The organism is Sphingobacterium sp. JB170 (genome assembly GCF_900163865.1).
Classification (GTDB): Bacteria; Bacteroidota; Bacteroidia; order Sphingobacteriales; family Sphingobacteriaceae; genus Sphingobacterium.
Window position 1 is genome coordinate 1 of record NZ_FUKU01000037.1, and the last position, 57,671, is coordinate 57,671.

38 protein-coding genes and 3 tRNA genes (1 of these 41 running past the window's edge) are annotated in these 57,671 nt (G+C 42.9%); 8 read left to right on the forward strand and 33 right to left on the reverse strand.

Translation table 11 applies throughout. The features are described from left to right. Positions 1-254 precede the first annotated feature (254 nt). Complete coding sequence (locus FM107_RS11005; protein ID WP_218778967.1) at positions 255-545, reverse strand: hypothetical protein; 291 nt, start codon at positions 543-545, stop codon at positions 255-257. A gap of 66 nt (positions 546-611) precedes the next feature. Beyond that, on the reverse strand, positions 612-1,670 hold the full coding sequence (locus FM107_RS11010) for a PLP-dependent cysteine synthase family protein (protein ID WP_086948573.1): 1,059 nt from the start codon (positions 1,668-1,670) through the stop codon (positions 612-614). Between the two features lie 150 nt (positions 1,671-1,820). On the opposite strand from FM107_RS11010, the gene FM107_RS11015 reads away from it, so the two are divergent. The 3 genes from FM107_RS11015 to FM107_RS11030 all read left to right on the forward strand — a co-directional run bounded on the left by FM107_RS11015 (position 1,821) and on the right by FM107_RS11030 (position 4,712). Then, positions 1,821-2,279 (forward strand): Lrp/AsnC family transcriptional regulator, encoded by a 459-nt coding sequence (locus FM107_RS11015; RefSeq protein WP_086948646.1) that lies wholly within the window; start codon positions 1,821-1,823, stop codon positions 2,277-2,279. Positions 2,280-2,821: 542 nt separating this feature from the next. After that, positions 2,822-3,577, forward strand: a complete 756-nt coding sequence (locus FM107_RS11025) for a DUF6577 family protein (RefSeq protein ID WP_086948574.1) — start codon at positions 2,822-2,824, stop codon at positions 3,575-3,577. Further along, positions 3,570-4,712: a nucleotidyl transferase AbiEii/AbiGii toxin family protein gene (locus FM107_RS11030; protein WP_086948575.1), complete on the forward strand. Its 1,143-nt coding sequence runs from the start codon at positions 3,570-3,572 to the stop codon at positions 4,710-4,712. Before FM107_RS11025 ends, FM107_RS11030 begins: the two co-directional genes overlap by 8 nt. A gap of 252 nt (positions 4,713-4,964) precedes the next feature. Here FM107_RS11030 and FM107_RS11035 read toward each other — a convergent pair whose 3' ends face one another. Then, positions 4,965-5,144, reverse strand: coding sequence for a hypothetical protein (locus tag FM107_RS11035; protein WP_143559479.1), 180 nt, complete (start codon positions 5,142-5,144; stop codon positions 4,965-4,967). Positions 5,145-5,214: 70 nt separating this feature from the next. On the opposite strand from FM107_RS11035, the gene FM107_RS11040 reads away from it, so the two are divergent. Continuing rightward, a complete protein-coding gene (locus FM107_RS11040) occupies positions 5,215-5,883 on the forward strand; it encodes a transposase (protein ID WP_256959479.1) in 669 nt (222 codons plus the stop codon). Between the two features lie 123 nt (positions 5,884-6,006). Here FM107_RS11040 and FM107_RS11045 read toward each other — a convergent pair. The 30 genes from FM107_RS11045 to FM107_RS11190 form a co-directional block, all read right to left on the reverse strand. Then, positions 6,007-6,084, reverse strand: a tRNA-Val gene (locus FM107_RS11045). A 95-nt stretch (positions 6,085-6,179) separates the two neighbouring features. Next, positions 6,180-6,257 (reverse strand) — tRNA-Val (locus FM107_RS11050). A 120-nt stretch (positions 6,258-6,377) separates the two neighbouring features. Then, entirely contained in the window at positions 6,378-8,378 is a 2,001-nt protein-coding gene (locus FM107_RS11055) for a putative porin (RefSeq protein ID WP_086948578.1), read from the reverse strand. Between the two features lie 54 nt (positions 8,379-8,432). Continuing rightward, a complete protein-coding gene (locus FM107_RS11060; RefSeq protein ID WP_086948579.1) occupies positions 8,433-9,245 on the reverse strand; it encodes a purine-nucleoside phosphorylase in 813 nt (270 codons plus the stop codon). A 313-nt stretch (positions 9,246-9,558) separates the two neighbouring features. Beyond that, positions 9,559-9,633, reverse strand: a tRNA-Val gene (locus FM107_RS11065). A gap of 81 nt (positions 9,634-9,714) precedes the next feature. Further along, complete coding sequence (locus FM107_RS11070) at positions 9,715-11,205, reverse strand: sodium:solute symporter (protein WP_086948580.1); 1,491 nt, start codon at positions 11,203-11,205, stop codon at positions 9,715-9,717. Between the two features lie 49 nt (positions 11,206-11,254). Next, a complete protein-coding gene (gene murQ / locus FM107_RS11075) occupies positions 11,255-12,067 on the reverse strand; it encodes an N-acetylmuramic acid 6-phosphate etherase (RefSeq protein WP_086948647.1) in 813 nt (270 codons plus the stop codon). A gap of 72 nt (positions 12,068-12,139) precedes the next feature. Further along, the gene (locus FM107_RS11080) at positions 12,140-14,614 is read right to left on the reverse strand and encodes a glycoside hydrolase family 9 protein (RefSeq protein WP_086948581.1); all 2,475 of its coding nucleotides are present in this window, start codon (positions 14,612-14,614) and stop codon (positions 12,140-12,142) included. Continuing rightward, on the reverse strand, positions 14,607-16,472 hold the full coding sequence (locus tag FM107_RS11085; RefSeq protein ID WP_086948582.1) for a PQQ-binding-like beta-propeller repeat protein: 1,866 nt from the start codon (positions 16,470-16,472) through the stop codon (positions 14,607-14,609). Before FM107_RS11085 ends, FM107_RS11080 begins: the two co-directional genes overlap by 8 nt. Before the next feature lie 97 nt (positions 16,473-16,569). After that, the gene (locus FM107_RS11090; protein ID WP_086948583.1) at positions 16,570-17,436 is read right to left on the reverse strand and encodes a hypothetical protein; all 867 of its coding nucleotides are present in this window, start codon (positions 17,434-17,436) and stop codon (positions 16,570-16,572) included. 33 nt (positions 17,437-17,469) lie between these two features. Continuing rightward, positions 17,470-19,329, reverse strand: coding sequence for a SusD/RagB family nutrient-binding outer membrane lipoprotein (locus FM107_RS11095; protein WP_086948584.1), 1,860 nt, complete (start codon positions 19,327-19,329; stop codon positions 17,470-17,472). 14 nt (positions 19,330-19,343) lie between these two features. After that, complete coding sequence (locus tag FM107_RS11100; protein ID WP_086948585.1) at positions 19,344-22,493, reverse strand: SusC/RagA family TonB-linked outer membrane protein; 3,150 nt, start codon at positions 22,491-22,493, stop codon at positions 19,344-19,346. A gap of 249 nt (positions 22,494-22,742) precedes the next feature. After that, on the reverse strand, positions 22,743-24,482 hold the full coding sequence (locus FM107_RS11105) for a RagB/SusD family nutrient uptake outer membrane protein (protein WP_086948586.1): 1,740 nt from the start codon (positions 24,480-24,482) through the stop codon (positions 22,743-22,745). A gap of 2 nt (positions 24,483-24,484) precedes the next feature. Next, positions 24,485-27,775, reverse strand: a complete 3,291-nt coding sequence (locus tag FM107_RS11110) for a TonB-dependent receptor (RefSeq protein WP_086948587.1) — start codon at positions 27,773-27,775, stop codon at positions 24,485-24,487. 206 nt (positions 27,776-27,981) lie between these two features. Beyond that, positions 27,982-29,202, reverse strand: a complete 1,221-nt coding sequence (locus FM107_RS11115; RefSeq protein ID WP_086948588.1) for an exo-beta-N-acetylmuramidase NamZ domain-containing protein — start codon at positions 29,200-29,202, stop codon at positions 27,982-27,984. Between the two features lie 97 nt (positions 29,203-29,299). Next, positions 29,300-31,075 carry a SusD/RagB family nutrient-binding outer membrane lipoprotein gene (locus tag FM107_RS11120; protein ID WP_218778964.1) on the reverse strand — a complete coding sequence of 592 codons (1,776 nt, stop codon included), beginning with the start codon at positions 31,073-31,075 and terminating at the stop codon, positions 29,300-29,302. Positions 31,076-31,083: 8 nt separating this feature from the next. Then, a complete protein-coding gene (locus FM107_RS11125) occupies positions 31,084-34,299 on the reverse strand; it encodes a SusC/RagA family TonB-linked outer membrane protein (RefSeq protein ID WP_086948590.1) in 3,216 nt (1,071 codons plus the stop codon). Between the two features lie 213 nt (positions 34,300-34,512). Next, entirely contained in the window at positions 34,513-35,160 is a 648-nt protein-coding gene (locus tag FM107_RS11130; RefSeq protein WP_086948648.1) for an N-acetylmuramoyl-L-alanine amidase, read from the reverse strand. A gap of 83 nt (positions 35,161-35,243) precedes the next feature. Then, positions 35,244-36,905, reverse strand: coding sequence for a glycoside hydrolase family 10 protein (locus FM107_RS11135; protein WP_086948591.1), 1,662 nt, complete (start codon positions 36,903-36,905; stop codon positions 35,244-35,246). A gap of 72 nt (positions 36,906-36,977) precedes the next feature. After that, a complete protein-coding gene (gene nagA, locus FM107_RS11140) occupies positions 36,978-38,093 on the reverse strand; it encodes an N-acetylglucosamine-6-phosphate deacetylase (protein WP_086948592.1) in 1,116 nt (371 codons plus the stop codon). Positions 38,094-38,174: 81 nt separating this feature from the next. Beyond that, positions 38,175-38,687 (reverse strand): hypothetical protein, encoded by a 513-nt coding sequence (locus FM107_RS11145; protein ID WP_086948593.1) that lies wholly within the window; start codon positions 38,685-38,687, stop codon positions 38,175-38,177. Positions 38,688-38,901: 214 nt separating this feature from the next. After that, positions 38,902-39,681, reverse strand: coding sequence for a tyrosine-protein phosphatase (locus FM107_RS11150; RefSeq protein WP_086948594.1), 780 nt, complete (start codon positions 39,679-39,681; stop codon positions 38,902-38,904). A 100-nt stretch (positions 39,682-39,781) separates the two neighbouring features. Then, complete coding sequence (locus FM107_RS11155) at positions 39,782-40,771, reverse strand: mannose-1-phosphate guanylyltransferase (RefSeq protein ID WP_086948595.1); 990 nt, start codon at positions 40,769-40,771, stop codon at positions 39,782-39,784. A 4-nt stretch (positions 40,772-40,775) separates the two neighbouring features. Continuing rightward, complete coding sequence (locus FM107_RS11160) at positions 40,776-41,324, reverse strand: 3'-5' exonuclease (RefSeq protein WP_086948596.1); 549 nt, start codon at positions 41,322-41,324, stop codon at positions 40,776-40,778. A gap of 197 nt (positions 41,325-41,521) precedes the next feature. Continuing rightward, the gene (locus tag FM107_RS11165) at positions 41,522-42,406 is read right to left on the reverse strand and encodes a phosphodiester glycosidase family protein (RefSeq protein ID WP_086948597.1); all 885 of its coding nucleotides are present in this window, start codon (positions 42,404-42,406) and stop codon (positions 41,522-41,524) included. A gap of 23 nt (positions 42,407-42,429) precedes the next feature. Continuing rightward, positions 42,430-44,139 carry a BACON domain-containing protein gene (locus tag FM107_RS11170; RefSeq protein ID WP_086948598.1) on the reverse strand — a complete coding sequence of 570 codons (1,710 nt, stop codon included), beginning with the start codon at positions 44,137-44,139 and terminating at the stop codon, positions 42,430-42,432. A 37-nt stretch (positions 44,140-44,176) separates the two neighbouring features. Further along, on the reverse strand, positions 44,177-45,934 hold the full coding sequence (locus FM107_RS11175) for a RagB/SusD family nutrient uptake outer membrane protein (protein WP_086948599.1): 1,758 nt from the start codon (positions 45,932-45,934) through the stop codon (positions 44,177-44,179). 20 nt (positions 45,935-45,954) lie between these two features. Beyond that, positions 45,955-49,536: a TonB-dependent receptor gene (locus FM107_RS11180; protein WP_256959474.1), complete on the reverse strand. Its 3,582-nt coding sequence runs from the start codon at positions 49,534-49,536 to the stop codon at positions 45,955-45,957. Positions 49,537-49,636: 100 nt separating this feature from the next. Next, positions 49,637-50,770: a FecR family protein gene (locus tag FM107_RS11185; RefSeq protein ID WP_086948601.1), complete on the reverse strand. Its 1,134-nt coding sequence runs from the start codon at positions 50,768-50,770 to the stop codon at positions 49,637-49,639. A gap of 126 nt (positions 50,771-50,896) precedes the next feature. Beyond that, a complete protein-coding gene (locus FM107_RS11190) occupies positions 50,897-51,463 on the reverse strand; it encodes an RNA polymerase sigma factor (protein ID WP_086948602.1) in 567 nt (188 codons plus the stop codon). 389 nt (positions 51,464-51,852) lie between these two features. Between FM107_RS11190 and FM107_RS11195 the strand changes: the two genes are divergently transcribed. From FM107_RS11195 to FM107_RS11210, 4 genes are all read left to right on the forward strand, one after another. Continuing rightward, positions 51,853-53,442 (forward strand): M20/M25/M40 family metallo-hydrolase, encoded by a 1,590-nt coding sequence (locus FM107_RS11195; protein ID WP_218778965.1) that lies wholly within the window; start codon positions 51,853-51,855, stop codon positions 53,440-53,442. 189 nt (positions 53,443-53,631) lie between these two features. After that, positions 53,632-56,157, forward strand: a complete 2,526-nt coding sequence (locus FM107_RS11200; RefSeq protein ID WP_086948603.1) for a DUF5686 family protein — start codon at positions 53,632-53,634, stop codon at positions 56,155-56,157. 2 nt (positions 56,158-56,159) lie between these two features. Beyond that, the gene (locus FM107_RS11205; protein ID WP_086948604.1) at positions 56,160-56,939 is read left to right on the forward strand and encodes an enoyl-CoA hydratase/isomerase family protein; all 780 of its coding nucleotides are present in this window, start codon (positions 56,160-56,162) and stop codon (positions 56,937-56,939) included. 33 nt (positions 56,940-56,972) lie between these two features. Then, on the forward strand, positions 56,973-57,671 hold the 5' portion of the coding sequence (locus tag FM107_RS11210) for an AI-2E family transporter (protein WP_086948605.1). The gene runs 345 nt beyond the window's last position; the window shows 699 of its 1,044 coding nt (coding positions 1-699); it begins with the start codon at positions 56,973-56,975; the stop codon falls past the right edge of the window.

Here is a 57,671-nt window from a genome sequence, read left to right on the forward strand (position 1 = left end):
TACATGAACTGTGTTAAATTCCAAATTAATTTGGAATTTAACACAGTTCATGTACTAAAACATATTAGTCATTGTTATCGCAAAATTATTCCCTCTCAAAAAAGATCAAGCAATACGGAATTTTTATATTTATCGTATTGATTTACAAGGCAATGAAAGGAAGTGCAGTAAGCACCATTACTAAATCGTTACCGATAGAGTCTTCCATTCTTGTAAACAACTCTTTATTAGCCACTTTTGGCTATGTTAACTTTTTATGTAAAAAAGCTTACCGTCAGGGGGACCATCGGAAAGATGCAGGGCATGATAAAGGCTGCAAAGCCGCCTAGGATGCCTGCGATGAATATTCCCCAAAGAGAGGCTTTCTCTTGCGATTCTACTGGCATAGCAGCTGGCGCGTCATCCCCTGCGCTATTTTGCGACGTAAGGTCTTGTGCCGCTCCATCGGTGAATTCAAGATCCTCGGGAATTTCTATTAAGGTGTCATCACCTGGATAAAACAGCACATCGGACGCTGAGTATAACGTATCCGCCTGCTGCGCCAAAGGACCGAACGGTACTAACAGAAGAGCACAAAAAAGAACATTAATAGCGATTTTCATAGGTCAATTTTAATTAAATGAAGTGGCTAAACGGCTAATCGGTGTAAAACCTTGAAACTCGATTTCAGGCGATAAAAACCCTTCTTTAGCGGGTTCCTCACGCACCAGATCGGTGCTTAAATACTTCTTATTATCGTCACACAGTAGCGTCACGACCACTGCATCTTTGCCCAACTGTGCCTTGCGCTTGATTGCACCAATTACGTTGGCTCCCGAGGAAATCCCAACGGCTAGCCCCAACTGTTCGGCCAGTTTCTGGGCCATCAAAATCGAGTCCCCGTCAGCAGCCTGTATCACCCGATCCAACTGTTCCAATTGCACAATAGCCGGAATAAATTCGTCCGAAATACCCTGAATACGATGTGTACCAATTTTATGCCCGGTGGTCAGCGTAGGACTTTCGGCAGGTTCAAGGGGATGAATGCATACCGATGGGTTAATACTCTTCAAATAACGTCCAACGCCCATCACCGTTCCTCCGGTCCCAACGCCCGCAACAAAAGCGTCCGGAGTCTTGCCAACATTCCATAGTTGTTCTGCAATTTCACGCCCCGTAGTTAGCTCATGTGCTTCTATATTATATTGGTTTTCAAATTGGCACGGAAGGAATACGCCCCCCTGCGAGGCGAGCTGCTCACTCAGCCGGATACTACCCAAAAAGCCGCCATCCTCTTTACTGATCAGTTCTATTTTTGCGCCCAAGCTTTTAATAATGTCGATTCGCTCCTTACTCAACCAATTGGGCATTATAATTTTGACTTGGTGCCCTAATGCCCTTCCTATTGCAGAAAATGCGATTCCCGTGTTCCCGCTCGTCGCTTCGATGATGGTATCGGTGGGACGAATAGCGCAATCCATATAAGCTTTATACAAAATATACAAAGCCATACGATCTTTAACACTACCGGTCAAATTATAATTTTCACATTTTACATAAATCGACGAAGCCTCCCCATTATATGTATATTGAAGTTCCAACATCGGTGTATTCCCTACTAAACACCATAAATGCTTAAATTTATTATCCAGTGCTGGGGAGAGGCACCGATCTGTCATTCCTGCAATCATATTAAAATAATTATTACACAAAAGTTGGGTAAAACAATACAGTATTCAATAGTTTACATAAAAAACAATAAATTATACTGAAATTAGTATATTTACGATAAAATATTCATTTAAGAAACAATGTATGAAACGGATACAAGAAAACTTACTATGGAGCTAGACGAAGTAGACCTAAAATTATTACGCTTACTGCAAAAGGACGCTTCATTAAGCAATAAAGAACTATCCTATTCGATTAATAAATCGATTGCCGCTGTGCATGAACGCGTAAAAAAGCTTAAAGCAAATGGATACATCAAACGAACGGTTGCTATATTGGATCGTAAAAAAGTGGGTATGGACCTCATCTCATTTTCACAAGTATTCCTAAAGGCACATACCGCTGAGGTCTTAAACGAATTTGAGCACGAAGTTGCAAAATTTCCTGAAGTAATGGAATGCTATCAAATGGCAGGGTCATACGATTTCATGCTACGAATTGCAACAGCAGATATGGAAGGCTATCACATCTTTCTGCGCTATAAATTAGCTGTGCTACCGCAGGTAAATACTGTGCAAACTTATTTCGTACTCTCGGAGACTAAAAATGAAACAGCTTATCCGATCTAAAGAAACAGGTTGTCCAAAAAAAAGAAAACCCTGTAGAAGAAATCTATAGGGTTTTTTCGTTTGTGGAGGCTACAGGATTCGAACCTGTGACCCTCTGCTTGTAAGGCAGATGCTCACGCTCCGAAATATGTTTATTTTCAGGGATTTATCTCAACTTTGTTTTTCTCTGCAACCTATTTACAACCTTTTGGAGGTTACAAACACAAAGTCAAAAAACGCAATCCGCCGTTTGCATTGTCCTGATGCTGGGTGGGATTGTAACCCAAATATAGCGACTAGTTTTAACTGTTCTAACAGCATTGCCCAATTATTTTGAACAGAAGAAGGATCCAAATAGCTGGATTAAGAATGGCAGGAAGCTGCAAATTTGGCTCAAAAAAGCGATATCAAATTCTATATAGATTGAAAGGGAAGCGATGGGGTCTTTTAGCAAAAAAACTCTAAAACCATATAAATGTCTTTTGTTTGAAATCAAACAAAAGACACTGAAGATAATTTGGTGTCCTTTGTTTGAATGAGTATGTTTGCTAAATAATTAAGAAATGACAACAGAATTCATAACAAAGGAACTAAGAAAGGAATTTGGGGTACAGGGGATGTTTTCCCGGGAAGACCTCTTTGAATTCTATCTTAGATTTGATAGGGAATTGAAAGAAACAACTTTCCGGTGGCGCATTTTTGATTTAAAAGAAAAGAAGGTCATAACCCCTTTATCAAAGGAATTATTTTCTCTTACCTATAAACCTGTATTTAAGCCGAAGACTGAGACAAGGGATAGCAGAATAAGCACCAAGCTGTCCAAAGGGTTTCCTATCCTAAAGCAATGCATCTGGTCAACGAGAGTCCTCAATGAATTTATGTTACATCAGCCTGGAAAATTTATTACAATTTTGGAGGTTGAAAAAGATGCGCTGGAACCGGTGTTTCATTACCTGCAAGATATCAATACACCTGATGTATACCTATCTCCGACCGAAAAGGAACTGGAACGGTATGTTTATGAGGCGGATTCCGCTCTTGTCTTGCAATCATTGGTATCAAAAGCTCCTATCAAGACATTGAAAAACCAGACTGTTCCCACTATCGAGAAAATATTGGTAGACATTTTCGCCGATAAAAAACTGTTTAGCACGTTTCAAGGGAACGAGCTGGCCAATATCATAAACAACGCTTATGACAGGTATCAAATTGACTTTACCAGACTTTTCAGTTATGCCAGGCGGAGAAAGAAAGAAAATGATCTTATAAAATACCTTTCACAACAAACGGGCATCCCACAAACTATCCTGAATGATTGACCCAAAATCCCTATCAGCTGATTGGCTGGCGGAAAAAAGAAAGAAATACAGCAAAGATCCAGGCATCATGGAAAACATGATCTATGCTTTGCATTTACTGGAGCAATTAAAGCTCACCGGACTTGACTTCATTTTTAAGGGCGGAACGAGTTTGGTTTTGATCATGGAGCAACCCCAACGCTTTTCGGTTGATATAGATGTCATTGTGAATCCTGACATGACAAAAGAGAGCCTGGAGAACTTTTTGTCAAAAATCGTAGCCACAAGCAATTTTACGGGCATGCGACTTGATGCGAGAAGAAGTTACAGAGACGGAGTGCCAAAAGCGCACTATGCATTTTCCTTTCGGTCCAATGTCTCTACAAGGAACAGGGAGGGCAAAATTGAGGAACGGCCTGAAAAAGAAATTTCCCTTGACGTCCTGTTCGCCGAGAACCATTATCCGGTTTTAGTGAAAAGAAATGTACAAGCAGAATGGCTATTGACGACTGGGGAAGTAGTGTCTGTAAAAACCCCGGATATAAATTCAATAGCCGGGGACAAGCTCACCGCATTCGCCCCCAATACAACCGGCGTGCCTTACCACCGGGAACGCGTCAACGATAAAGGAGAAATCATTCGATCGGAAATGTATATGGAGATCATGAAGCAGGCTTTTGACGTTGGCTGTCTATTCGATCTTATTGATGATCTGCAAACATTTAAACAGTCGTACGAGGCCACAGCCATCGGTGAAATTAAATACAGGCCTGAAAGAAAAATAGACTCGGTTGAAATTGTCCTAAAAGACACCATAGCTACGGCACTGCTGGTCGCAAGGAACAACGCCCAACTAAACGACGAAGACAAAATGGTATATTCCTATTTCAGCAAGGGCATCCAACAATTTGGACATTATGTCTATACCACGAATTTCCGCATTGAGCAAGCCCAGATTGCGGTTGCGAAATCAGCTTATTTGGCAGCAATAATCCTTTCAAGAGCAGAATCATATGAAAAGTTTGATGTGACCGTGCCTTTAAGGGACTATATGATAGACCATCCTGAATACAATTTTCTCAATAAGCAGCTGAAATTCGTATCAAAAGGGGAAGCATTATTTTACTGGAATAGAACGATCAGGCTTTTATATTAATTCTCTCAAATGGACTATTCAAACAAAAGACACCAACATCTATTTAGTGTCTTTTGTTTGAATTCGTATATTTGCTGAACAATTAAGGAATGACAACAGAACTCATAACAAAGGAGCAAATCCACGCTTAATTTGTTTCCATTATGCAGCATAATATAATGCATTTTAGAAACAAAATGAAATTTTAAGATTTAGACTCTAGTACTATAGATGACTCCAAGAGTGTCGGAATCAAAAGCGAAATAATCTTCTTTATTCAAGGCTTAACGGGTTAAATAAATTTGTATCTAGGTCCCCAGCTATAACTGAATAAGGGTAATGCCCTTTATCTAAATTTTGGCCGACGATCACTATCTCCTTGATTTCTTCGGTTTTGCTACGAAGAACAATCTCGTTCATGATATCATCTCTCGTGTCCTTGGTTATTCCCATATAGGGATAGCCTACCAACACATACTTCCCGCTTTTTAGCCCGTATGTAAGCGCACAGATACGCAGTCGGATCCGTAAAAAGGTGAAAGAGGTCACTCTGGATCTGGCACCCACGATGGAAAGGATTGCCCGTCGCGCATTTCCCCATGCCAAGTTAGTGTCCGATCGTTTTCATGTCCAGCAGCTGGCCGGGAATGCTGTTCAGCAGCTTCGTATTGAATACAGATGGGAAGCAATCGAACAAGAAAACAAAGAGATAGAACTGGCTAAAGAAACCGGGAATACCTATCTCCCCCGGATATTGGAGAATGGTGATACGATGAAACAGTTGCTGGCTAGAAGCAGGCACCTGCTGTTCAAACAGGATACCAATTGGACGCCAAGTCAGCGGCAGCGGGCCGAAATACTCTTTCAATACTATCCTGTATTGGAAGAAGCATACAGGTTGAGCCGAAAACTATCCCACATCTTCCGTAATACCAAAGAAAAGGGTGTAGGCTTTACCCGGTTAGCCCAATGGCACAATGATGTCGAAAGATCAGGTCTGAAGACATTCGGTACGGTCTCAAGAACCATCCAAAATCATTACCAGACCATATTAAACTACTTTGATAACAGGCATACCAATGCTTCAGCGGAATCTTTCAATGCCAAGATAAAGGGATTAAGGGCACAGTTCAGGGGGGGGGTAAGGAACGTGGAATTCTTTATGTTCAGGCTATCTAAAATATACGCATAAATTTATAGCCCCCCAACTTTTTTGCTTGATCCGCTTGATCCCAACGAATTTGGAAAAGCCGTCGGCCGAAATTTCGACCTAACGGAAAAAGCCGCTTTCCTGCAAGAAAAGCGGCTTTTTGAGTGGTGGGAGATACTGGGTTCGAACCAGTGACCCCCTGCTTGTAAGGCAGGTGCTCTGAACCAGCTGAGCTAATCTCCCTATTATTTTCCCATACCTAGAGCGACTTTTTGTCAGCTGTGGCTCTGCTTGTAAGGCAGATGCTCTGAACCAACTGAGCTAAGCCTCCTCTTATGTGGTGGAGAATACTGGATTCGAACCAGTGACCCTCTGCTTGTAAGGCAGATGCTCTGAACCAGCTGAGCTAATTCTCCAGGACTTCCGCTTATTGCGTGTGCAAATATAGAGGTAAAATCCGATTTGCAAAAGTATTTTTTAACTTTTTTACTCCTCCGATAGCAAGCAGCTCGCTACCAACAAAATAATCTTCAGGTTTAATCGTAAAACTTCCAAGAAACGCCAAATCTAAAATTTGCATCGTTCATCGGATAACGCCTAACGGTGTAGTATCCCTTGGGGTATACAAATTGATTTACGAAATTATAGGAAACAAATAAATTCACTCGGTCGATATTTCCTGTAAACCAAATGTCGCCAATTGGATAGGTTGAATACTTGATTCCCGCATTATCGTTATAGAATTGTCCGACGTTTATGGCGTAAGATGGTGTAGTGAATGGCGTGTTGAAACGCACATCTAGACCAAGTCTAAAATCCATCACATTGTATAGAATATTGGCATAATATAAGCTATGCCAGGTATACAGTTCAGGAACAGCCAAAATATCTGCCGCATCGGTCTTATGGTACACCACTAAGTTGTCCAAATGAAATCTACCCACGCGAAAATTCTGTCCAACGGATACCTTTAGCAAATTCATCTTTCCAGACTGTGCGGGTGTAATTTGCCGAAACAGCAACTCATCATTATCTGGATTATCCACTTCACGGAAATACATATATTTATCCATCAGAAAATATTCCACTTTACCATTAAAGCCGATCTTCTTATTGGAATAACCAAAGGATAGATTCTGAATTTTTATTTTCTCCCACGATTCATTCCATTGATGATAGGTATAATTCATCCGTTCATAGGCCATCTCCGGCGATTTGTTTTGCGAGTACGCCCCCAATGTAATTTTTCCGGCGCGCTCACTTATATTGATGTCCGCATTCGCCTCGTACAAAAAGTCGCCTGCATTACGACCTACGACAATCTGATTAACGCTTGCCTGAATATCAACTTTATCACTGAACTGATAGCCGAGCGTTCCTTTGACCATGCTATTCTGATAAAATTCGTTCGACAAGCTATCTCCATACCAAATCAAATCGTTCTGAAATCCTAAATTCAGCTTCGCTTGATTTTTGAAAACGCCTGTACCTCGCAGGTAAAAACTATAGGAAAAATCGTTGGTGATGGTGGTAATACTCGTGGTATCGTCAACGAGTATCGCATCACCATATGGAAATGCGCCGTCTGCATCCGGTTCATTTTTAAAAAACATATACTTTCGCTGACGAAAAGACGTATTATGGGCAACTGCATTTGTGGGTCGTATCTCCATTTCCGGCGTACCCGCGTTGAGCGTATCGAGCCTGCCTAAGAAATAAGATTGACGCAAAAACATACCATTATCGCTCCATTTGGTGTTCGGCCGATTCGCATTTTGTCCGCTCAACCGTACAAGATACCCCAGATTCGAAGTGTTTGAGGTATCCTTAAAAACATCACCTCCATAGACATTTTCATCCACTATGGAACCATTTTCTGCCCCACTCAAGCTATTGAAAGTACCATTGACCAGTAGGTTATAACGGTGATTCTTCGATTCATACCAACTAAAAACGGCTGCTTTACGGTCGTTATAATCCTGGTTGCTATAAAATCCGTCTGTGTTTGTTGCATAATAATCGACACCCACGTTCCACTGCGGATTGATATTCTGGGCTACTCGAGCTCGAAAAACCTGATCGTCGAAGAAAAAACCTACCGCATACAACTCGGAATACCGCGCACGTGCGCGAAAATATTGTATAGAGTCTGGATCAATAACATACCGCTCCATAGCGTGAAATCCGGACTGAAATCCGATGGACTTATCCGATTTAAATAATAAGTTTCGGGAAGCAAGACCATAGGCCCCTAAATTTATCGTTGGATCCCATGGGAGATTTTGTTTGTTGTAATACTGAAAATTGACATGTGTGGTGTCAATTTGTATCGTCCGTGTAGACTGCTTAAGCATTTCTAAGGTCGTGTAACGTACATACTGTGCGTTAAATATAACCGAGTCCTTCTTATTATCTTCTAACGCTCGTGCGGAATCAAGCGCACTGCTAAATTCTTCTTCTACCTGGGCAAAAACATAGGTTCCACTCAACGAAAAAATAAGAAATAGAAATAATAACCGTTTTATGTACCGATCCATCAAAGCCGCTTTGTTCAAATATTCTTTGCCAAAAATAAGGCTAAAATTTGCATTTTACTGTACCGCTATTAATTCTTTTAGAATCTTTGTCATTTTAGGCTCTGCACTTGCGGCAACTTCCACAATATCTTTCAAGGAAACCTGCTTTAAATCTGGATGAAATCCTTCGTCGGTAATGACCGATATCGCAAAGACTGGTAGATTCATATGGTTTGCGACAATAACCTCCGGAACAGTACTCATTCCAACAATGTCACCCCCAATTATTCGCATATACCGGTACTCCGCACGGGTCTCTAAATTGGGGCCTGCCGTGGATACGTATACAACTTTATGAACCCGGTAGTCCAAGCGATGCGCAATATCGAGCGCCTGATCAACCAAATCCCTGCTATACGGCTCACTCATATCAGGAAACCTCGGACCCAAATCAGCATCATTCGGTCCACGCAACGGATTGTCGGGAAGCAAATTAATATGATCATCGATAATACCAATATCCCCTTTCAAAATGCTTGGATTCAAAGAACCTGAAGCATTAGACACGAAAAGCTTTTTAATTCCCAGCGCTTTCATTACTACGACAGGAAAAGTAATCTCATCCATCGTATACCCTTCATAATAATGAAGTCGTCCCTGCATCGCGACAACCTTACGACCACTTAAGGTCCCAAAGATGAGTTTCCCGCTGTGGAATTCGACTGTTGAAATAGGGAAGTTTGGTATATTGGAATACATCAGGCTTGACGTGATTTCGATTTCGTCGACTAATTTGCCGAGTCCCGTGCCGAGAATAATTCCAAATTCCGGCACAAAGTCTTCAATCTTGCGACGTATCGCCGTTACTGCATCTTCTAAAACGCCCATATAGATTTATCTGTTCTACCAAACTTAAGTTATTTTTTTTTCAAGAACAAATCCACGCCGGTTACCCAGGCAATAAAAACACCATAATTCCGATTAGGAATCGTGTACTTATTAAACACCAAGAAACAAGAGCGAGGTGTTCGGCGAAAACACTCTCTCCCCAAAGCCCTACTAACAGCGCGACACCACTGCTTTAAAGATTCAAACGCATCTTAAAATGATGTTAAACCATGGCCACAATCAGAAAAACAGAACAGAAGCAGACCCCGAAATAAAGAAAGGGCCGTATCAAAAAAATGATACGGCCCTTAAGTGGGAAATACTGGGTTCGAACCAGTGACCCCTACCTTGTCGAGGTAGTGCTCTAAACCAGCTGAGCTAATTTCCCCTTTGATGGTTTTTTATTTAACGATACAAAGATACATGTATTTCTAACTTATCAAAGCCAGAATGGTTGGAAAACTTATTTCTATAACTTTAATTTTTCATCTGAAGTTAATTTCCCCTTAGCCGTGATCAAAAGGAAAAGAAAGGTTGTTAAAGCATTATACACGATAAGTTCAAAACCTATACGGTAAGAAGTGTGCGGTGTTATCAAGTATGTGTCCAAAAGAAACCAAATTGCTGGCGATAGTACACAGAAATAGGGCACCAAATTATCATTCACTTTGTAATCGGTGAGTATCCCGAAGGCAAATAATCCCAAAAGAGGACCATAGGTATATCCGGCAGCAGTGAAAATGGCGGTAACCACAGAATCATCGTTCAATAATCGAAAAACAAGAATCACAAGCAACATAATCACACTGAATCCAAAATGAACGAAATTACGCTGGCGTACCAGCTTCATGTCATTTGGATTTTCTTTTTTATTGAAATCAAGAAAATCGACACAAAATGATGTCGTCAAAGCGGTCAGCGCCGAATCAGTCGTGGCAAAGGTCGCCGCGGTCAGCCCCATCATAAAAACGATGCCAGCAGCCATCGAAAGATGGTTTAATGCAATATCAGGATACAAATAATCCGGTGTTTGAAGTTGCGAAATATCAATTCCTTTCTCCCCCACGTATATATACAATAGGGCACCAACAGCAAGAAAAAACAAATTAATGATTACAAACACGCCGGTAAAGGTTAACATATTCTTCTGCGCTTCACCAATTGTTTTCATACTGAGATTCTTTTGCATCAAATCTTGATCTAGCCCGGTCATCGCAATAGTTGTAAATGCACCACCTATCACATGCTTCCAGAAATGACTTTTATCTCCGAGTAGATTTTCCCAAACGATAATTTGTGAATAAGTGCTATCCTTCACACGCTCAAAGGCCTCCAAAACACTAATTCCAAGACCATCGGCCATGAAATAGATGGAGAGCAGTACCGCGAACAATAGACAGGCCGTCTGTAAAGTGTCTGTGATAATAATTGTTTTAAGTCCACCTTTGTTGGTATAAAGCCAAATCAACAATAGGCAGCCCGCAACAGTGATCCCGAATGGCACGTCCCATGTATCAAAAATAAATTTTTGCAGAATAATTGCAACCAGATACAATCGAAACGCCGACCCCACGGTTCGTGAAACAAGAAAGATCATCGATCCCGTCTTATAACTTTTATACCCCATCCGCTCCTCAAGGTAGGTGTAAATCGAGGTGAGGTTCATCCGGTAGTAAAGAGGCAATAATACGTAGGCGATGACAAGAAACCCTAAACCATTGCCTAATACAAACTGAAAATAATTGAAATTTGACGTACCAACAGCACCCGGAACAGATATGAAAGTTACACCTGAAAGCGCTGTTCCAATCATACCAAAGGCAACCATATACCATTTGGAATTCCGGTTGGCAACAAAAAATGTCGAATTATCAGACGTGTTACGAGCCGTGAAATGTGAAATGGCAAGCAGCATACCAAAGTATACAAAAAGAAAAGACAATAAAATTAATGGAGACATCTCTATTTATTCAAGGATTTATAACTTCTTTTTAGCATCAATCAAGCATTTACTTTGATATCCCACTGTTTTCTATTGCCTTACGCACATTGCCATATTGGTCCAATAATTTTGATGCTGTATCTTCGTCTAAGCCCGTCTCGTCCATCACCATACGCACACCTCGCGCAACAAGCTTTATATTCGAGAGTTGCATATCGACCATTTTATTCCCTTTCACTCTTCCCAATTGGATCATAACCGAAGTACTCAACATATTGAGCGCAAGCTTTTGGGCGGTACCCGATTTCAGGCGTGTTGAGCCGGTTACAAATTCTGGTCCTACAACCACTTCAACTGGATATTGTGCTGCCTCTGCGATCGGTGAGTTGCTATTACAAACAATACATCCTGTTGCAAGTCCCGCACTATTTGCTTCGTTGAGCCCGCCAATAACGTAAGGTGTTGTTCCCGAGGCAGCAATTCCCACAACGACATCATCTTTATTAATTCCAAACTCCTGAAGATCCTTCCACGCTTGCTCCATATTATCTTCAGCGAACTCGACTGCTTTTCGAATAGCGGTATCGCCACCGGCAATTAGTCCAATCACCCAGTCAAAGGGAACACCAAATGTCGGAGGACATTCCGAGGCATCAAGAATACCTAAGCGTCCGCTTGTCCCCGCCCCGATATAGAACAATCTCCCGCCGAGCTTCATTTTTTCTACGGTAATTTTCACCAATGCCTCAAGCTGCGGTATTGCCTTTTCCACAGCAAGTGGTACTGTTTTATCCTCACTATTCATGTTCGTTAACAATTCATTAACAGACATTTTATCTAAGTCTTGATAATTCGACTCTTTTTCCGTTACTCTTACCATATTAAAATAAAAATCTTCAATCATACAAATATGCAAATTTTCCCACAAAACACGCACAAAACCGCAAAAACTTTATTGAGCTAAAAGTTGATCGATACGGACGAATTCGTATTTCTTAGCACTCAGGTTATCAATAAGCGTTTCAAGTTTATTATAAAATTTATCTTGGCGGCGGCTGTCAACCCCCAAATGTATTAAAATAATATTTCCCTGTAAACCGAAATTCTCTTCTATTTTATACAATCCTGTTAATAATTCGTCGGAACTACGATATCTATCCCCCATTTCTGGATAGGTATAGTCTGCAGGAGTACGTAATCCCGGCGTATAGTTAACTGTCTGAACGCCAATTTCGCCCGACCATCTTACGATATCTTGGTTGTACCACTCATACGAGGGCAAATAGTAGTGGGCTGACTCTTTGGTTATTCCGAAGCGCTTAAGCATCTGGTAATTATTCTCTAAATCTCGCTTAAAATCCTCCCTTCCAATGATCGTACTATCGCGATCGTCCCATGAAGCATACAACAAGTGCTTATCCGAGTGCGGACCTAGATAATGCCGCTTAGCAATTGATTTAATAAATTTTTTGTTCGCATCATCACGCAAAAAGTCCCCTGTCAAAAAAAAGCTGGCTGGTACGCCTTTCTCACAAAGTGTTTTGGCAATATGGTTTCTTCCATCCGTTAAATCGTGTGCTGTAAAGACCAGACATACCTGCTTTTTATCTACCGCGCCACGTACGACTGCTCCATATTGGTCTTTTTTTGACTTCGCCGGAACTTCTTGTGAGGCAAGTAAATAGATTAATGAAGCCGTTCCATCCATGGTCGGCTCATTGCTGCTGTAATCGCCGTAGTCATCGTGATATACCGCTAGCTCACTCTGAAAATTGGCGTATTCATCCTGCTGATTGAGTTTAATACCGATCAAATTATTGAAAATCGACGTATATACTGGTCCATCGACTAAACCGCCATCAATAGGAAAGTCATTTAAATGTGTAAATGCAGAATGTGGATCTTCCGGCGTATCGCCATCAAATGGTAAACCGTAAACCATGCTCGTTCCCCATGGATTCACACCGAACAACCAGTCGATATTCGCCTGCATCAATTCCGTATAATGCTTATCGCCACTTAACTCTTGATACCACAAGCATTGCATAGCAAAAGACACCGTTAGGTTGTTACTACACCAGATAAACGGAACACCGCGATAAAAAGCATTTTCTTGTGCGCGGTCCCAAACCTGCTCGATTCCTTGCTTATAATACCCGATTAGTTCCTCGCGCTCTTTGCCTCGCAACTGTTCTGCGAGCTCATAATGCCCTAAATTGATAAAAGGATAATACTGGTAATGGTTTGCTGTATCGCGGATCATCCACGGAGTAACGGGCTCTTCGCGTGCATATTTTAATCCACCAGTTTTATACTGCGGGTCTGCTGTGCGCCGATACATCGTTGCATAAGCGAGCTCCATATCATCCTTCCAGTTGTCTTCGGCATAAATATAAGGGGATTTCACCGATACCGTTTGCGTCACACCCAACCTTTTATGGGCATACCGAAAGGCGGATTCTGCCTTATCAATTAACAGTGTACTAAAACTAGGCGTTACCTCCTGCAGAAGCGAAGCTCCCAAATTATAAGCACTCACAAATTTCGCCGCTGTGGAGCTCGTACCTGTCGTGTTGTTCATAAATTTCCCCCGCTGCTGCGGTTTTCCATCAATAAAATAGACTGGCCGCTCAAACCCGCGACCATAGAAAGGATCTTCACCCGGCATACGCATCGTCGCATGATCCCGATCATCGGCGATCTGATTGAACATCACATCTTCGGATGGGTGCATCTTAACCAACCAATCTAATCCCCACTTAGCCTCATCAAGCACATCCTTTATGCCGTTACTACCGGAAAGGCCATTGGCCTGTTTATAATCACTAAACGCATCCGGAAAATCTCTGTAAGCGGCTAACAAATGGTACGTTGCATTTGCCGAAGTTGTCGCGTATTGCAAATAGTCGGATGCATCGTGCCATCCACCTCCCACGTCCACGCGCGTACTATCTTTAATACCTGCTGCCTGTCCATACATTGTAAAACCATCATGCGTATGGCAACTGTCTTTTAAATACGGATTGAACAGCGTGCGTTGCTGCCTCATGTACCGCAGCGTAAAATCTGCAGCCCCGTTATATACGTTATCGCCAATTCTGATCTCCCCCGAGACTGTTCCATCAGTCTCAATAGTGTAACGGCCTGGTGTTTCGAAATCAGAAAAATCCAATCGATACGATTGTACAAATGGGCCGTAGCTTCCAAATGGCCTGGAGACCTTCCCCCTATAAACCACTTTATGGGTTACTAAGTCTCGAATAGAAAACTGCTTTAACTTTTTATCCTTTTTTGCTACCCAAACAGCAACCTTTGTTCCGCCACTTTTATAGCCAATTTGATTTACGCGGATCCAACTATCTTGTGCAAGGCAAAATGAACTTAATAAAATACAAAAACTAAAAACTATGATTTTATACCTATTCATCAATTTCTAGCTTGAATTTCGAAATCACCCCGTCCATCGTCGAGACAACGATTTCTCTTCTATTTAAAACAGTAATTGGATTTACCATCGCGTTAGAAAGTTTATACTGCCATAAAACCGCTCCATCTTTTGCTGAAAGCCCCGATACTAAACCCGAATGACTCGGAACCAGCACTTGCGAGCCACAAGTTGTAATTTCAGAAGGTGTAAGCTCATAAGGAAGCTGAAGTGCTGATTTCCAATCAACCGTCATTTGATCGGCTGAAGCGGATACACCCAGCACGTTTCCATCCATAGTTTTCACATACACATCCTTCCCGTCAACCGATAATCCCATCGATTCTCGCACGCGTATATCATCTTTTTTCTCGCGCCAAATAACTTCTCCCGTACCTGCATCCAGACAGGTCATATAGCGGTCTGGAGCAACAATAAAGACGCGATTGCCCGTTGCAACCGGATAGCATGCCGCCGCAGAAAACATTCTGTTTTTTTGTCCGTTGTCCCAAGACCAGGAAAGTTCGCCACTTTTTTTATTTAATGCATAAAATCCATTTTCCCAAGACCCAAACATCACAAGGTTATCATAAACGGTGGGTTTTGTCGAAACGTAACCCGCAACCTGATCAAACTGCCATTTCACTTTTCCTGTGCGCACTTCAATTGCACGAAAAACACCATCCGAACTTCCTATAAATGCAATACCGCCATCAATTACGGGGCTTCCCAATACCGCTTTCCCAGTTTTGAGTTTCCATTTCAATTCCCCCGTTTTCGCATTCAGCCCATAGATATAACTATCCGAAGAGCCCACAACAGCAACATTTTTCCACACAGCAGGGGTCGAGTAAACTTTACCCTTTGATTTGAAATTCCAAGCCTTTTCACCAGTATTACCTTGAAGGGCGTACACATCACCTGCAGTGTTTCCTGTAATAATCAAGTCTTTATAAAGTGCAAACCCCGCACCAAGATCCGCTTCATCTTGAAAGGTCCAAACCGCACTTATTTTATCGGTATACTTCGAATTCACCGAATAGTCCGGCCGTTTATAGTTCTTCTTCTCAACGCCAAAATGATGATTAGCTAAGGGGATTTGCGTCCAAACTGCCTCCGTTTCGGATAAAGGACGACGAACTTGATAATGGGCGGTATCATTTGCAATCGTCACAATATTATACCCACCGATAGAATCTTTTGCCCTTAGATTAGAGCGGCTCATCACCCCTGGAATACCGTCCCAATCATAAACACTATTATTATGTCCGTGTCCACACATTGCCAATTGTACGTTACGCGTTTTCAAACGGTCGATGACTTGATCCCAATTATTAAGCGATGAATCCTGTGGATAGTGATTAATGTAAATTAAAGGTGTTCCTTTATCTGGATTCGCCGCAAAAACAGAATCCATCCAGACCAGGTTTTCTCGAGGTACCTGACCAGGACTCATCCGCATATTTGGTCCCGAGGTCGTCCCCATAAACATGTAACCCTTATGACGAAAGAAAAAGGTCTCACTTCCGAAGACCTTTCTAAACGTATTTGCACCACTTTCCGACCAATTACTATCGTGATTCCCGGGAATAACATATAAAGGCAAATGAAGGCTATCCAAGATACCTTTAGCTAAAGCGAGTTCTTCATCCGACCCGAATTCAGTAACATCGCCTGAAAGGATAACAAAATCAATATCTTGTTGGTTATTCAAATCTTGAACAGTACGCCTAAGGTCGTCTGCACCGGTCGCCCCACCGACATGTGTGTCTGTCACTTGTGCGAACGTAAACTCTTGCTGTGCAAAACAGACATCATCAAATAAAAAAAGGAAGGAAAAAAATAAAGTTAAACGTATCATACTGCTATTAAGTAAACAAATAATACAAGAGGCCAAGCTCATTGACCTCTTGCGTTTATGTATTGAATTTTTACACGCCTAAATTACCTTTTTATTTTTAATATGCTGTTGCTTGACGAACGGCCGCACCCGGTGATCCTTGACGAAAACCGGCGAGCATATGATGATACACCCGGCCAATGGAAGCATTCCAAAAATCATTATAATCAATCATGTTACCACTGGTATTTCGAATTACTAGGCTACCCTCATCAGAACCATTAGCACCCACCATACGAATACGGTAATCGATACGCGCAGTTCCTGATGAAATTTCAACCGTTTTATTTACTGTTACGGGCTCCCAGCCTGTTCCTTCACCAAAAGAAACCGGATTACCGAGATTAGCCCATTCACTTTTCTCACCGGTTTCGTTATTAACTGTATATTGAAACTGATATTGCAGCTTCAAACTTGTCGGCACACCACTTGTTTCATATAGAAAGTTATAAAACCTTACCCAAGCGGTAGTACCCGTATTTTCCGTTGTCACTTTGGGATAAGGTTCCTGGTTCGACAGAATTACAGGAGGTTTTTCAAAGTCGTGGACAACGACATTATGCTTGCCCGCTGGTAAATCAAAATTTTGATCATACGTCTGCAGCAAATCGGTGATAACCCCTTTATACATCTTAAGGTTAACTTGACTAGGCGTGGTAGCAAAAAATCGTCCTACTGCACCACTGGGCACAAAGTTAAACACCGATATCGGCGCCGTTTCGTTACTTAACAGCTTGTCATTTAACTCAACTCGATTAATGGTATTGCTTGCTCCCGATACGACGGGAACCATATAAAACAACTGAAATTCTGCAGTCGTTGCTTCGTCAATTGGTGTGGCCTTATATTCCACTACATGCTTTTCACACGATACCCCTATAAAGGAGCAAATCAGGAAAAGCAATATTTTATTTAATTTTTTCATAATAATCCACTTTTATGATTAATAAATGATCCGTTATTGCGGCATATCGCCAGGATAAGCAAACCACGGTATCGAAGTATGGTAATTATCCGCTGTTCCCGCAATAGGTACTAAAGTCTCGAGTGATTTTAAGTTCCACATATATTCTGAGTTATAGCGCGGGCGTATTCGATAAGCAGGAGAACCTTCGTTCTTCACGTTATAGGAACCTTTTCGCCCCTGAACCTGTGCTGGGTTTAAATAAAACCCTTTATAAACCTTATTTGGGTCTGTGTCAACTTTCTGATCAATTAACGCTTGTACCCAGCCATTTCCGTTTGATGGATAATCCCCCGAATAGGCAATATCAAAATGATACTTACGCAAGTCCACCCACGCTTCTGGTGCTCCCCAAGGGTAAAGCGCAACCCATTTTTGCATCATGATATTTGATAAGCTAAAATCAACTAAATTTCCTACGAACGGACCATTTAAGTATTCGGCTGCAAGACTACTAAACACGTCTTTGGTTATCTTATCACCACCCGTCGGGCTCCCTTCTTTTCCTGGGTATATGTACCGAGCCGATGTCTCCATATCAGCCGCAACGGCATCTTTGAAAGCTTGGAACGCGAGCGCTTTCTGCCCCATCTTCCAATACGTCTCGGCAAGACAAAATTGAATTTCTGAATACGTTGTTAAAATATAGGGTGCATCATCCCGGTAAATCCAACGTCCAATACCGTCGTGCTCTGTCCCAGAAATCGTGGAGGATACGTTCCGCCCGTAAAACGATGGCGCTGTACCGATAGGACCTGAGGCTCCCGTAAAACTACTTCCGTAATATTTATAGGCCTTTACGCTATCGCGATCGTCGATATCTAAATAATTCTTATTGCTCGTCGTTCCAAGCTTAACGGCAACACGGGGGTCGTAGTGCCCGATTTCATCCAACAAAGTGTCCGTAATGATTTGCTTGTCCGCTAGCTTGTATGGATAATAGGGGTTCCCATCAAATGGAATCTTGTCTCCGCTTGCAGGATCATATTCGGGAACCGTCCCAGTCATCACTTGAACAGCCCAATCATGCTGGAAATAATTATATGAGAGATTGGAACGAGCAGTACCCCAGAAGTTATTATACCCCGAATAAGGTGCAGACTGAGAACCTCCATTTATACTCAAGGTGGCATCATCGGCTGGACTTTGAAATGATCTCCCTGCGGCATCAATCAGCTCCTGTGCATATGCGGACGTGAAATCCGTTTTATTAGACAAGGAAGCCAAATTTCGTACGATTACCGCATAGGCAAATTTAATCCACTTGTCCTTATCTCCTTGGTAAATAAAATCATTGTCACTTATTTTGTTTCCGTAGGTATGATCATCGGGGCGCTCTAATAATTCAATGGCGGTACGCGCCCATTCCCTGACTTGCGGATAAATATCTTTTTGATAATCGTAATTATGCGATAGTAATTCGGGAACAAAAGCATCCTTCATCGGAATTTCGCCGTGGATCTTCGTCATCAGATCCCAACTGAAAGCTTTCATCGCATAGCCAATGCCGGCGAGCGTCCAGTCCTCGGCTTCGATCGATTGATTGATCATGTTCTCTAAATTCATCCCTTGGTTCCAGTACACCATTCGCCAAACCTCTCCTCCCGCATCACTTCCTTCGATATAAAAATTACCAGCAAAACTTGTGTAGGATGAGGTTCCCATCATCTGCGCCATCGGTGCTATTGCGCGTATGTCAAAATATATACCGTTGTATTGTTGCGTAATATTTGCTAAATAAAGATAGCCGTCCACTTCGGCTGGTGCATCAATATTTTTATTTACGTCTAAATATTTCTCACAAGCTGTCAGCAGGAGAAATAATGGAATTATATATATCAAAATTCTTTTCATGGCTTACTATATCTTTAGTTCAATGTTAAACTTAACCCAACTGAAAATCCGCGCGGATTTGGAAGTGACCAAACGTCGTAACCTTCGCCTCCGGTTCCACCGGCCGCCGCCGAGACGGTATTACCAACCGCATCAATTCCGGAATAATTTGTCCAAGTAAATAGATCATTTCCTACCACATAAACATCCATTCCGGAAATCACTTTTGAGCGATTGAGCAAGGCCTTCGGTAGTCGGTAAGAAAACCGCAATTCTTGCAGACGTACATAGTTTACGTCCTTTTCCAACCAATCCTCATCAAACCCAGTAAAAATTGTAGCTCCATATATGCGGTAATCGACCGCCACATTATTTTTAGTAGGGTTATCGCTGTTCTCATTACCGTCACGCAGCACACCGTCAAACACAAAAGGGCCACTTTCGCGCATATCGACAGATTCCAGGCTCGTACCATTCTGCATCATTGTGCGTTTGGTTCCATTAACGACCGTTGCACCAAAACGTCCGGCAAATAATGCTGATAATCGCATATTTTTGTAACTAAGCGCTGTCGTCGCACCAAAACGAAGTTTTGGCTCTCTGTCACCAATGACAGACCACTGCGAGCTTACAATTGGAAGTCCTGTTGTAGGGCTTATAAGAATTTCTCCCGCCTCGTTACGTTCGTATGCTAATCCTGTTAGGGTCGTAATTGGATGGTCTACCATGATACCGTTACGAATATTACCCGAATTCCAGGTGTAAGCATTGTAGTATTCGGTCACATTTTCGGGGAGGTATTCCACATTTGACATTCCGCGCGAAGCATTTACACCCACATTCCACGTTAAGCCATTTGCTTTTTTTATGATATCCCCATCGATATAAGCTTCCCAGCCTTTGGTTTTAAATGCACCAACGTTCATATTATTTAGCACAAACCCCGTTGCATAGCTCAAGCGAAAGCCCTTGACGATTTGATCGTCATTTTTTGTCGTGAAATAACTGAAACTTGCATTCACCCGATCGTTAAACAAGCGCGCATCGAATCCAGCTTCATGAGCTGTGGTCATTTCAGGACGTAAATTCGGATTTGGCCCTGTGAATCCATATTTAAAGCCTCCACCGGATAACTCGGTTGGCTCGAGCTGCGGATCAATTTCCAAGGGACCCGCATCCTTACCGACCTGAGCAATTGAACCGCGAATCTTCAAATAATTGATAGCCGGTACCTCCTTCATAAATGGCAGATCCGAGAGGATAAATGAACCTTCAATAGCCGGATAAAAATAACGGTTATTATTTACCGGTAAGGTAGAAGACCAATCATTACGCCCTCTCAAGGTGATAAAAGCGATGTTATTATAACCAAATTCTAGTTGCCCAGAAATGGCCTGTATACGCCTCTTTGTGTTCCGTTGCGACGATGTTTGTGTCTCGGGGTCAGTATTATTTATCGACTGAAAGTCTGCAACAATAAAACCGTTACCATTTGATGCCGACCGCGTAACTCCGTTTTCCACTTGGTGATACCCGAGCTGACCCGAGAATGAAAATTTATCTTCAAAAAACTTATTATTATAACCAGCAATTAAATTTATCGTTGGATCCGAAAAATTTGACTGGACCAAATTATATTCGCCAATTCCAGCATTCCTATTGAAATAGTAAGGATGTCTGGACGTTTCATACGTCTGCATTCCCACATCCCACCCGACTTGGGCCCGAAAGAAAGCATTCTTGATAGGGGTGAAATTTAGCGCTACGTTACTTAAAACGCGATCGGATTTATCGTAAAACTTATTTTTGTAAAGGCCAAATAGTGGGTTTAGCAGATCCTCATCAATGTAATAATCAGGGATCTTCATGTGGCTTCCATCTTCGGCAAGGTAATTCGCCATGTTGTCAACCATAGGCCATAACATCGCCCTGTACAATGGCCCATCCGTACCCCTTAAAACTTTATCATTTCCGGTCTTGGTATATTGAAGTGATCCTTCAAACTTCAACCAGTCGGTCACCTGCGCCTGTCCCGCTAAACTTAAGTTCGTGCGCTCAAACCCGGTCGTTTTCACCACCCCGTCTTGATCGAGATATGAAAAACTTGCACGCATGGTCGCCTTTTCTGATCCCGCCTCTACCGACGCATTATGGCGTTGCGAAAACCCAGTTTGCAAAATTGAAGACACATTATCGTATTGCTGTATTCCCTGGGGGTACAATCCTCCGAACTTCGAGGTGTAATAATAATTGGTTGTCCCGAAATTACCGTTAGCATATTTTGTCTGCATGTCGGGATACCCATAAGGCTTTTCCCATTTAAAGAAATTGCTATAACTAACACGACCTTTGCCTGCACGTCCCTTTTTGGTTGTGATAATAATCGCTCCGTTGGAAGCGTCCGAACCGTAGAGTGCGGCAGCAGCTGCGCCTTTTAAAACTGTTAAGGATTCAATATCCTCGGGGTTAAAGTCGTTTCCGCGCGAAGCAAAGTCTAAGTTCCGCACAGAATAACTGTCGGATCCGCTCCCGGCCATTCCGCCCAAAGGGTCAAAGGTCGAGTTGTTCATTGGTACTCCGTCGACAACATAAAGCGGTTGGTTGTTCCCCGAGATAGACGTAATATTCCGCAGAACCACCGTCGTGGAAGCCCCCGGCGATCCGCTTGTCGAGGTCACATTCAAGCCTGGAACCCGGCCAGCGAGAGCCGAAATAAAAGATTCCCTCCCCGATTCGGAAATGGTCCCTCCGTCGATCTGCTGCACCGATGAACCGACAGCTCGGCTGGTACGTTTTAATCCAAATTCGGCAGTGACCAAAACTTCTTCTAAAGCACCCTCGGTAGCTTCTAATAAAACATTCACAACGGCGGAATTTACCGGTACTTGTTTAGCCTTGTAACCCACGCTCGTAAATTGCAGCGTGCTGCCCCGTGGCGCTCGAAGCGAAAATCGCCCATCGGCAGCCGTTTGTGTAGAGGTTGAGGCTCCAACAACGGTGACAGTTACCCCTTGAACAGGGCCATCAGCGTCGGAAACAACACCACGTACATTGTCTTGATTGGGTGAAACGCTCAACGAAAACGCTTCTTTAAAGAAAGCATCTCTTCCAGCAGCTTGTGCATACTCATGCTGCGTCGAAAATACCACCCCTAAAGCCCAAGAAAATAGTAAGGATTTTCTCATAATAAAGTTAGTAAATTTAGTTAGTAATGGCGTACTATTTCATAATTCAGCCTATTCGTTCTTTCGATGTAACCACCAAATAACGCTTAAACATGCACTAATATAGCCAACTATAATTTAAAAACAAATATTTATGAGTTTTTTCTAGGGTTTAATCTGAAAATAAAAAAAACACGCATAAATGCGTGTTTTTGTAATACTCCTCACAGATTGACTGTGTTTCCTAAAATATTGATCCTAGTTAGAAAACTACCATCCGGGGTTCTGCGCTAAATCAACTCCGTTTTGTTTATAAAGGGAGATTTGATCAAGTGGAATAGGATCTAAATAATATTTATCTAATACTGTTCTTTTATTAGTGTTAGATGGTATGATGTATCCCTCAGTAGCTCCATCAACATAGATTCCTTTCAAAGCGCTGTCATTATAATCCGCTTTCACGATATAAGCCCCTCTATTAATTGTTGGGTTTCGCTCCGTATCGGCATATTCAAGCTTCTTCCAACGGCGCAAATCGTCTAAACGGACGCCTTCAAACATCAATTCAGATCTACGTTCCCGTCTAATTTCCCAAATAAGACTTGAAACGGATTCATCGCGAGCCGGGTCATCGTACACTTGACCGTTAACGGCGGGATTGCCACCGATAACCTCCAATGCAGGTAGACCAACTCCATTACGCTTGCGCAGCAAGTTAATCGACTTATTAAGATCTTCCGTGGTTAGTGTCCCCAATTCCGCGGTTGCTTCGGCGTAATTCAGCAACACCTCACCGTAACGGATAATTGGTGCGTCGGTTATGTTCAATTGACTCGAACCGATCACCGCGTCCTTTAAACTTTCATTTAAGAATTTGTGCGAGGAGTAACCCGAAGAAGAGAAGTTCGACACAGTATTCATTAACCGAATTTTCGGAACAACTGTTTGTACCATTCGCCCATCTCTTGACGCTAATGCATCCGCGACGGTCTTATCTCCAGCATATTTCGTCGAAAGACCAGTAGGAAGGCCATCAGACAGTAAATAAGAGTCCACCGCATTCTTAGACATACCCGATTGCGGCTCTAGGTTATTATAGGACATTAAGCTGTGCTGTAGGATCCCTTCCACATATTCTTTAAACATGATAATCTCGGAATTTCCTTTTAACGACTCTGAGGTAAATAGCCCGCGATAATCTGCAGAAATACTGAAAGCACCGGCATCAATAATCTGCTCGGCTGCCCATTTTGACGCTTCTAAATACTCCTTTGCTTTCGCTTGATCGACATCGTGATACTTCATCCATGTCCCTTCAAACAAAAAGACGCGGGACATATATGCAAGCACGACGTACTTATTGACCGCCTGCTGATCGGGTCCGTCGATCGCGCGCACATGCTCAGCGGCAAATTTAAAATCTTCTAATACTTTATCCATCACCAATATTCTGGAGTCACGCGGCTTATACAGGTCAGGGTCATCCTCCAAAAGTACGTGATCGATATATGGCACATCGCCAAAAGCATTAACAAAGTTTGCATATTCTAACCCGCGGAAGAAACGCCCAACGCCCGACCAGTGGTTTTGCACTTCTTCATCGAGCTCGGATTTAGGCACACTCTCGATAAAGTGGTTCGCCTTACGAATGCGTGAATAATAAGACGTTGCCTTTGTAGGATGCTGAATTGCCGGCAACGCCGGAGACCAACCACCACCAGAAGTAGGAACATTAATGATAAACTCCGCCGGCGTTTGCGGCGCAAAATCATCGTTTAAAGCTTGTCCCGAAAAGTACTCACCCCAGCTATATCCTTGTCCATACCCTTTGAAGTACGAGTAATAAAAGCCATAAGTATAGGTACGTATATTGTTTTCAGACGCCCAAAAAGCGGGATCCGTGAGCTGATCTAGTGGATCCTTCGTCAAAAAGTCGTCTCCTAAGAAATCTTTAGAGCAAGATGATAGTGACAGCACACTTGCAATAGCTATATATTTAAATAGTTTCATGTCTAAAAAGTTAATTGAAGTCCTAAGGAATATGTTCTACGATAAGGATAAGATCTACCGAAAGAGTTCTTATCGTTTTTATTATCTTCTGTATAATCTGTCTCCGGATCGATTGGAATATCTAAATTATCAAATTCAAATAAATTCTCGCCCGAGAAGAAAATACGGAACTTCGAAAGTTTTGCACGTTCGACAACAGCCGTTGGCAGTGTGTATCCAAAGCTCAAGTTTTTCAACCGTACATAAGACATATCCAAAAGATACCTGGTTTGTGGCATGTGGTTTAATGTGGCGTTACTTTGCCCTTGATCTGTCGGGCGGTAATAGAAAGCATCTGTATTGTCCGTGGACCAGTAGTCCATTTGATGTGCATACCATGCTTCTGCAGGTCTCCATCCCGGCACATTGGCAGCGCCACCAGCCCATACGTCGCGTTGACCGACTCCTTGAATAAAGAATCCTAGATCAAATCCTTTATAATTAAAGTCGGCTCTAAATCCATATTGATATCTCGGGTTTGAGTTCCCAATTAACTTCATGTCTCCCGAATTCTCTACCGTCCCGTCGCCGACACCGATCACGCCGTCACCATTGATATCCTGGTATTTAATATCTCCAGGACCATACTTGAACGTCGCTGTTTCATAGTATGATTGAGACGGTATACCATCAAGTAGTGTATAACTACCGTCCGCGTTGGCCGTAAAATCATCCGCTTGAAATAAGCGATCTGTTTGATAGCCCCATATCTCTCCGATAACTTTACCGGCGTAATTTGTTGACTCGCCGAGCGTGTTGATCTGCGCCTGACCATCATATTTGGTGATTGATTCTTTAAAATCAGATAACTGACCGCTCAAGCGCATACCTAAACCATTTTCAAATTGGTGGTTGTAAGCTAACTCAAGTTCCCAGCCATTAGTCTGCATTTCACCGTAGTTCCGCAGTGGCGAAGTCGCCCCAAAACTCGATGGCAACACGACACCACCTGTAATTAGATCAGACACCGTTCTTCTAAACCGATTGAAAGTAACGTTAAACTTGTTATTAAAAAATGCTGCGTCAACACCAATCTCTTTTGTTGTTACCGTCTCCCACGTTAATCCCTGTGAAACGATAGAAGGTGAAGTCATCGTATTTTGGTTTACCCCATCGATCACCCATCCCGATTCCGCTGGACTCAAAGTAGAAAGATATAACCCTGAAGGGACCGTCTGATTACCAACGCTACCCCACGATGCTCTAACTTTTAGAAAATCAAGATATGGTCTCGACCAATCCATAAATTCTTCTTTAGACACCACATACCCAAGGGATGCTGCAGGGAAAAAGCCCCAAACATTTGAAGAATTAAAACGCGATGATCCGTCATAACGTGCAAGAACCTCAAACAAGAACTTATCCGCATAATCGTAGTTCACACGTCCGAAGAAACCTAAGGTTGACCAGTGCGAAGCGGAAGAATTACCTGACATCGCACCAGTGGCCAATCCCAGTTGTGGGAAATCTTGATCCAATAGGCCTAGACGTTGCGACCATACCATATCATCTTTATAAAGCTCCGCGTTTGCACCCGCCATCACTTTAAAGTTATGGAGGTCATAGCTCTTATTATATGTTGCATACACATTACCCACATGCCTATCGGTTACCGTACGGTCTTTACGAGCGCGGTCATAGGTTGCGCCCGTGTAGGAAAGGTATTCAAAATCCGTTTTATTCCAAAAATCCCATCCGGTAACAGACCCGCCATTCTCATCGTAATTATTACTGTACTGCGAATAAGTATAATCTGCATCGATGGTAAGTCCAGGCATTATTGTCGCCGTTCCACCAAATGTGAAACGAGCCATATTTAAACGACGCTCGTTCATACTTGCTTGCTCCACGTCGGTTATGGCGTTACGCATTGGTAATCCATCAACAGTACCGTAAGGGTAGTTGCGCTGCCAACGGTATAGGTAGAACCATGGTTCATATACCGACCCGTTGTACGAAAATGGCTTATTCACCGTTGAGCTGGAATACAATACTTTTGCATAACCAGTTAACCAATCAGTAATGTCCGCATTCACGCCCAAATTGAAATTGTATCGGCTATATTTATCTTCGTTAACCTTCAATACACCCTTTTGCGATACCATCCCGAACCCGGCGTTGTAATTGATCTTATCCGATCCGCCCGTAATATTCAAGTTATGGTTCTGCTGCGGGGTAAGGTCCTTGATAAACATATCTTCGGCATCCCAGGTCCTATGAAAATATAAATAACCATCTTTCACCTCATAGTCACGACCTTCAATCATCTCTGGTCCTAAATCTTGTCCGCCATATTGCTGCTCCCATTCGGCCATTTTCTCAATCGCATAATCGTCGTAGCGTATACCAAGGTTATTGTACCCTGTCGATGAAGGATTGGCGCGCTGGAAAGCTAACAGCCCTGCTTGAGCACCTTCCGCACCGCCCGCAATTTCTAATGTCGTCGTCGGCGATTGGAGCGCGATATTGTTTGAATAATTTATAGCTGTCTTGGTGTTTCTTTTACCAGACTTAGTCTTGATAAGTATCACACCCCATGCCGCACGTGATCCATATATCGCCGCCGAAGCATCTTTTACGACACTCATCGTTTCGATATCAGTTGGATTGATCATCGCAAGACTAGGTACCTCAACACCGTCGACCAAGATGAGCGGAGATGCTCCTCCGGAAGTTTGCAGCGAACCGCTTACACCCCGTAAGCGAATTGTCGGATCACCACCAAGGTCACCACTAGGTGTAGATACCGAGAGCCCAGATACGGCACCTTGTAGCGCACGACCGGCATCTGTGATAGGACGGGTTTCAAATGTTTTTTCCGCATCAACCGTCGATACCGATCCTGTAATATTAGAACGTTTTTGCGAACCGTATCCCACGACAACAACTTCGTCCAACGTTGTGTCGCCCGCTTCCATCGTCACATCCAATTCGCTTCCGCTCACAACGGCTTCTTGATCAAGATACCCTAAGTAACTGAACCGTAATGTCGCACCTGCAGGCGCTTGTATCGTATAATTACCTTCGCTATTGGTGCTTGTAGAAATTGTACTTCCTACAACAGAAACTGTCACACCACGTATTGGTCCGTCCGCTCCCGTTACTTTTCCTTTAACAGCATTTTGTTGAATACCGTCTAATAGAAGAGTCGACGTTTCCGAAAGATGAGCTACATCTAGTAACGTCCTTTTGGCTACCGCATCGGTAGAGACAACCAATCCTAGAGCAACAGAAAACAGTAATGATTTTCTCATAGCTAGTTAGTTTGTTTTAATTAAAGATTGTACCATAAAATAGAGTTGTGCGTTTTTTCAAAAAATTAAAATCAATTAATGCTAAAAACCGCACTAATATCGTTAAAAATATGTTAAACAAAAGAAATTCATGCGTTTTTTAACAGCTTTTGCCGTAAAACAAAAAAAACACGCACGAGGCGTGTTTTTAAAAAATATCAAAAGAATTACTCGAAATCGGGATAAAGCAAATATTTGCTCCGCATAATTTTATATTCTTTCAAATCTTCCTGCCAAGTTTTACGAATTTCATCTTCTGTTTTCCCAGCTAGAATTTGTTTTCTTAACACATCGGTTCCCGCCAGTTTATCAAAAAACTCCGGACGCGCAAAGAATTCACTTTTATCCGGCATTTTATTATAAAAATCCAACACATATTTCAGCGTAAATTTCTCCGCATTAGCATTCAAATCACGAAGGTCTTCTCCATACATAGTCTCGCCTTTACCCTCGACATGCTTAACCATTCCTGATTTTTCTCCAGGAACAAATTCAAAATCACCATATACAGGGTCATTGTAGCCTACAACCTGGAATGGCCATTCGGTGCCGCGTCCAACTGAAATATCGGTCCCTTCAAACAAACATAATGAACCGTATAACCGGACAGAAAGATGATTCGGCAAACTTGGAGAGGGAACAACAGGAAGTTCGTACACCATGCTGTGATCCCATCCTTTAACAGGAATTACGGTTAATTTACACTCTTCACCACCATTTAACCATTTCTCACCATTGATCATTTTTGCAAGCTCCCCAACGGTGAGTCCATGAATCATCGCTATTTTATGGAAAGAGACATTAGACTTAAATTTATCGTCCTTGCGAACCGGGCCATCCACTTGGTCACCACACGGATTCGGACGGTCCAATACGATAAGCTGCTTATTATGTTTTACGCATAGATCCATCACCCGGTGCAACGAGGTGATATAAGTATAAAACCGTGCCCCCACATCCTGCAAATCGAAAATCATCACATCAATGGACTGTACGATAGAATCTTGCTTTTCATTTTTACCATATAAGGTATAGAGCGGAAGGCCGGTTTGCTCATCTACTTCATTACTCACCTTTTCACCACGTTCGACTTTCCCGCGAAACCCGTGCTCGGGAGCAAAAGCGAAACGCAAATCTACTTTCTCACGCACTAACACATCAACTAAGTGCTCTTTGTTTTGGCCAACCACAGATGTCTGGTTGCCCATCAGGCCTACTTTTTTACCTTTCAATAATGGCAAATATTCGGTAAGTTGATCCGCAGCTGTTTCAATGTGTATCGCTGAGTCTTGCGATTCCATGTTTGCATCTTCTTTCGCGCTCTTGGAGTTACCCGCACTGCAGGAACCCAATGTGAGTGTTAATAGGGTAAATACCTTCCAATTCATATTCTTGCGTTTTTAATTGTTAAACAAACATAAACAAGAAAAATGATTTAAAAAAATTCCCGAACAATTTGTTCGGGAATTTGAAGTTTTACACAGTTTACTCCGCTGAATCCCACCAAACCGGGAATGACCAAATATCGTCACTTGCTGCATTTGGATGCGATGCTTTAAAGTTCTCTGCATTATAGTTTATTTCGTGCGAAACCTGCATAATCCTTCTAAACTGCTTGCCGAGCGGAATTTTGGTTTGGGCCTGCGCAGTTCTGGTATATTCATAAGGAACCTCCCATCCCAAATACGACTCCGAACTGAAGTCATGCCTGCGCATGTCGTTCCAGTTTTGCTGCGAAAATGAAAGCGCGATAAACTTTTGCGTCATAATTTTACCCATAGTAAGATCTCCAACCGCGCCAATTCCTTTTTCTAAAAAGCGGTCTATTTTATCCTCGCTCATCGGCGATTTACTTGGATTTACATCTCCATAGGTCGCCAGTTTCGTATTCATCAAATCAATATGTGCTTTAATCCCCTCTTTGTACGCCGCGAAGGCGCCGGCTTTATCGCCCTTGCGCATCAAAACCTCTGCTTTAATGAAACACATCTCCGAATAAACCAACAGGTGCGTGGGTGCGTCCGGGCGTGAGTAAAACGTTCCAGAAGCCGCTACTGTTCCATCGTCCCATTTGAATATATCGGTTACATCTTTATTGTACCCAATGGAACTACTTCGAAAAGAAACATACACTGTATCACCCCAGCGCGCTTTATCGGCAGAATTTATATACCAACTGTGCGGCGCAATCGTGCGTCCATTATTGGTAATCGATTTGGAATCTGCATTATAGGCCGCGGCGATGGGTCCAGCAGTCATGCGAATATCCGAGCTCATATCGACTCCTTTTGAGCGTATAAACTTTTTAGGTGTTCCATATTCTGCCCATGGAATTAATTTATCCGCACGTGGATCTTCTACGCCGTAATTCGCGAAATTGGTCAAGATGTCTTCATACCACTTAGAGACACGGATATTACTGTTCATTCCAACATTGTCAAAAACAATAGAGGCCATTAACGGGTCGCCAAACAAAACATCACCAGTATTATCAGTAGCAATATCGACGTGATTAACCACCGTACTCTCGCCATTTGATAATGGTGCTTTTTCTAACGCCGCCAGGATTTCGTCTGGATTATAGCGATCCGATTTTTTAGATAAATTATTCAGCCACCGTGCTTTCAGGCCGTAACAAAGTTTCAACCATTTGTTAATGTCACCGCTATTCCAACTATCCCCTTCTGCTAAAGAGACCGCAGTAACCGGCTGCTCCATGTTAAAATAGATGATCGCGGAGTCAATATCGGCTAAACAGCCTTCAAAAATCGTTTTTCCATCATCGAATTTTGGCGTTATATCACCGGTAACCGCCTCGGTATATGGCATTTCTCCATACCAATCGGTCATCAGCATATAACCAACCGCTTTCATGACCTTAGCTGCGCCCAGGTAATGATAGGCCTGTTCTTGCTGAGCTCGCTTTTCTAGATCCCCAATATTAGAGGCTGCCGTAACAAAGAAAAATTGGTAGGGCGTAGTGGAGATACCCGCTATAGGATTCCATCCAGCCACCATGCTTTGCGACGCAGTACTATTGACAAACGAAAGCTGCTGCGTGATATAACCCGCTCTAGCGCCAGCCGTTCCTAAAGCATATAACACATGATGTTGTATCCATGGCAATCGGCTATTGATCGTTGCGACTTCGGCAGATGGGTTACTCGGATCTACATTCACATCGAGCCAGCTTTCCTTACAGGAGGAAAACGACAAGGCAATGCAGCATATATATAAGATATTTTTTATTCCTTTCATCATTCAAAGATTTAAAATTTAACATTCAGACCAAACGAAACGCCTGCAGTAGCAGGCACACCATTATAATCAATTCCAACGGAACTCGAACCAATAACGCCGGAGCCAGCTGCCGAAGTTTCAGGATCCATTCCTTTATAATTCGTTAACAGCCACAAGTTCGTTCCGGTAAGTGTCGCTGTCAATCCTTTAATGGCTTTGGATAGGCTTGCCGATTTCAACAATTCACTTGAGAAATCATACGACAAGGAAACCGAGCGCAAACGCAACCAATTTGTATTAGTCATAAAATTAGCGCTCTCCCGGGCGTAATAATCCGACCAATAATCTTGAATGATCTTACGACCACTTGTTGATACCCCTTTGATATCATACATCTGATCGGCCTCAAACGTAAACGTCTTATTCTCATAAATCGGATCCTCTGCAGTACCACCATTTTGAACAGCCCCGTCCAATGTAAGTACATCCCTTTCCATCGAGCGTTTACTCATCCCCTTTCCAGTCATATAATAATCGGTTCCATTGTAAATATCACCTCCTATTCTAAAATCAAACAGGAATGAAAGATTAAGATTTTTGTATTGAATACTGTTGTTAAAGCCTCCAGATAGCTTAGGTTCGCGATTACCGATTGCATAGGTTGTCGCATTATCGCTTGTCGGCATACCTGTATCGGCATCCAGCACAACTGTTCCGTCTGGCGTACGTGTCCATTTCGACCCCGATATAGCCATGAAGTCGCCACCGTTAAATGATGCAGCCTTCGCATTACCCACCTGCACGTCTGTTACATACAATACATCCAAGCCCTGGATGAGGTTATCCACTCGCCCTTTGTTCCGCGACATATTAATACTTGATTCCCAAACCAAGCCTTCTTTAACAATAGGCTTCCCGGTTAAAGAAAGCTCCATTCCCTTGTTATAGATATCTCCTCCGTTAACCGACATAAAGATATACCCAGTAGACTGTCCAGTTCTAGGAGACAGAATTTGATTGTATGAATTGTTGGTGTAATAAGCATAGTCGACACCCAATCTACCTCCAAAAAAGCGCAGTTCAGCACCAATTTCAAACGAATTTGTATTTTCTGGTTTCAGCACCGGATTTCCCTTTTGCCAATTATTTCCAGTCCCAATCAATCCGCCTAAGAACTCTCGTGAAGGCCACAGGTATGTATTTGTAACATATGGACTCGCATCCTTACCAACTCGTGCCCATGAAGCCCGAAGTTTACCGAAATTTAACCAGTTGAAACTCTCGTTATCTTTTAGAAGTTCAGTGAATACGAAACTACCACCAACCGACGGATAGAAGTACGATCTATTAGCTACCGGAAGCGTTGAAGTCCAGTCGTTACGGCCGGTAACATTCAAAAACAACATATCCTTGTACGAGCCCCGGAGTTCCCCATAAAGCCCAAATAGTCGTCTATCCGTATTTACAACGCGTAACTGTTCGTTGGCATCAATGATATTCTCGAAGCTGTAAAAATTTTCAACAGCGAAATCATACCCTACGCGACCATTCGTTGTCGTCGTGGTTTGTTCAGAGAAAAAACCGACCAGCGCACCGAAATCGAAATCACCGACTTTCTTATTGAAGTTCGACATCAGGTTTGAGGACCAATAATTGAATTTTACGTCGCTCTCGGACATCATACCATTTTGCCAGATATCTTTTACGGCGCCCTGCTCACCAATGATCGTTGAATTTTGCGTCAGATAGCTATCGGTACCCAACCGGTAAGAAACGTTCCACCAGTCGAACAGGTCAACATTCGCATTGATATTTCCGGTGAACCGCTCTGTCTTGTCCCCCAAAGTATTTCTGTTTAATATCCAATATGGATTCTCTACGTCATCCTTCAATTCTTGTAGACCATCGAACATCCGATATTTAGAACCATCCTCATTGAGGTATTTCCTCATATCGTCATTACGCGACCACCCGTAGGTGGAATTCATTGCTCCGGTTCCGCCGGAGTCATAAAGCCCTGCCGAGGTTAGCGTTTTATCGGTATTTGCACGTGAATACGCGACATTTGCACCAACGGTTAATTTACCGTATTTCTGATCACCGTTGAAACGGAACGTCGTCTTATCAAAACCGGTAGTTGGTACGATACCTTTCTGATCAAAGCGCGAAGCGGAAACATAAAAGGATCCATTTTTACTTCCTCCCGATAGACTCACGTTATTATCAAATGACGACGAATTCTGGAAGAAATCCTCGATGTTATTATACATCGTTTCCCCTTGAGCAAACGCTTCTCCCCAAGAATCGGTCGTATAGGTGTCTAGCACGCCCGCCGAGTTATACATACCTCGTTTAAATCTATCTTGCTGCTCTGGCAAGCGGTTAACCCAATTTGTCGAAGCGCGTGATGAAAAGCTAATCACTGCGCTTCCCTCCTTCCCTCTTTTGGTGGTAATTATAACCGCTCCCGCCGCAGCACGAGATCCATAAAGAGCCGCAGCTGCCGGTCCTTTGAGCACCGATACATTTTCGATATCCTCTGGGTTCACATCCATAATACGGTTGGCATTTGTCGTGGCAGTTGCCTGCGCACCATCAAAAGCACTGTTTCCCCCGATAACCGTCGAGTTATCGTAAATTACCCCATCGACCACAAAAAGTGGTTGGTTATCGCGCTCTAAGGATGTTCCTCCCCGTAGAATAATCTGACTACCGGCCCCCGCCGCACCAGAGGTTTGCGTGACATTTACCCCTGCAATTTTACCTGCCAAGGAGTTAATGACATTCGGGCTTTTATTTTTCATAAGTTCGGCCGCTCCGATATCTTGCGCAGCGTATCCTAATGCTTTTTTTTCGCGTTTGATCCCCATAGCCGTAACGATTACTTCGTCTAATGCCTGATCATCGGCAACGAGAGCAACCTTCAGATGCGTAGCGGAAGCAACAATATCCTGCGATACATACCCTACCGCAGAAAACCGTAATGTACTTCCGCGCGCCGCGGCGATAGAAAAAACACCGTTTTGATCAGTTTGCGTAACCGTGGTGCTGCCCACCACCATGACTGTCACGCCAGCGACAGATCCGGATACAGAGGAAACGGTTCCGGTGATTTGGTTTTGATTAAATACTCCGGTCTTGTTCAGTGCGGGATACGATTTCCTTGCGTGAGCAGCGACATGATCTGCAAAGGAAGTTTGTACCACACAACCCAAAGCTACAGAGAGTAGTAAAGCTTTTCTCATAATAGAAGTGTTAGTATTAATTCATAAAAAGGCAAGCTCGTTTGTCTTTCCGAGAACAATAGTAAACTATTTTTAGGAATTGTGCAATATTTTGCAACAGTAGTTGATCAATATCGCACAAAAACACAGATAATTTTCAACAAACACGAACATTGAGTCAGAAAAACAGAAGAAAGCCTGCAAAAAGAAAGAACATAGCTAACAGAGATGGAATTACTTATTCAAACGCTGTGTTAAATCACCTTGCATACCTAATTTTAATCGCAACTGACTCATAAAAGCCTCACCAGGATCAATTTTACTGGTTAAATAGTTGGGATCCGTTTCTTTCCACCAATTCGTTCCTCGGAAAGTTTGATATTCGTGATGACCGATCACAAACTCGATCGGATATTCAGCCATCAGATATTTGATTAGCGCTGTATTGGCCTCGAGCTGCGCTTCAGTGAGTGGATACCGAGCGGATCCAATGTTCTCGATACCAATGGCACAATAATTAAGTCCAATGGTATGCCGTGCGAAAGTGGTTTCAGGTAGCAATTGAAAAATCGTTCCATCCCTCCCGACAACAAACTGCGAGGAGACATTAAGGGAACTAGCCTTTTTTAAGTGGGGTCGTGCAGGTAGCTCTACGAAATTGAAAACATCTATAGTTTTCTCGACCGACATTACTGCGGTCCAGTGCACGACCACAATTTTCGGGATGATGGTGGCTGCAGTTGCAATGATGCCGTGCCGTTGCTGCAAATATTCAATCGATAACTGCTCGCGGTGATTATCCCATTTAATTAGACGCTGGACAATAGGAGGCCTTTCTTGGGTAACGCCCGAGAGTGGCATTACCCCAAAAAGAAAAATCATTAATATAATCCCTACAAAAATCCGCATACAACGAAAGTACCTAAAAATTTCAGGCCGTTTTGTAAAGAATTAGTTATAGAATATTACTGGATTTTTTTTGCGATGTATTCGCTTTCGTTGCTTAATCGATCAACAGCCTTAACCGCGATTACCTTAAGTGGCTTTCCATTCTTTTCGATAGGGAAGCTTTTTTCCGACGCATTGCCATCCAATATTTCATATTCCCAATTATCCCCATATTGTGCATAGGCGATCCAATGAAACACTTGCTCGGGCTGCTTATGAAGCCATTTGGCAAACACACTCCCGGGTTTCTTGGTCAAAAGTAGGGAAGGCTGTAACAGTGGATTGGCCGACAACCATGTGCTGCGAGGCACCAGCGCTTTGCTATGGTATGGACCATTTTTAATCGCCTTTAGCATATTCGCATTGCCGGTTAAACCTGCCATACTCCAGTGTATAACACCTGCACTATTTGGCACAATCTCACGCGTGGCATTAATTTGGTTTACGATCTCTTGTGGTCTATTCGAGGACTTCACGGCTACCGTATTGAGTCCTGGCCACAAATGCCGCTTAAAGGTGTTCTCCGATTCCCACCATTTCAACAGGGACGTAAAACTTTGTCGTTGCGGCTGAATCGGCCAATAAAGCTGAGGAGTAAAGTAATCCACCCAGCCTTTATTCAACCATAATTTTGCATCGGCATAAAGCTCGTCGTATTGCGAAGAGCCTGTAATGCCCGCTGGATACCCCGGCTTCCATATACCGAAGGGACTTATTCCGAACTTAACGTAATTTTTTTCTGCTTTAATCGCCTTGTATACGCGCTCGATAAACCGGTTTACATTATCACGGCGCCAGTCGGCTCGCGCTAGCTTTCCGTCTGTACGTTGGTAAGCTGCCCACGATTTTGCGTCCGGAAAGTCCGCGCCGCCATTATAACTCGCGTAAGGGTAGAAATAGTCATCAAAATGAACTCCATCAATATCGTAACGCTTAACGATATCGGCGACGACCTTCGCCGAATGGTCTTGTGTTTTTGGGTTTGCCGGATCGAACCAATACATCCCGTTGCGCAAGCGTACAACCATATCAGGTTCCTTCTTTACGATCGACTCACTGGTGACCGCTCCCCCCGATGAATGGTGAGCCCGGTAGGGGTTAAGCCATACGTGAAGCTCCAGGCCTCTTTTATGGGCTTCTTCGACCCAAAACTCCAAAGGATCATAATAAGGAGATGGACGCTTTCCGATTTGGCCGGTTAAAAAATAAGACCACGGCTCGTAAGGGCTATCGTATAATGCGTCACCCGAAGGACGCACCTGAAATATAACAGCGTTAAAATTGTTAGCTTTTAACAGATCCAACAACTTGATCGCCTCTCGCTTCTGCGATTCTGTCGAATAATCGCCTCTTTTTGGCCAATTTATATTGGCGACCGTCGCAACCCATGCGCCACGAAACTCACGCGAAACTGCCGGCAGTGTTACTTTCAGTGGCGGAGCAACGACTTCCTTCTTTTCAGGAACAGTCGTCTTGGACACGCCCGTAGGGATAGTGGTGACTTTATTGGGTCGGACGCTATCCGCAGCTTCCTCTGCTGTATCCGTTTCCACCATCTCCACAGCGGGAGACTTCAATTCTTTACCAGACTTTTTATGCTTACGTGAAGCGCAAGAGTTCAATAACACAGAAGCTAGCAGCAGAAAAAATGCTACGGCTTCGATCGGCTTTATGTTCATAGTTTGCAAAACTACACTTTTTAGATATACATCCACAAACACTGCGACAAATAATCGTGCTCTATGCGTAAATTACACCACCCGCTCACCTTGGAAATAAACGGAGTTAATACGAAAATCGTGATCAAATACAACAACATTTGCCCACGAGCCGGAATTAAAATTACCTATATCAGTCCTACCAATCACATCCGCTGGATAGACAGTTGCCATTCGTAAGGCCTCGTCAAGGGAAATACCTGCGTGATTAACACAATTTGCGACCGCCTGGAGAAGTGAGAGTGCCGACCCACTAAGGGTACCGTCAGGCAACACATAATGATCGTCTTTGAATACGTGCTGATAGATACCTTTATCACACCTAGCAACCGCATCGCTAATCAAAAATAATCTATCGCCCAAAAGTTTCTTACTCAAGCGGACTGCCGTATAATCGACATGAATGCCGTCGACAATGATTGAAGCGCGAGCCGATGGATGCGAGAAAATAGCCCCGGGAAGCCCGGTGTCGCGGTGATGAAATGGAGACATCGCATTCCAAAGGTGTGTCGAGGTTGTGATTCCCCGATCGAACCCAAGCATCGCTTGCTTAAAAGAGGCAGCGCTATGCCCCGCACTCAGCACAACATCATGTTCCAGCAAATAACGAATACTTTCAATGTGCATTAATTCGGGTGCGACGGTCATCATTTTTACCACCTCACCCCCCCCCCTGAGCAGTCTTTTGATGCGATCTATGGTGCCTTCTACGATGAGTTCCCCAGGGTGTGCCCCACGCTTGTGTATATTTAAAAACGGTCCTTCAAGATGCAGCCCTAAGGCCACCTTGGGGTTAGCGTTTGCGAACACCTGAACTGCCTGCTCGAACACTTCCAGGGTATTTGTCGCCAGTGTTAGCATAAACGAGGTACAGCCCTGCGCAAGTAAATTCTGTTCAATGCGTCCAATAGCAGATCGGTGAATATCCGCGGAGAATAAATCATCGCCCGTACCGTATATCTGGAGATCAATTAATCCGGGACTAATATAAGCTCCTTCCACATCTTGCTTAACGTATCCCGCAGGAATATCTGAAAGGGCAACTATTCCACAAACTTTTTCATCCGCGAGCAATAGAGCTTGATTGTTCACAAGGGATTGCCCGTTAAAAATCACCCCATTAACAAGTGCAATATTTTTTGTTGTCATATTTTTCTCTCTATGAAGTTAAAGGTTATCTTTGATATACGCCCTGCGCTAAAGAAAACGCTTCCTATTTTCTGGCCTGTATCAGTCAACGCGCAATCCTAAGTCTGCAGCAAAAGAGGTTTGAGGAAGGTTGATAGTTTGCACATCTAACATAAAGGTGGCTTTAACACGAGCACGTTGATTATCTTTAAGCACCACGTAGCCTTTAAGATCAAGACGTACACGTTTATTCTGCAACAGATGCAAATGTTTACGACCTATATAAAGGGCCACCGAAAGCTTTTGTCCTAACGAACCTTGCGCATCCAAGTACAACTTATCGAAATTACGGATATGGAATTCTTTGACAGAAAACCGCACACTAGTGATAAGCACACCTTTGGCATCCCGCTTGCTTTCAAGCATCTCTAACAATAACGAGCCCCGAAGTAGGTGGTCTTGCTTATGCTCGGACTGACCCCATTGCAAAGACGGATTTAGCGAAAAATATTTCTTAAATCGAATGCTAGGTATGACGCTGCCGAATAAATACCAAAGGCCAAGAACGACTAGTATACTACAAATAGCGATTAAATATAAAGATAATGTTGTCATAATAATTTTGGAACAGCTATAATTTCAAAACGGCAGGGCTGCTACCAACACTATTAACGACTCATCAGAGAGAATAGTATCAATTTATGATAACTTGACCTAAAATTAATATCAAAAAAATATGGGAAAGCACACAAAGATCGCGGATCCAACTAATTTTGAATGAACTCTTTACACGATATCCATTCAAAATTATCAGATTGCTTCAGACAGTTTATATGGCCAGTTTCTGGCTATCATCGAAGATAGTGGCATTTTTTATAGGGTTATCTTTCAATAACCCCAAAATATCGTATTTTGCTGTAACCTGTTTTAAGGCATTTAAATGTTTTTCGTGGTGCATATCGGTACCCACTAAATCATACATTCCGGACTTCACTAACGTTAATGCCGCTGATTTAACATGCTCGCCATAATACCTTGAAATCGATAAAAGATTTAATTGAAGCATACAGCCTGCATCTTTGATTTCTTTATATACTTTAAAATTCTGATGATAATAGTTATAACGTTCTGGGTGCGCTAGTATCGGTTGATATCCCTTCTCTTGCACATCTTTAATAATCTGAAATAACGCCTTGGATTCGGCTAAATAGGACATCTCAATGAGCATATGTCGATTGGGCAACGGACACAAGTCGTCATTTTGAACCAATATGTCCAAATGATCGTCAACCATATATTCGGCCGAATAATGCAGGTCGAATTTTATATTCTGAGCCTCTAACGCAGCTTTGAGTTTCAAATACGCTTCGCGAATAGTTTTAGGTGTATTATTATGCACTCCGTGCATAACGTGGGGCGTTGCAACACACTTATTTATACCTAATTCCTGTAGGCCACGAACAAGTTTTAGAGAGTCCTCAATACTTTTACTTCCATCGTCGATCCCAGGAAGGATGTGATTGTGCATATCATATCCAACCCAAGTAAGCTTACCCCCGGTAGACGTATCTTGTTTTTCCCTCTTAAATAATTTACTCCAAAATGACATTTTTTTTAATCTAAGTTAATTCGGTGTGAATTGAATTGCAATATTACTTCGATTTACCTATAAAATCAAACGAAAATTGTAAACAAAACGCTACTTATCCTCAAATTAATATAGAACCCTCCTTTTCAAGCTGTTCATAAACATTCTTAACTTCTTGAGCATAAGACTTGTTCATTATTAAAACTGCATCATCTGTATTAACAAAAACACAATCTGAAAGTCCTAAAAAAATTGTTCTTTTACTTTCTCCTATTGCAATATTCCCATTTTCGTCCTTGGGGTGCCCCTTGTCCACTAAATAGTCGTATAAAGAATCAAACGATCCCATATCGGACCATTGAAAAAACGAAGGAACAACTTTTATTTTATCGCTTCGCTCCATAATCGCGTAATCTACACTTTTAGAAGGGATCTTCACCGACAGCTCTTCATCTAAAATGCCGGAAGCAGATGACTCAAAAGCTGCTTTTGCTGCCAGAAAGAGTTTTGGATCGAATCGCTCTAACTCACTTAAGTACGCCGATGACTTAAAGCAAAAAATCCCCGAGTTCCATAAAAAGTTTCCGCTTTTTAGAAAGTCCTTAGCTGTTTCAAAATTTGGCTTTTCACGGAAAGATACTACATCATTGCCGATCGATTCGATATAACCATAACCTGTTTCCGGCCGAATTGGATTAATTCCAAAAGTCACTAAATTTCCTTCTTTAGCAAATTCCACTCCTCTTTTTATGGCCTGTAAATACTGCTCTTCTCCTTCAATTAAATGATCTGATGGGGTAACGATCAAAATGTCTTCCGGATCAACAGAAAGAGCTGCAAATGCAATCGCTGCGGCCGTATTTCTTGGAACACTTTCTACGATGATTTCGTGATTAACATGTTTCAATTCTTCTTTTGCAAGGTCAATGTTTTTCACCGAGCCAACTAACACAACATCGTCGCAAACGCGCTGATTGCGTTCAATGGTCAATCCAAATAGGGATTTGTTATTGAACATTGGTAAATATTGCTTAGGCTTTGACTTTCTTGACAAAGGCCACAATCTGGAACCTACTCCTCCAGATAATATTACATTTATAATTTTTCCCATAAAACTAGCTCGCCACTTGTCCCTCAATTGGGAAATGCCTTTCAACTAAATCTTTTGTCACTTTATCTTGATTCATAAACAATTGTGCGCTCGCTTTAGCGTCGGATAATGGATCATGATGATTTAACTCGATCCCCATTATATTACAACAAATACTCAGTTTTGTTTTCTTAAATCCTTTTGCACGATAAATTTTACTCGTACACTCCCAAATTGGAGGAAGATTTAGCTCCTTATAATCCAATCCGAATAAGTTCATCGTTTTCATCAGCACTTCGCGGTCAAACTTCTCATTATGAGCGACCATTTTAGCTCCGGTTAAATAACCCTGAATTTCGGGAAACAATTCAAGAAAGGTAGGGGCGGAAAAAGTATCCTTCGGCTTTAGCCCATGTACACGGGTTGTTTGCCACATATACTCATTTTTCGGTGGCCGCACTAAACTATGAAACTGCTTAATAATTACATCATCTTCCACTTTTACAATTCCCACAGCACATACACTCGTATAAGCTGCCGTGGCTAGTTCAAAATCAATTGCTGTAAAAGTCATGTTATTGTTTTTACACAAATATAAGTTATTTTTAACAAACAATTCCCGCGCGCCAAGATATTGGTGTGCGGGAATTGTTACCCGTCGTGACTTAAATTTCCGATCGTGCCCTTCGCGTGCGAAAAAAATTGCTTATTTATATAAATATGTCGCCTAAATCATCTTTTAGACTGCATAAACGATGTTCCAAAAATCACCTATTTGATCGTAAAAACGGTTGCAACGCCGCGCTCACCATCATGATCAAACAACTTATTGTCCGAGGGGTGATTAACGATTCCCATCCCTTTAACCCACGCGGTCGTCGATCCCCCGCCATCCATGTTCATTGCGAAGCGGCACCCCAAAGCTTTCATGAGTTCGGCTAGTTGCGGAGTGGTTAAGCCTTGCGACTGGGATGAGCGGCCATCAATCGCCAACACAATTAAATGATTTTCATCTGTCAGGCCTACGACCGTTCTTGGATGCCTGTTGGTATTGAAAGCTTGGTCCATTTGCTCAATGATCTCTCCATTAAATATCAATAATGGCCCACCGGCCAGCACATAGCTTGCATCTAAAGCGGTCCATCCGGCCGCCGGCCTTTTTTCGATAGACACTTTGCCGCTCGCCGAAATCGCTAAAGCAGAATTTTCCCGGTAGCTGGTGAATCCTACTTTAGTTTGTGTTATAACTTTCCCAGCGTGCTTAAAGAATACAGTAGAGCCACCGACAGAGGTGTCAAAATAACTACCGTTGAACGCCAGAGTCGCATTTCCCTTTTCTGCTGCCTCACTCGTTTTTAAAAACCCCGAGCTAACGTGTGGAATATCAATCTTAATATCCGATTGGTTCAAATCCACATCGAACATATTAACGTATTGCCGGGAATCGAATATTTTATCAAATTGATATTTCTTCCAAATCATCCCCGACGACACTGTTTGGGTCTCCCATTCCGTTTTTTGCAGCAAATCTGCCAGCGACTGTGTATCATCAGTATTCTCGATAACGTGAGGGAGCTGCTGCCCTTGCAATTCATAATCTTCACAAGCGCCTAATACCATTAGGAAGCAGAGCGCTACATATATAATTCTCTTCATTTCAATTTAGTTTTGATTGTCTATTATTCCACTATTGCACCAATTATTGTTTTTCCGTTCCGAGAGCTTCCTTTGTAATCACCTTCAACATCCTCGCTTAACTCAGGGTCATATTGTTGTGCCACCTCCTTTAAACTCGACGCATTCATCCCGTGACTTAGCGCTGGGTTATCACTTCCGATCGGTAAAAATGAAGAATTAAGCATATTATCAGGATTAAAGGTTGCTCCGGAAATGATAGCATTAGAAACATCGTATGTACGCGCGCCGATAATACTGGCCTTATAGATTGGAGCTGTCGCATCTGTTTCGTATACGTCAACATCGGAACTTCCCGATGCCTGCTCATTCCCTGAGATGATGGAATTGATTACCGTTAGTTTATTCGTATTCTGCCGCCGGTAAATGCCACCTCCGGGGCCGGAAATATGATTCTGGGTTATCGTTGAACTAATAATATGGGCCTCACAATTATCGTAGAGCATTACCCCCCCACCCCCATTTGGAGAAGTGCTTTTATTTCCATTTATTAAGCAGTTAACTAAATAGGTTTTGGATTTCCCTCGGGCATAAACCGCCGCTCCATAGGACGTCCCACTGTTACTACTTACTGAAGAATTATACATGTAGAGCAAGGAGTTTGGGAATGCGTGCACACCCGCCGCAGTGCCTCTTGCATAGTTATTATCGAACGTCGAATTAAAAATATACGCTTTTGATTCGTCGACCCAAAGACCACCGCCATTTGCGTCGCTCCTATTGCGATCAACATGTGAGTCATAAATATAAAGTTCGCTTGCGGACAATGCATAAATTCCTGCAGCATACCCCGATACTCCGCGCACATTGGACGTCTTATTTTCAACGACGTTAACTTCACGAAGAATCGCACGCGCTCCGCTAATGACGATTCCTGCACCTTTACCTCGGCTAATTTCCTTTCCAGCTACTTTTATTGTCGTGTTTCGGTCCGAACCATTACCATCGCGAATCGTAATCCCCTGAAGCTCCACTTGTTCCTGATCAGCCAGCGGCGCGGTAATCGCAACTACGTGAAATGATGCTGCACCCGAGGGCAACTTCCCGGAGAATACTGTTTGATAAGATCGTGCATCCGGGACACTACCTTCTTCAGCATCCGTAGGATATCCCCCGATTAGTTTTATATTTTTATCGATTTCAATCGTACGATCGCCGTCCTCAGCGGCATCACCTCCGGAAATAGTTTTACTGGGCGTATAAGTTCCCTGGGTTAAGTGGATCACACTACCACTAGTTGCTTGGGCAAGTGCGTTATCCAAAGTCGTAGCGGCTTCCCACGAACGGCCGTCCCCCTCTCCTCCGGGTTTCACAAAAAACACGCTGATTGTACCGGCTTCTTGCACAACCAATATTTCCCGGTTTAGTTCCTCATTAATATACACTTGGATAACCCCCGTACGCTCCTCAAATTCATTTTTAGAAACTTTAAAGGACACTTTTTGTTTCCCTTTTTCTCCTTGCGACTGTTGGAATTGAATCCAATCAACATCCGCAGACACCGCGTATGTCACATTGGTCAACAAATCAAAAGAATAATCCGCATCCTTATTGGAAACTTCCATATAATCAGTTCCCACCATTAATACATCTTCAAGATCTTTACTGTCTTTAGAACAGCTCAACAGCATCATTACGCTAGCACACAGAAGTACTAGCATATATTTGAAACTGCTTATATATTTTACAGTCATGAGTTAATCGATTTGGTTTTTAAAAATTGCTTCCCGTTTATTCCCAATTCGGGTTCTGTTTCAAATTCCCATTAAGCTGAAGGTCTTCCAGCGGAATCGGGTAATAGTAATCTTTGGATTCATCGAAAATTCCTCCTTGCGGGAAAGGATCAATATTTCCTTTGTTAGCTTCACTATCCCCTGTTTCAGGATCACGTAATTTACGTTGTTGAATATTAATAGTTGAGGTGACCGATGATGGAGCTCCTGGTTTTGTTCCACGATAAACCAAAACATCCATTTTCCCATCACCTGTAAAATCATAGGTACCTACACTAGGAAAATAGACCCCAACCATCGGTTGTTCAAGCTTTTTACCTTCCTTCCAACGCATTAAATCATCCCAGCGCAGTCCTTCGTTAAACATTTCGACGCGTCGCTCGCGACGGATTTCCAAAATAACCCCTTTATTTGGACCCTGATCAACATTCGGATATAAAGATTCTTGATAGGAATCAGGCTGTGCATTTGCTTCCGCTATATTTAGGGAGGGCATCCCTACACGATTGCGTAATAGGTTTATGCTACGGTTAATATCGTCCTGGTTCAAGTCACCGAGTTCCGCTTTTGCTTCGGCAAAGATCAATAATGCTTCGGCGTATCGAAACAGTATAATATCAAAATGGCCGGAGCTCCACTGCTCACGTGCCGGGAGTGCTTTTATCACCCTGTACCCTGTCGTAGTCAAATTCAACGACACGGGCTCCGAGCTGCTCTGTCCTAAGACAGTGAAGTCAGGCCCCGCCGTTGTTTGTACCAGGCGAGGATCACGATTCTGCATCTCTTCCAAATAGCCTTTGGACTGGAATCCCGGTATCGCAGTAAAGCGTGTTCCATTAGCCATGAGATAAGAATTCACAAGGTCTTTGGTTAAACCCCATGACCCAGCCGTCGGGGAAGTCATCAAGTAGGCCAGGTTATGTGTTTCTATACCGCGCTCAAAGTCGGCAGCCAAAATAGTCTCGGTCACATCCTGGTTGTCCCTAGCAAAAAGAGTACGGTAAGATTCCGCAGCGCCTCCTGTTGTAAATAAAGTGTAGGCTCCACTTTTCATTAGTTCATCCGCGGCCGCTACTGCAGCCGCTAAAAACGGTTCGTAACCATCGATATCATGGTATTTCCGGAATGTTCCTTCGTACAGGCCAATACGGGCTTTTAAAATCAGCGCCGTGTATTTCGTAATCCGATTCAACTTTTTTTCTGCCGGGATATTCGCAATCGCAAAATCAATATCCGCCATAACCGAGTCCATAACAAGTTGACGCGAATCTCGCGCTTTGTACAAGTCTTCGTCCCCGGCGTTCAGCACCTTATTATACCAAGGGACATCGCCGAATCGTTTCACTTTATCAAAATAAAAATAAGCACGAAAGAAGCGTGCTATACCTCCATATTTCGCCTTAGCGGCTTCATCTTGAACTTTTTGGTAGTTTTCTAAGAAATAGTTGATTTTCCTAAGTGCCGACCAGTTCCATCCTCCGGTACCACTAGCAGTCGGCACAATCCGGTTTCCACGCACTCTGTCGCCTGCGATCAACGGCACAATATTATCAGACGATGCATCATCGTTATATACGCCCGTTGTCGATAAAATGGTATAAAAATTATTCGTCGCAACCTCAAGATCTTCCGGTGTATTGAAAAAGAACTCCGCTTCTACCTGATCTTCTGCTGGACGATCCAAAAAGTCTTTTTCGCACGAAAGGAAGACGAATACCGCCATACAGGCGAGTCCATATATTATATAATTCTTCATTTTCTTTTCTTTATTTTTTGTTACAAACTGATATTCACTCCAAAAGAAAACGTTTTACCCATCGGATAGTCCCTCAAGTCAGCTCGACTGACCGCAGATCCTGGCAACGAATAGTTCACTGCAGATCCAGCTTGTTCAGGATCTATATATTTTGTCAATCCACCAAACGCCCAAGTGAAAACATTCTCTCCGCTCAGGTAAAAGCGTAGACGATCAATATTTATTTTCCTTGTCATGGTTTGTGGAAGCGTATAACCGAGCGTTAGATTCTTCACCCGCAGATATGCTACATTTTCAAGATAATAGTCGTTCATCTCATAGAGCGAGCGTCCGCCATTTAACGATGTATATCCGCGGTAAATCTGTGGATAGGTGTTCCCTGGTTTGTCCGGGAGCCAAGCATTGTCGACGAGGTCTTTACGAATAAACGAGAGGTAAGGACGTTGGTAAGGCCCCCAATACACGTCACCGGTAGGGTACCAATGTTGTTGGCCAACCCCCGCGAGGGCAACAGACAGGTCTATTCCTTTCCACGATGCAGACATGTTCAATCCGAAAGGAAATTGCGGCATCGCATTTCCGATAGGACGAAGGTCTCCATGGTCTTCAAGCGTATAATTTCCTTGATCAATCCTTCCATCACCATCGGTATCCATGTATTTGATATCACCCGCTTTTAATCGGTTCCAATCGCTATTCTGTACCACATTCAACTCATAGTTATATACCTTACCCAATGAATTGGAAGGATTCTCGAAACTATTTTGGTAATCTAGTGCTTCCTGATCGGTTTGAAACTGTCCGTCAACATGGTATCCCCAGATTTGACCAAGGCGCTGGCCTTCCCAGTACGTGCTCATCAATCCGTTTGGATTATCGTATTTGGTAATATATCCTCTAGAGTTGGACACATTTGCTGCAACATTAAATGCCAACGGCGAACCAGCCACATCGAAGCTATTTCGATAGCTAATTCCCAGCTCGAATCCAGTATTCTTTAAAGCAGCAAAATTTTCTTGCGGTTCGTTCGCTCCGAAAACTGCCGGGAGCGGCTCCCCGGGTAGGTACATGCCATCAGTAATTTTATTATACCAATCGAAATTCACAAAAAGCTTATTTTGTAAAAAGCCCATGTCTACGCCCAAGTCGACACTTTGCGTGCTTTCCCAGGTCACCACCTTAGGCAGCGGTGCTGGTGCGTCGGCATAATAGATGCGTTGCCCATTCTCGAGCCATGAGGATTGTCCAACATCCATCAGTTGTTTAAACGTATTAACGTCAACCGTTTGATTCCCCAGGCGACCGTACGAGCCGCGAATCTTTAACGACGAAATATACGGCTTTATAGGATCCCAAAAAGATTCACGGTCGACTTGCCACCCCGCAGAGACCGAAGGAAAGAATCCCCAACGACTATGCCCTGGGAAACGAGAAGAACCATCATACCGAGCGTTCACTTCAAGGAGATATTTGTTTTTATAATCGTAATTGAAGCGCCCAAAATAGCCTTGTACAGCCCAATCCAATGTAGCTCCCGCAATATTAAACATGGTCGTCCCTAATTGCAAATTAGCTAACTCTCTAATTAACAACCCATCCATTTGAGCGGCAACGCGATCTCTATCGAATTCCTCTTGGTTGAAACCTAGGAGTAATTTGAAATTATGATCATCTTGTATGGATTTTTGATATGTTCCAAAGATATTTAGCGCCTTATATTTGTCTTTCCAGCGCCACTCACCCAATCGGTTAATTCCAGTCGTGATATAGTCAAGCTTGCTGCCCGAAAGGAATTCAAATTCATTATACCGGTAGGTTCTTCCTGTATTATCAAAACGGTGGCTATAATCTAAGTTCAGTTCTAGACCTTCCAAAGGCTTCACTTTAACACGAAAGGTATTCGTAAACTCCTCGGTATTGAACTTCATCCAGTTATTCCGAGCTTCCATTGCTGCATGACCTCCCTGTCCGCCATTACCACTCACCCCAATATCAGTGGGAACACCATCGATATGACTTGGGTAAAACGGAAATAAGTTATACCAGGTTGTGGTGCTCCAGAGCCCACCGTAACCGTTTCGAAAGCCACCATACTCCTTATCGTATTCGTTAATGAATTGAATATTATTAGAGATTTCAAGCCATGGGTTTGGCGTGAAGGTTAAATTTGTTTTAATGTTATAACGGTCCATATCACCGTCGTCTGCAATATTATTAATCGTCTCTCTTTTAAAAACGCGGCCAGACATATAACCTTTCAGCTTGTCGGTACCTCCCGAGACAGAGATATTATGAAAGTTTGAAGGTTGGTATTCTTTAAATAGATAATCGTACCAATTGGTGTTATAAAAAAACTTATTACTACCGTCTGCTTGAAGTTCATGAAAAGGCTCTAGCTGGCCATTTGCTACTAACTTGATCGTTTCCCAATCCATGTCATCATAACCCGTATAACTGGTCCCGTTATAGCCGTATAATGCAGCGTCTACCGTTTTTCCATAGATGTACGGGTCGGAAACAAAATCGGTACGAGTGGTGGGTGTGGTCCAGCCAAAATTGTTGGTGTAATCTACTTTCATTTGACCCACTTCACCTTTTTTCGTGGTGATCAAAATCACTCCAAAAGCCCCTCTAGCACCATAAATAGCCGCGGAAGCTGCATCTTTTAAAACCGTTACGCTCTCTATATCGTTTGGGTTAACCCTGGTTATATTCCCCTCAATTCCGTCAATTAGTACTAGTGGACTACCGCCATTAATCGAATTAAACCCTCTAATATTAATATCGGGAGTTTGAGTAGGATCACCGGTATTAATTTGCACGTTCAACCCCGGCATTAATCCCTGTAAAGCGCCGGCGATACTTGCTTCGGGGCGCAACGCGATATCTTTGGCGTCAATTTGCGCCACGGCGCCCGTCAAATTGGCTCGCTTCTGTACGCCGTAACCAACAACAACGACTTCTTCCAGATCACTGATCTGCAGCTTTAACACCACGTCAACCGGCGTCCCGCTACGGAAGGGAACCGTTTGCTCCTGATAGCCGAGCGAACTGACCACAATTTCGCCTTGCTCGGTGGCAATATCGAGAACAAAATGCCCTGTTTCATCCGTCGCTGTTGCGATGTTACTTTGCACTATTTTCACAGATGCTCCTGCCAAAGGTTCTCCACTCTCGGTTACCACGGTACCACTCAACGGACTTTGCTTTTGTTCAGTCAAATTGGAGAGTTTGGCTTTAATGGTCGTTGCCTTTTTAATTAGGACGGTATTATTTTCGATAAAAAATATGAGATCTCTGGGGGAGAGACAAGTCTCTAACACATCCGATAGGTTGGCATTTTTCACGTGAAGATCTATTTTACCTACATTTTCAAGCTGTGAGTTGCTATAGAGAAAATCTAGGTTCGTTTGTCTTTGGATCAACGTCAACACGTGGGAAAGTTCCGCATTTGAGACGGACAGACTTATCTTTTGTGCACGAGTAGTCGCGCTAGCATGTACCAAGAAAACAAGGAGAAATAAAGAGAGCAATTTCATAATAAGAAAGCACTTATGCAATCGTCCCCGATGCGGAGATAAAGCAACAATATTTTTATACATTTGAAAGGTATTTGGTATTATTTAATAACTGATAGTTTCCATATACATTGAACGAAGGGGGTGTTGGTAGCACCTCCTTCATCAATTTTGGTCGCCGGGCTTACTTCATAACGATCACCCTCCCCCCGTGGACAACAAATTTTAAATCGGAAACTGACGCGATTGCATCCAATACGTCCCCAAGTTTTTTAGATCGTTTCAAACTTCCCGTAAAATTGTCCGGAGCAGTAAGCTCCATCTGCACTTCTTCAATAGGGTACCATCTAGCCAACTCCTGTAGAATCACGCCGATCGGTTGATCATTAAATCGGAAATACCCATCTTTCCAGTCAACAATTTCACTGATATTTACATCTTTATTTAGGGCTATATCTGCATTTCTACTGACTACGGCCTGCTCACCGGGTGTGAGTCGTAATTTATTATTTTGGGCAGAGACATCAACTGATCCATGAATAAGCGTAGTTTTAACGGACATATCCTCAGAGTAGGCTGAAAGATTAAACTGCGTACCTAAAACCCGAACAATACTATTTTTAGCCTTTACGATAAATGCCTTTTGTTTGTTAGGGGTAACATCGAAAAATCCTTCCCCTTGCAGCTCCACACGCCGCTCATTTTCTCCATAGGAAGCCAATACAGTAATCGTTGATCCTGAATTGAGCCATACCCCTGTGCCATCAGGTAAATAAACATGAACAGCGACTCCTTTGGGAGCGGTTATTTTGTGTCGATCTGCTTCATTAAAATAGGATTTTTCAGGTGATCTGCGCTGCATCACGACGCTCCCATCGGTTAACCGCGTAATTTCTAGCCCTTTATATCGCAAAGTGTCGCCCGTGGATCCGTCGAGCAACATCTGTGTTCCATCGGCGAGAGTGACGAGGGCTTTTTCCTCGGGAAGCTCCATTGGTTCATTTGTTGTATTTGCCAATTCTCCCGACTCACGCATAATTCCGAAGATACCGTTGTGGTTCCCGTAATACATAAGAGCACAAAAAGAAACCGCAATACAAGCCGCTGCAACACGGTATATCGTTCTTTTATACCACGGTATAAAAGTATGCACAGATGACTCTGAACGGTCAATATTCTTTAAAATTCGATCAAATACGCCTTCTTGATTTGTGAATTCTACGTTTTCTTCTACAATAATATTTTTGTCAACCCAGGACGCGAATACCTTCGGATCTATATCCTGTAAACCTTGTTCGAGTTCCTTGTTCTCATCCATAGTTAGGTCTCCGCTAAGGCGCTTTAAAAACAATTGATATATTCTTTCTGTATCCAATCTATCGGTGCGTGTATATATAGGTAGTACACACAACGCTGATAGTAGGACTAGTCAGAATGAAAAAAACTAGAAAAATATGTAAACAAGTAAAAGAGAAATAAATCCCTGACTTGAAAGTCGATCTCGAAGAAATTTTAGCGCTTGTACAATGTGGTTTTTCACTGTATTTTGTGAGATGTCCATACGTGCAGCAATTTCCTGATGCGTGAATCCTTCCTCACGGCTTAAGATCCATGCTGTCCGCTGCTGCAGCGGGAGCTGCGCGATACACAATTGAAGGTGATGTTGTAAATCATTATGGTATACGCGACGTTCCACATCATTTACAAGATCTTCCTGAAAATATTCCATCGATTTTTTAACGATCTCCTTATCACGCAGCACATTAAAACACAATCGCTTACACATAACATAGAGATATGGCCATAAATCTCGCTCAACTTGAACTCCTGAACGGTTCAACCAAAGTTTCATAAAACATTCTTGCACCATTTCCTCGGCGAGATCGTTATCTTTCAATAACTGCGTGGAAACCGAATAAATACTGGGTGAGTAACGAACATAGATAGCTTTAAAAGCGGTCTTATCACCGTCTTTAAACTTCATCATAACGTCGATAGAAATTCTTTCCATGTTTCCCCAAGCAGGTAATAATTTAGATTTACATTAAAGATATATACAAAAATGCTTAAATCCAATCTCGCAACGAAGATACAATCCTAATATTAAGTTAAGATTAATTACACAAGGTGGCTCGCTAGAATCTTTAAAAAAGACAGAATTTCCCCCCTCCTTCTAACGGGAAGAGTCTGGTCACTACGCCAGGTCACAAAATTGTTAAACAGACACCACTCGCGTTTGTCCCCAGCGCGCCGACAGCCATTAGTAGAGGGTTTAAACGGCACGAACTGTCCGAGCTGGCAAAGGCATATCGAGGCGCACAAAAGCGTGCTCTAAATCTCCAATTTTAGAATCCGAAAATAATTCCGAGATTTAGACCGATTAACTAATCAACAACTATTATGTCGCTAAACAAAAAAATATCAAGAATCGGAATCATGCTGTGCGCAAGTACGCTCCTAGTGAGTACCAAACTACCTGCACAGTACAACATCCAAAATGAACAAACACGAGACCCCATCGTCGAAAAAATCGTGAAGGAAGCAACCGATAATTCCCAACTGGAACTTCTCGCCTTCGAGTTGCTCGACGTGGTCGGCCCTCGCCTAGTGGGCACACCACAGATGAGAAAAGCAAATGAATGGGCTGTAGAGAAGTTTCAAAGCTGGGGCATAGATGCTAAAAATGAACAGTTTGGCGAGTGGCGCGGCTGGCAGCGTGGCATTTCTCACATCGACATGGTTTATCCACATACCAAAACGCTCAACGGAACCCAGTTAGCTTGGAGTCCGAGTACTGGAGGAAAAGCTATTGAAGGAGAGGTAATCGTACTCCCAACATTCACTGACGCAACAGCATTCACGCGGTGGCTACCGCGAGCCAAGGGTAAATATGTAATGACATCGGTCTACCAGCCCACCGGCCGGCCGGATCACAACTGGTCCGAGTATGGCCGAGCAGAATCCATTGAAAAGATGAAACAAAATCGTGACTCAATCCAACAAGCCTACAACGAAAACCTCAAAAACATCGGGCTTTCGGCAAACTCTATCCCCGCAAAACTTGAAGAAGCAGGCGCGATAGGTATCATCTCGAGTTTTTGGTCGCGTGAATTCGGTGCAAACAAGATTTTCGGTGCCCGCACACACAGCGTACCTTCGGTGGATCTCTCCCTTGAAGATTATGGTCAACTATATCGGTTATCACAAAATGGTATTGCGCCAAAATTAAAAATTGAAACCAGCTCTAAAGAACTCGGAGATGTACCATCATTCAATACCATAGCGCAAATCAAAGGCTCCGAATTCCCGAACGAATATGTGATCCTTTCGGCACATTTAGACTCTTGGGAAGGGGGATCTGGAGCAACAGATAATGGCACCGGAACTTTAGCGATGATGGAAGTCGCGCGTGTACTAAAAACGGTATTTCCCAACCCAAAACGCACTATTTTAATCGGTCTGTGGGGAAGTGAGGAACAAGGCTTAAACGGTTCACGTTCTTTTGTGCTCGATAACCCTGCGATCGTCGAGAAAACGCAAGCGGTGTTCAATTTAGATAACGGGACCGGTAGGGTGGCAGAAATCAACGGATCGGGTTTCGTACACGCCTACGATTTTATGGGCCGCTGGCTACAATCGGTACCCAATAATATCACACAAGATATACAAACAACCTTCCCAGGTAGCCCCAGTGGTGGGGGGTCGGACCATGCTTCATTCACCGCAGCCGGCGTCCCCGCATTTATGCTGAGTGCTTTATCATGGGGTTATTTCAGCAACACCTGGCATACAAACTTGGATACTTATGACAAAATCGTTTTTGACGACCTGATCGATAACGTAATCTTAACGGCCATTCTTACTTACAAAGCGGCTCAGGAAGACACGCTAGTGGACCGCCAGCAGCGCGTGATGCCTTCCAAGCTCGACGGTACCCCGTCAAGCTGGCCTGCAATACGTCAACCGCGACGCAACGGCGCAGGCTATTAATAAATTACCCCTGCAGTAGCGTAACGACTATTTTCGGCGCTACTGCAGGGCTTAAAACCAATACCCAATCCACCTATTCGCCTGAATTAAATCTTGATGATTGCAATTTTAACGATTAAATTTTTTTGTTGTACCACAATCACTATATTTATAAGGAGCTTTATTTCATAGGGGAGCTATAAATCGAACATGAGGAGAATTAGGTTGATCAGACTATTTATATGTATATTTCTACTGATAGGGGTGTTCCATCAGGCAATAGGTCAACAAAAAATATCTGGACGAATTGTCGATGTAAAATCCGGAAAAGGAATTCCCGCAAGTGTTAAAATCGTAGGAACTACCGAAGGTACATCTTGTGATTCAACCGGCTTTTTTACACTATCGAGTAATCTAAAAACCCCTTTACAAATAATCGTATCGGCTGTAGGATATAAAGAAACAAGCCGTATTTACGATAGTATCCCTCCCTCGCTGGAAATAACCTTAGAGCAAAACGAACAACTCATCGAAGCGGTCGAGATTTCGCGCAGAAAGAAATACCAGAACCGTAATCCTGCCGTCGACATTATCAACCAAGTTATTAAAAACAAAAAAAGAAACCGCTTAGAGAATCAATCAAAGCTGCACTTTCAACAATACGACAAACTCCTTTTTGGACTTGTAAACCCCTCGGAAAAATACCAGAAGAGAATGGGTAACCTGGCCTTCGTGTTCCAAAACATTGATACGACATCTTCACCCGGAAACCGACTTCTACCGATATTCATGCAGGAGCAAATGGGCGACGTGTACGCACAAAATGATCCCAAAAACTTTAAAAAGTTCATAAGCTCGCAGAAACAGACCAAGCTTGACGAACGTTTTGTGAACAATCATAACATTCAGTCCTACTTATCCTATCTGTTTCAAGACGTCGAAATTTACGATGAAAATATCTTCCTAATCAATAAGCTTTTTATCAGCCCTATTGCGAACAATGCACCGACATTTTACAAATATTATATCTCCGATACGTTGAACACTGACGAGGGCACATTCATCGAATTAATATTTGAGCCTCGTAATAAACGAGATTTGCTCCTTAGTGGTAAGCTTCATATCACAATGGATTCACGTTATGCGGTGCGCTATGCCGAACTACACGCAAACAAAGAATCGAATTTAAACTGGGTGAATGAAATCACGATCAATCTACAGTATCGTCGGAACCAATACCAATATATGTATCTCTCCAAAAGCGACGTAAACATTATATTCGGTGTTAAAAATAATGATGCGGTCTATGGGCGTAAATCAACTATAAATTATGATCACAATTTTACCGCCAAATTTTCCGACACGGTATATAAAGGAGCGCCCACAGAAATATCGCCACAGGCGCAAGACAATGCGGACTTATTAACGACCAAGCGCCCCTTGCAGCTCTCGCCAGTGGAAGCTAATGTATATACGAACACCGACTCGCTGAACAATAACCGGACATTCAAAACGATGCTTGCGGTGGGTTATGTGCTGAGCCAAGGGTTCTATCCTTTCGGCCCCATCGAAATCGGTCCACTGGAATACCTTTATTCTCGAAACAATATCGAAGGAGATCGAATTCGCTTAGGAGGTAGAACGACAGCTGCATTCTCCGAAAAGTTGTTCCTCGAAGGCTACGTTGCCTACGGTTTAAAAGACCGTTCGGCAAAATATTTCCTACGCCCTACATTATCCCTAAATGGGGAATCCGTTGCCGCTTACCCGGCACACTACATACAGGCAGCTGTACAGCATGACATCTTCGATCCAGGCCGTAACCTAGGCTTTAAAAAGGGTGACAGCTTCTTTCAATCCATACGAAGCAGTAGGCCGACTAAATGGATGGACACTTACGCTTACCAAGTCAAACATCTTATAGAATTTGGCAACCACCTAAGTTTTCAAAGTTCTTTCCTCCATCACCGACGACGGGCGATTGGCGACCTGTCATTTGTGTCTTCGGGGGACTCCAAACGGTCCATCCCCGAGATAAACACCAACGAGCTAGAGTTCATCTTACGGTGGGCACCGAATGAAAAATTCTATTACAGAAACCTCGTACGCAGTACAATTGTTGAGCGTTACCCTGTTTTTAATCTCCAGTATAATCGCGGGCTTAAAGGTTTCTGGGGCGGAGACTATACATTTGATGCCCTTCGTGCATCCGTATCCAAGCGTTTCTTCTTAAAGCAGTTTGGTTTTGCAGATGCAACCCTCGCGGGCGGAAAAATATGGGGGACGCTCCCTTATCCACTCTTGGAGCTACCGGATGTCTATCGCGAAGAAGATCGACACGTGATTGACTTTTCATTGATGCAGGGCATGGAATTTGTAGCTGATGAATATGTTCGATTTTCATTTCAACATCAACTCGAAGGTTTCATATTCAATAAAATACCATTCATAAAAAGATTAAATCTCCGGGAGATATGGGGTGTTAAAATGTTTTACGGCGACTTGTCTGACAACAATAACCCCTACTACAGTGACCAGGTCATCCGGTTTGATAAGAACAAAGAGGGACAGACCATGACGCACGTCATGGACAAGTCTCCTTACTGGGAGGGAAGTGTTGGCATTGATAACATTCTTCGAATATTGCGTGTTGAATATGTACGTAGGTTGAATTACCTGGGCCTACCAAATATCGACAAAGACGCATATCGCGTTAGTTTGCACCTTAATTTTTAATCATGGATTCACCACAAAATTTTCTAGTAGACAAAAAAGGGAAAACCGCCTACCTTACCGTAAATCGGCCGGACAAACTTAACGCTCTGAATTTTGCTACAATTAAAGAACTTGGACAAATTCTACAAGTATTAAAGGCCGATACGCAGGTCCGCGGAATAATTGTCACTGGGGCTGGAGCTAAGGCATTTGTCGCTGGCGCGGATATTTCCGAATTTAAGAATCTTAGCCGCAGCCAAGCAAAAGATCTTACCCAAACAGGGCACCATCAGGTGATGGACGTAATCTATAATTTCCCAAAACCCGTTATCGCTGCAGTAAATGGTTTCGCCCTGGGAGGAGGCCTCGAGCTGGCTATGGCCTGCCACTTACGTGTGGCGAGTGCAAACGCAAAAATGGGTCTTCCTGAAGTCTCTCTTGGCCTTATTCCTGGCTACGGGGGCACGCAGCGCTTGCCCCAGCTTGTGGGACGGGCGAAGGCCCTGGAAATGATCATGAGTGGCGAGATGATCGACGCGCAGGAAGCATTACAATGGGGATTAGTTAACTATGTTGTACCACAAGAATCTTTAATCACCAAAAGTGAAGAGCTCCTGGAGAAGATGTATACGCGCTCTCCACATGCTATTGCAACAGCGATAAACGTCGTAAACGAGGGCCTACAAGCAGCCAATGGTGGTGGCTACAACGCGGAGATCGAGGCCTTCACAAGCGCATTCGACACCGAAGACTTTAAGGAAGGTGTTTCGGCATTTTTAGAAAAGAGAAAACCAAATTTCTAAAAAGCACTTCGTAAACAAACTAAACCCAACATTATGAACAACTCTGTTTTTTCGCAAAAAGAACGAAACATAATCATATTGATAATCGTGATTGTTTTGGGTGCTATCCTACTCTATGCGACACGCGGGTTATATGCCGCCTTTTTGGGGACTTCCATCATGTATACACTTTTTCGTCCCTTAAATATTTTTCTCATCGAGCGCTGGTCCTGGCCCAAACCCATCAGTGCAATCACAATCATCATTCTTTCACTTTTCATCATCATCCTTCCCTTCCTGGGGATCGGAAGTATGCTTGTCAATAAAGTCATTGAACTTCAAGAAGATCGCACGTGGATAAACAAGATCATTGAAACAATCAATAGCTTCGCTGGCGATAAGCTTGGAAAGCCGGATTTCCTGAAAGAACAGCTTGAAGCTAGTGCCGCATACTTAGGGGGGATGCTTACTACGATCGTCGGAGGTGCCGCAAACATCTTCTTGGAAATATCCGTGATGTACTTCGTTTTGTATTTTGCCTTTACCAACTATCGCGGTTTTGAGAAGAGCTTGACACATTACATGCCATTCGATGAAAAGCAAGTAACAAATTTCGGAACAGAATTAAAAAACGTCACCTATTCCAACATCATTGGACAAACAATCATCGCGATCATACAAGGAGCTTGTTTAGCCCTTGGGTTTGTTATATTCGGGGTAAGTGATCCCCTTTTCTGGGGCGTCATCTGTGCT

Coding starts and splice junctions, on each gene's coding strand:
- FM107_RS11010 (WP_086948573.1), bottom strand. CDS start 1,670: ATGATTGCAGGAATGACAGATCGGTGCCTCTCCCCAGCACTGGATAAT.
- FM107_RS11015 (WP_086948646.1), top strand. CDS start 1,821: ATGGAGCTAGACGAAGTAGACCTAAAATTATTACGCTTACTGCAAAAG.
- FM107_RS11025 (WP_086948574.1), top strand. CDS start 2,822: ATGACAACAGAATTCATAACAAAGGAACTAAGAAAGGAATTTGGGGTA.
- FM107_RS11030 (WP_086948575.1), top strand. CDS start 3,570: ATGATTGACCCAAAATCCCTATCAGCTGATTGGCTGGCGGAAAAAAGA.
- FM107_RS11035 (WP_143559479.1), bottom strand. CDS start 5,144: ATGGGAATAACCAAGGACACGAGAGATGATATCATGAACGAGATTGTT.
- FM107_RS11055 (WP_086948578.1), bottom strand. CDS start 8,378: ATGGATCGGTACATAAAACGGTTATTATTTCTATTTCTTATTTTTTCG.
- FM107_RS11060 (WP_086948579.1), bottom strand. CDS start 9,245: ATGGGCGTTTTAGAAGATGCAGTAACGGCGATACGTCGCAAGATTGAA.
- FM107_RS11070 (WP_086948580.1), bottom strand. CDS start 11,205: ATGTCTCCATTAATTTTATTGTCTTTTCTTTTTGTATACTTTGGTATG.
- murQ (WP_086948647.1), bottom strand. CDS start 12,067: ATGGTAAGAGTAACGGAAAAAGAGTCGAATTATCAAGACTTAGATAAA.
- FM107_RS11080 (WP_086948581.1), bottom strand. CDS start 14,614: ATGAATAGGTATAAAATCATAGTTTTTAGTTTTTGTATTTTATTAAGT.
- FM107_RS11085 (WP_086948582.1), bottom strand. CDS start 16,472: ATGATACGTTTAACTTTATTTTTTTCCTTCCTTTTTTTATTTGATGAT.
- FM107_RS11090 (WP_086948583.1), bottom strand. CDS start 17,436: ATGAAAAAATTAAATAAAATATTGCTTTTCCTGATTTGCTCCTTTATA.
- FM107_RS11095 (WP_086948584.1), bottom strand. CDS start 19,329: ATGAAAAGAATTTTGATATATATAATTCCATTATTTCTCCTGCTGACA.
- FM107_RS11100 (WP_086948585.1), bottom strand. CDS start 22,493: ATGAGAAAATCCTTACTATTTTCTTGGGCTTTAGGGGTGGTATTTTCG.
- FM107_RS11105 (WP_086948586.1), bottom strand. CDS start 24,482: ATGAAACTATTTAAATATATAGCTATTGCAAGTGTGCTGTCACTATCA.
- FM107_RS11110 (WP_086948587.1), bottom strand. CDS start 27,775: ATGAGAAAATCATTACTGTTTTCTGTTGCTCTAGGATTGGTTGTCTCT.
- FM107_RS11115 (WP_086948588.1), bottom strand. CDS start 29,202: ATGAATTGGAAGGTATTTACCCTATTAACACTCACATTGGGTTCCTGC.
- FM107_RS11120 (WP_218778964.1), bottom strand. CDS start 31,075: ATGATGAAAGGAATAAAAAATATCTTATATATATGCTGCATTGCCTTG.
- FM107_RS11125 (WP_086948590.1), bottom strand. CDS start 34,299: ATGAGAAAAGCTTTACTACTCTCTGTAGCTTTGGGTTGTGTGGTACAA.
- FM107_RS11130 (WP_086948648.1), bottom strand. CDS start 35,160: ATGATTTTTCTTTTTGGGGTAATGCCACTCTCGGGCGTTACCCAAGAA.
- FM107_RS11135 (WP_086948591.1), bottom strand. CDS start 36,905: ATGAACATAAAGCCGATCGAAGCCGTAGCATTTTTTCTGCTGCTAGCT.
- nagA (WP_086948592.1), bottom strand. CDS start 38,093: ATGACAACAAAAAATATTGCACTTGTTAATGGGGTGATTTTTAACGGG.
- FM107_RS11145 (WP_086948593.1), bottom strand. CDS start 38,687: ATGACAACATTATCTTTATATTTAATCGCTATTTGTAGTATACTAGTC.
- FM107_RS11150 (WP_086948594.1), bottom strand. CDS start 39,681: ATGTCATTTTGGAGTAAATTATTTAAGAGGGAAAAACAAGATACGTCT.
- FM107_RS11155 (WP_086948595.1), bottom strand. CDS start 40,771: ATGGGAAAAATTATAAATGTAATATTATCTGGAGGAGTAGGTTCCAGA.
- FM107_RS11160 (WP_086948596.1), bottom strand. CDS start 41,324: ATGACTTTTACAGCAATTGATTTTGAACTAGCCACGGCAGCTTATACG.
- FM107_RS11165 (WP_086948597.1), bottom strand. CDS start 42,406: ATGAAGAGAATTATATATGTAGCGCTCTGCTTCCTAATGGTATTAGGC.
- FM107_RS11170 (WP_086948598.1), bottom strand. CDS start 44,139: ATGACTGTAAAATATATAAGCAGTTTCAAATATATGCTAGTACTTCTG.
- FM107_RS11175 (WP_086948599.1), bottom strand. CDS start 45,934: ATGAAGAATTATATAATATATGGACTCGCCTGTATGGCGGTATTCGTC.
- FM107_RS11180 (WP_256959474.1), bottom strand. CDS start 49,536: ATGTATAAAAATATTGTTGCTTTATCTCCGCATCGGGGACGATTGCAT.
- FM107_RS11185 (WP_086948601.1), bottom strand. CDS start 50,770: ATGGATGAGAACAAGGAACTCGAACAAGGTTTACAGGATATAGATCCG.
- FM107_RS11190 (WP_086948602.1), bottom strand. CDS start 51,463: ATGGAAAGAATTTCTATCGACGTTATGATGAAGTTTAAAGACGGTGAT.
- FM107_RS11195 (WP_218778965.1), top strand. CDS start 51,853: ATGTCGCTAAACAAAAAAATATCAAGAATCGGAATCATGCTGTGCGCA.
- FM107_RS11200 (WP_086948603.1), top strand. CDS start 53,632: ATGAGGAGAATTAGGTTGATCAGACTATTTATATGTATATTTCTACTG.
- FM107_RS11205 (WP_086948604.1), top strand. CDS start 56,160: ATGGATTCACCACAAAATTTTCTAGTAGACAAAAAAGGGAAAACCGCC.